The 57,015-nt window shown below is 63.8% G+C and carries 53 protein-coding genes (2 of these 53 cut by a window edge); 39 read left to right on the top strand and 14 right to left on the bottom strand.

The features are described 5' to 3' along the window. The 8 genes from B015_RS0119505 to B015_RS0119470 all read left to right on the top strand — a co-directional run. Window positions 1-549, top strand: partial view of an indolepyruvate ferredoxin oxidoreductase family protein gene (locus tag B015_RS0119505; RefSeq protein WP_026227502.1) — the final stretch only. Its footprint begins 2,928 nt before the window's first position; the window shows 549 of its 3,477 coding nt (coding positions 2,929-3,477); the start codon falls outside the window, past its left edge; its stop codon occupies window positions 547-549. A gap of 138 nt (window positions 550-687) precedes the next feature. Continuing rightward, entirely contained in the window at window positions 688-2,997 is a 2,310-nt protein-coding gene (locus tag B015_RS0119500) for an EAL domain-containing protein (RefSeq protein WP_040456318.1), read from the top strand. A 145-nt stretch (window positions 2,998-3,142) separates the two neighbouring features. Then, entirely contained in the window at window positions 3,143-3,919 is a 777-nt protein-coding gene (locus B015_RS0119495) for a hypothetical protein (RefSeq protein ID WP_018429421.1), read from the top strand. 111 nt (window positions 3,920-4,030) lie between these two features. After that, complete coding sequence (locus B015_RS0119490; RefSeq protein WP_018429420.1) at window positions 4,031-5,338, top strand: ABC transporter substrate-binding protein; 1,308 nt, start codon at window positions 4,031-4,033, stop codon at window positions 5,336-5,338. A 195-nt stretch (window positions 5,339-5,533) separates the two neighbouring features. Further along, complete coding sequence (locus tag B015_RS0119485; protein ID WP_018429419.1) at window positions 5,534-5,782, top strand: aa3-type cytochrome c oxidase subunit IV; 249 nt, start codon at window positions 5,534-5,536, stop codon at window positions 5,780-5,782. A gap of 286 nt (window positions 5,783-6,068) precedes the next feature. Beyond that, on the top strand, window positions 6,069-7,400 hold the full coding sequence (locus tag B015_RS0119480; protein ID WP_026227500.1) for a Re/Si-specific NAD(P)(+) transhydrogenase subunit alpha: 1,332 nt from the start codon (window positions 6,069-6,071) through the stop codon (window positions 7,398-7,400). Beyond that, complete coding sequence (locus B015_RS0119475) at window positions 7,400-7,822, top strand: NAD(P) transhydrogenase subunit alpha (RefSeq protein WP_018429417.1); 423 nt, start codon at window positions 7,400-7,402, stop codon at window positions 7,820-7,822. Before B015_RS0119480 ends, B015_RS0119475 begins: the two co-directional genes overlap by 1 nt. Before the next feature lies 1 nt (window position 7,823). Then, on the top strand, window positions 7,824-9,221 hold the full coding sequence (locus B015_RS0119470) for an NAD(P)(+) transhydrogenase (Re/Si-specific) subunit beta (protein ID WP_018429416.1): 1,398 nt from the start codon (window positions 7,824-7,826) through the stop codon (window positions 9,219-9,221). Window positions 9,222-9,357: 136 nt separating this feature from the next. Here the strand turns inward: B015_RS0119470 and B015_RS0119465 are convergent, their stop codons facing one another. The 5 genes from B015_RS0119465 to rpsU form a co-directional block, all read right to left on the bottom strand. Continuing rightward, on the bottom strand, window positions 9,358-9,990 hold the full coding sequence (locus B015_RS0119465; RefSeq protein WP_018429415.1) for a LysE family translocator: 633 nt from the start codon (window positions 9,988-9,990) through the stop codon (window positions 9,358-9,360). A 173-nt stretch (window positions 9,991-10,163) separates the two neighbouring features. Continuing rightward, window positions 10,164-10,640 (bottom strand): DUF992 domain-containing protein, encoded by a 477-nt coding sequence (locus tag B015_RS0119460; protein ID WP_018429414.1) that lies wholly within the window; start codon window positions 10,638-10,640, stop codon window positions 10,164-10,166. A gap of 70 nt (window positions 10,641-10,710) precedes the next feature. After that, window positions 10,711-11,304, bottom strand: coding sequence for an NAD(P)H-dependent oxidoreductase (locus B015_RS0119455; protein ID WP_018429413.1), 594 nt, complete (start codon window positions 11,302-11,304; stop codon window positions 10,711-10,713). Between the two features lie 23 nt (window positions 11,305-11,327). Next, the gene (locus B015_RS0119450) at window positions 11,328-12,176 is read right to left on the bottom strand and encodes a tetratricopeptide repeat protein (RefSeq protein ID WP_026227498.1); all 849 of its coding nucleotides are present in this window, start codon (window positions 12,174-12,176) and stop codon (window positions 11,328-11,330) included. A 137-nt stretch (window positions 12,177-12,313) separates the two neighbouring features. Continuing rightward, window positions 12,314-12,571 (bottom strand): 30S ribosomal protein S21, encoded by a 258-nt coding sequence (gene rpsU / locus B015_RS0119445; protein WP_018429411.1) that lies wholly within the window; start codon window positions 12,569-12,571, stop codon window positions 12,314-12,316. Window positions 12,572-12,809: 238 nt separating this feature from the next. On the opposite strand from rpsU, the gene B015_RS0119440 reads away from it, so the two are divergent. Further along, window positions 12,810-13,997, top strand: coding sequence for a cellulase family glycosylhydrolase (locus tag B015_RS0119440; protein WP_018429410.1), 1,188 nt, complete (start codon window positions 12,810-12,812; stop codon window positions 13,995-13,997). Window positions 13,998-14,002: 5 nt separating this feature from the next. Here B015_RS0119440 and B015_RS0119435 read toward each other — a convergent pair whose 3' ends face one another. Continuing rightward, a complete protein-coding gene (locus tag B015_RS0119435) occupies window positions 14,003-14,413 on the bottom strand; it encodes a DUF2000 domain-containing protein (RefSeq protein ID WP_026227497.1) in 411 nt (136 codons plus the stop codon). A gap of 93 nt (window positions 14,414-14,506) precedes the next feature. On the opposite strand from B015_RS0119435, the gene B015_RS0119430 reads away from it, so the two are divergent. Then, window positions 14,507-15,319, top strand: coding sequence for an AraC family transcriptional regulator (locus B015_RS0119430; RefSeq protein ID WP_018429408.1), 813 nt, complete (start codon window positions 14,507-14,509; stop codon window positions 15,317-15,319). Between the two features lie 148 nt (window positions 15,320-15,467). After that, window positions 15,468-16,631: an MFS transporter gene (locus tag B015_RS0119425; RefSeq protein ID WP_018429407.1), complete on the top strand. Its 1,164-nt coding sequence runs from the start codon at window positions 15,468-15,470 to the stop codon at window positions 16,629-16,631. 45 nt (window positions 16,632-16,676) lie between these two features. On the opposite strand, the gene B015_RS0119420 is transcribed toward B015_RS0119425, so the two are convergent. Then, on the bottom strand, window positions 16,677-17,435 hold the full coding sequence (locus B015_RS0119420) for an SDR family oxidoreductase (RefSeq protein WP_018429406.1): 759 nt from the start codon (window positions 17,433-17,435) through the stop codon (window positions 16,677-16,679). A 233-nt stretch (window positions 17,436-17,668) separates the two neighbouring features. On the opposite strand from B015_RS0119420, the gene B015_RS0119415 reads away from it, so the two are divergent. The 6 genes from B015_RS0119415 (at window position 17,669) to B015_RS0119390 (ending at window position 23,609) form a co-directional block, all read left to right on the top strand. Beyond that, window positions 17,669-18,922, top strand: coding sequence for a sarcosine oxidase subunit beta (locus tag B015_RS0119415; protein ID WP_018429405.1), 1,254 nt, complete (start codon window positions 17,669-17,671; stop codon window positions 18,920-18,922). Continuing rightward, window positions 18,922-19,356 (top strand): hypothetical protein, encoded by a 435-nt coding sequence (locus B015_RS0119410; protein ID WP_018429404.1) that lies wholly within the window; start codon window positions 18,922-18,924, stop codon window positions 19,354-19,356. The genes B015_RS0119415 and B015_RS0119410 overlap by 1 nt, the downstream gene beginning before the upstream one ends. Before the next feature lie 12 nt (window positions 19,357-19,368). Next, on the top strand, window positions 19,369-19,749 hold the full coding sequence (locus B015_RS0119405) for a sarcosine oxidase subunit delta (protein WP_018429403.1): 381 nt from the start codon (window positions 19,369-19,371) through the stop codon (window positions 19,747-19,749). Next, window positions 19,749-22,742, top strand: a complete 2,994-nt coding sequence (locus B015_RS0119400) for a sarcosine oxidase subunit alpha (protein WP_026227493.1) — start codon at window positions 19,749-19,751, stop codon at window positions 22,740-22,742. The genes B015_RS0119405 and B015_RS0119400 overlap by 1 nt, the downstream gene beginning before the upstream one ends. After that, window positions 22,735-23,283 (top strand): sarcosine oxidase subunit gamma, encoded by a 549-nt coding sequence (locus tag B015_RS0119395; protein ID WP_026227492.1) that lies wholly within the window; start codon window positions 22,735-22,737, stop codon window positions 23,281-23,283. The genes B015_RS0119400 and B015_RS0119395 overlap by 8 nt, the downstream gene beginning before the upstream one ends. A 92-nt stretch (window positions 23,284-23,375) precedes the next feature. Beyond that, the gene (locus B015_RS0119390) at window positions 23,376-23,609 is read left to right on the top strand and encodes a hypothetical protein (protein WP_245262214.1); all 234 of its coding nucleotides are present in this window, start codon (window positions 23,376-23,378) and stop codon (window positions 23,607-23,609) included. Window positions 23,610-23,689: 80 nt separating this feature from the next. Here B015_RS0119390 and B015_RS0119385 read toward each other — a convergent pair whose 3' ends face one another. The 6 genes from B015_RS0119385 to B015_RS0119360 form a co-directional block, all read right to left on the bottom strand. Next, window positions 23,690-23,947, bottom strand: coding sequence for a hypothetical protein (locus B015_RS0119385; protein WP_018429399.1), 258 nt, complete (start codon window positions 23,945-23,947; stop codon window positions 23,690-23,692). 124 nt (window positions 23,948-24,071) lie between these two features. Next, window positions 24,072-24,722, bottom strand: a complete 651-nt coding sequence (locus B015_RS0119380; protein ID WP_018429398.1) for a TetR/AcrR family transcriptional regulator — start codon at window positions 24,720-24,722, stop codon at window positions 24,072-24,074. A 108-nt stretch (window positions 24,723-24,830) separates the two neighbouring features. Further along, window positions 24,831-25,316 carry a MaoC family dehydratase gene (locus B015_RS0119375; RefSeq protein WP_018429397.1) on the bottom strand — a complete coding sequence of 162 codons (486 nt, stop codon included), beginning with the start codon at window positions 25,314-25,316 and terminating at the stop codon, window positions 24,831-24,833. A gap of 142 nt (window positions 25,317-25,458) precedes the next feature. Next, entirely contained in the window at window positions 25,459-28,587 is a 3,129-nt protein-coding gene (locus tag B015_RS0119370) for an efflux RND transporter permease subunit (protein ID WP_018429396.1), read from the bottom strand. Between the two features lie 14 nt (window positions 28,588-28,601). Then, window positions 28,602-29,765: an efflux RND transporter periplasmic adaptor subunit gene (locus tag B015_RS0119365; RefSeq protein ID WP_018429395.1), complete on the bottom strand. Its 1,164-nt coding sequence runs from the start codon at window positions 29,763-29,765 to the stop codon at window positions 28,602-28,604. Between the two features lie 214 nt (window positions 29,766-29,979). Next, complete coding sequence (locus B015_RS0119360; protein WP_026227491.1) at window positions 29,980-30,807, bottom strand: MurR/RpiR family transcriptional regulator; 828 nt, start codon at window positions 30,805-30,807, stop codon at window positions 29,980-29,982. Between the two features lie 184 nt (window positions 30,808-30,991). Between B015_RS0119360 and B015_RS31235 the strand changes: the two genes are divergently transcribed. The 17 genes from B015_RS31235 to B015_RS0119275 all read left to right on the top strand — a co-directional run bounded on the left by B015_RS31235 (window position 30,992) and on the right by B015_RS0119275 (window position 50,229). Continuing rightward, window positions 30,992-31,813 carry an N-formylglutamate amidohydrolase gene (locus tag B015_RS31235; protein WP_018429393.1) on the top strand — a complete coding sequence of 274 codons (822 nt, stop codon included), beginning with the start codon at window positions 30,992-30,994 and terminating at the stop codon, window positions 31,811-31,813. Window positions 31,814-31,831: 18 nt separating this feature from the next. Continuing rightward, window positions 31,832-33,391 (top strand): amino acid permease, encoded by a 1,560-nt coding sequence (locus B015_RS0119350; protein ID WP_020565945.1) that lies wholly within the window; start codon window positions 31,832-31,834, stop codon window positions 33,389-33,391. Between the two features lie 118 nt (window positions 33,392-33,509). Beyond that, window positions 33,510-34,880 carry a glutamine synthetase family protein gene (locus tag B015_RS0119345; RefSeq protein ID WP_018429389.1) on the top strand — a complete coding sequence of 457 codons (1,371 nt, stop codon included), beginning with the start codon at window positions 33,510-33,512 and terminating at the stop codon, window positions 34,878-34,880. A 171-nt stretch (window positions 34,881-35,051) separates the two neighbouring features. Beyond that, window positions 35,052-36,440, top strand: coding sequence for an aldehyde dehydrogenase family protein (locus B015_RS0119340; RefSeq protein WP_018429388.1), 1,389 nt, complete (start codon window positions 35,052-35,054; stop codon window positions 36,438-36,440). Window positions 36,441-36,443: 3 nt separating this feature from the next. After that, window positions 36,444-36,920: a DUF2569 domain-containing protein gene (locus B015_RS0119335; protein ID WP_081623504.1), complete on the top strand. Its 477-nt coding sequence runs from the start codon at window positions 36,444-36,446 to the stop codon at window positions 36,918-36,920. A gap of 34 nt (window positions 36,921-36,954) precedes the next feature. Then, a complete protein-coding gene (locus tag B015_RS0119330; RefSeq protein WP_018429386.1) occupies window positions 36,955-38,127 on the top strand; it encodes an iron-containing alcohol dehydrogenase in 1,173 nt (390 codons plus the stop codon). A 240-nt stretch (window positions 38,128-38,367) separates the two neighbouring features. After that, window positions 38,368-39,474 (top strand): ABC transporter substrate-binding protein, encoded by a 1,107-nt coding sequence (locus B015_RS0119325; RefSeq protein ID WP_018429385.1) that lies wholly within the window; start codon window positions 38,368-38,370, stop codon window positions 39,472-39,474. 160 nt (window positions 39,475-39,634) lie between these two features. Next, entirely contained in the window at window positions 39,635-40,549 is a 915-nt protein-coding gene (locus B015_RS0119320; protein ID WP_018429384.1) for an ABC transporter permease subunit, read from the top strand. Then, a complete protein-coding gene (locus B015_RS0119315; protein ID WP_018429383.1) occupies window positions 40,546-41,337 on the top strand; it encodes an ABC transporter permease in 792 nt (263 codons plus the stop codon). The genes B015_RS0119320 and B015_RS0119315 overlap by 4 nt, the downstream gene beginning before the upstream one ends. A 19-nt stretch (window positions 41,338-41,356) precedes the next feature. After that, a complete protein-coding gene (locus tag B015_RS0119310) occupies window positions 41,357-42,421 on the top strand; it encodes an ABC transporter ATP-binding protein (RefSeq protein WP_018429382.1) in 1,065 nt (354 codons plus the stop codon). 461 nt (window positions 42,422-42,882) lie between these two features. Then, window positions 42,883-43,794: a LysR substrate-binding domain-containing protein gene (locus tag B015_RS0119305; protein WP_018429381.1), complete on the top strand. Its 912-nt coding sequence runs from the start codon at window positions 42,883-42,885 to the stop codon at window positions 43,792-43,794. A 213-nt stretch (window positions 43,795-44,007) separates the two neighbouring features. Then, the gene (locus tag B015_RS0119300; protein WP_018429380.1) at window positions 44,008-45,165 is read left to right on the top strand and encodes an ABC transporter substrate-binding protein; all 1,158 of its coding nucleotides are present in this window, start codon (window positions 44,008-44,010) and stop codon (window positions 45,163-45,165) included. A gap of 209 nt (window positions 45,166-45,374) precedes the next feature. Beyond that, complete coding sequence (locus B015_RS0119295) at window positions 45,375-46,373, top strand: ABC transporter ATP-binding protein (RefSeq protein WP_018429379.1); 999 nt, start codon at window positions 45,375-45,377, stop codon at window positions 46,371-46,373. Continuing rightward, window positions 46,370-47,338 (top strand): ABC transporter permease, encoded by a 969-nt coding sequence (locus tag B015_RS0119290; RefSeq protein ID WP_018429378.1) that lies wholly within the window; start codon window positions 46,370-46,372, stop codon window positions 47,336-47,338. The genes B015_RS0119295 and B015_RS0119290 overlap by 4 nt, the downstream gene beginning before the upstream one ends. Then, the gene (locus B015_RS0119285; RefSeq protein ID WP_018429377.1) at window positions 47,328-48,143 is read left to right on the top strand and encodes an ABC transporter permease; all 816 of its coding nucleotides are present in this window, start codon (window positions 47,328-47,330) and stop codon (window positions 48,141-48,143) included. The genes B015_RS0119290 and B015_RS0119285 overlap by 11 nt, the downstream gene beginning before the upstream one ends. 18 nt (window positions 48,144-48,161) lie before the next feature. After that, window positions 48,162-49,589 carry a gamma-aminobutyraldehyde dehydrogenase gene (locus tag B015_RS0119280; protein WP_018429376.1) on the top strand — a complete coding sequence of 476 codons (1,428 nt, stop codon included), beginning with the start codon at window positions 48,162-48,164 and terminating at the stop codon, window positions 49,587-49,589. Between the two features lie 145 nt (window positions 49,590-49,734). Next, window positions 49,735-50,229 carry an ester cyclase gene (locus B015_RS0119275; RefSeq protein WP_018429375.1) on the top strand — a complete coding sequence of 165 codons (495 nt, stop codon included), beginning with the start codon at window positions 49,735-49,737 and terminating at the stop codon, window positions 50,227-50,229. Between the two features lie 4 nt (window positions 50,230-50,233). Here B015_RS0119275 and B015_RS0119270 read toward each other — a convergent pair whose 3' ends face one another. Continuing rightward, complete coding sequence (locus tag B015_RS0119270; RefSeq protein ID WP_018429374.1) at window positions 50,234-51,400, bottom strand: dihydrodipicolinate synthase family protein; 1,167 nt, start codon at window positions 51,398-51,400, stop codon at window positions 50,234-50,236. Window positions 51,401-51,729: 329 nt separating this feature from the next. Here B015_RS0119270 and B015_RS0119265 point away from each other — a divergent pair, with 329 nt between their 5' ends. The 5 genes in view from B015_RS0119265 to B015_RS0119245 are tightly spaced (at most 2 nt apart) and all read left to right on the top strand, a layout consistent with a single transcriptional unit that may run on beyond the window. After that, entirely contained in the window at window positions 51,730-52,773 is a 1,044-nt protein-coding gene (locus tag B015_RS0119265; protein ID WP_026227489.1) for a LacI family DNA-binding transcriptional regulator, read from the top strand. Further along, a complete protein-coding gene (locus B015_RS0119260; protein WP_018429372.1) occupies window positions 52,770-53,771 on the top strand; it encodes a Gfo/Idh/MocA family oxidoreductase in 1,002 nt (333 codons plus the stop codon). The genes B015_RS0119265 and B015_RS0119260 overlap by 4 nt, the downstream gene beginning before the upstream one ends. 2 nt (window positions 53,772-53,773) lie before the next feature. Next, complete coding sequence (locus tag B015_RS0119255; protein ID WP_018429371.1) at window positions 53,774-55,384, top strand: acyl CoA:acetate/3-ketoacid CoA transferase; 1,611 nt, start codon at window positions 53,774-53,776, stop codon at window positions 55,382-55,384. After that, window positions 55,377-56,156: an enoyl-CoA hydratase/isomerase family protein gene (locus B015_RS0119250; protein WP_018429370.1), complete on the top strand. Its 780-nt coding sequence runs from the start codon at window positions 55,377-55,379 to the stop codon at window positions 56,154-56,156. The genes B015_RS0119255 and B015_RS0119250 overlap by 8 nt, the downstream gene beginning before the upstream one ends. Then, window positions 56,156-57,015, top strand: the 5' portion of a protein-coding gene (locus B015_RS0119245) for an aldehyde dehydrogenase family protein (protein ID WP_026227487.1). Its footprint extends 661 nt past the window's final position; 860 of the gene's 1,521 nt are visible here — the first part of the coding sequence; it begins with the start codon at window positions 56,156-56,158; the stop codon falls past the right edge of the window. Before B015_RS0119250 ends, B015_RS0119245 begins: the two co-directional genes overlap by 1 nt.

Raw genomic sequence — 57,015 nt, 5'->3', positions numbered from 1 at the left:
GCCAAGCCGGGGTCGACCGATGTCGCCGAGGCCGCCGCGCGCAGCCTGTTCAAGCTGATGGCGATCAAGGACGAATACGAGGTGGCGCGGCTCTATACCGACGGGTCGTTCCAGCGCGAGCTGGCGAAGCAGTTCCAGGGCTACGATCGGCTGGAGTTCCATCTGGCGCCGCCGATCCTCGGCAAGAAGGGCGCCGACGGAAGCCCGCGCAAGTCGAGCTTCGGGCCTTGGATGATGAAGGGGTTCAAGCTCCTGGCCGCGATGAAGAGGCTGCGCGGCGGTCGTCTCGACGTCTTCGGCTATACGGCGGAGCGGCGCATGGAGCGCGGCCTTCTGGCGAGCTTCGAGCGCGATCTCGACCTTGTCGTGGAGGCGCTGACGCCCGAGAACATCGAGGCCGCTACCGCCCTTGTTTCGGTGCCGCAGCTGATCCGTGGTTATGGTCACGTCAAGCATGCGAGCGTCGAAAAGGCGGCAGGTGAAAGGCAAAGGCTGCTCGAACGCCTGGGGCCCGATGTTCAGCCTGCGGTTCTGCAAGCCGCCGAATAGCGATACGAAATTTTTACCTGAAACTAAATTAGCGGTTGTGTCGCGCACAACTGCGCTCATCCGGGCGGCTAGGCCTTTGTTTCTAAGCTTTTCTTAAGGCGGATGTGGCAGTCCTTGGCCACCCAGTGGGCCTAGGACGTGCGCAGAAGAAACAACGAGATCCCAGTCGACGTCTACATACCTTTCGTGGAGACGCTGTTCCGCGATGGTTCGACGCTTGCTGTGGGCATGGTCGCCCAGACCTTCCTGATGGTCGTCGTCTGGTGGAAGACCGGACATCCGCTCTATCTGGTCATCGCGTTGCTGATGGTGCTTGTCGGCACGCTGCGCCTGCGCAACTTCCGCAAGTACAACAGCCTGCCGTCGCCGACGACATGGGAAGAGGCGCACCAGCGCGAGAACGACTATATTCTCTATGGCACGGCGCACGGCCTGGCACTTGGTGCCTTCTGTCTCGCCGGCATCTATTTTGCCCATGACACCTTCGCCGAGATAGCGGCCGTCTGCGTGACGCTTGCGACCGCGACATCGATCGCCGGCCGCAATTACGGCTCGCCGCGGATGGTGCTGATCCTCATCATCGCGCTGACATGGCCGATCTCGCTGGGCTTCCTGCTGCGCGGCGATTTTTACCACGTCTTCCTCGGCCTGCTGTCGGCGCCCTTCCTCTACGCCATCCGCAAGTTCGCCGACACGGTGCGCGAAGTGCTGTTCACGGCGATCTCGGAAGAGAAGAAGGCCAATCACCTGGCGCAGCGTTTCAACCGGGCGCTCAACACCATGTCGCACGGCCTGGTCATGCTCGGGCCGGACGGACGGGTGGCGGTCGCCAATGCCGAGGCCGCGCAGTTGATGTCGGTCAGGTCGCCGGAGGCGATGCTCGGGCGCTCGATCCATGGCCTGCTGATGCGTGGCGTCGCTGGCGGCCTTCTGGCGCTCAAGGATTGCCGCTACATCGAAACACAGCTCACCAGGGCGTTGCGCGAAGGCAAGGACCGCAAGGTCCTTGTTTCGCTGTCCAACGGCCAGTACCTCGAATTCTCGGCGCGCGAAGGCAGCCAGGAACTGGGCGTTATCACCTTCGAGGATGTCACGGCGCGTGTTGCCGCCGAAGAAAAGATCCTGTTCATGGCGCGCTACGACAGCCTCACCGCGCTGCCCAATCGTGCCTATTTCCACGAGGTCGTCGACGAGGCGCTGCGCACTGGCGACCGCGAACGGCTGTGCGCGCTCGCCGTGCTCGACCTCGACGACTTCAAGAGCGTCAATGACACGCTCGGCCATCCCGTCGGCGACGGCCTGATCTATGCGGTCGCCGAACGACTGGCGGTTTTCGCCAGCGACACCGTCAAGGTCAGTCGCTTCGGCGGCGACGAGTTCATGATCTATTTCGACAAGATCGACGGCGAAGAGCACCTCAGGGCGATGCTCGACGGCATCTTCGTGGCCCTCCAGGGCGAGGTCGACGTCGCCGGCCACTCGCTGCGCATCCAGGCGAGCGGTGGTGCCGTGCTTGCTCAGGTCCGCGATTCCGAAGTCGATGCAATGATCGTCAGGGCGGACCTGGCGCTCTACAAGGCCAAGGAACTGGGCAAGAACAACTGGTACCTGTTCGAGGCGGTCATGGATGCCGCCTTCCGCAGCAGGCAGGTCATGAAGGCAGACCTGCGCAGCGCCATCGAGGCAAGCGCATTGCGTGTCGTCTACCAGCCGATCGTGTCGATGAACACGATGCGCATCGTCAGTTGCGAAGCGCTGTGCCGCTGGGACCACCCTGAACTTGGTCCGGTCTCGCCAGCCATATTCATTCCGCTGGCCGAGGAGATGGGCATCGTCTCGGAGATCAGCACCTTCGTGCTGCACGCTGCCTGCGCCGAATGCGCCAAGTGGCCGGACCCCATCTGCGTTTCGGTCAACCTGTCGGCCAAGGATTTCCGCAGCCGCGAGGTGATCGAGAAGGTGAAGGCCGCGCTCGCCGCTGCCGAACTGGCGCCGAATCGCCTGGAGATCGAGGTCACCGAAACAGCTCTTCTCGACGACAAGTCGCAGACACGCGCCTATGTCGAGGAGTTGAAATCGCTCGGTGTCCGCATCGCGCTCGACGATTTCGGCACCGGCTATTCCAGCCTGAGCTACCTGCACAAGTTGCCGCTCGATAAGGTCAAGATCGATCGCAGCTTCTTGGCCGACGTGGCTCAAAGCCCCCGTTCGCTCGATCTGCTCAAGGGCATCGTCGATCTCTCCAAGTCGCTTGGCCTGTCGGTGACGGTGGAAGGGGTGGAGACCTTCGAGCAGCTGAAGATCCTTGCAATCACGGTTCAGCCGGACCTTGTCCAGGGCTTCCTGTTCGGTTCGGCGCTGTCGTCGTCGGGCATCGAAACGATGTCGAACACGACCTGGCCGTTCGCTCAGGACATCAGCCTCGCCCGACTCGCTGCTCGCCGTTAGCTGCAACCAGGGATTTTGGGAACATACTTAATTTTCAATTAATTATTAACCTTAACGAAAGGTAAACAGGAGCCTTCCGTTTTTCAACTTTACATCCCTTGGCCCTCCGTTACCCTTCACCGCGGGCGGAAGTACGGGGAAAGTCATGACCATCCATCAAACGTCGAGCGGCGACGCCGACGCGAACAATAGACCTGTGGCCGACCTCGGCTCGTCCTTTTCGAAACATGTGTTCGACCTGCTCGATCGCACGGAGTACCGGCGATGCGACAAAGGTGAGGACCTCGAGGAGATCTACAGGCTCAGGTACAAGTCCTATCGCTCCAACGATATGGTGCCTGACAACGAAAACCACACGATCAGCGACGAACTGGACGACGCGCCCAACGCCTACAGGTTCGGTGTTTATGTGGACCAACAGCTGGTCAGCACCCTGCGCATCCATCACGTCACGCTGGCCACGCCGTTCTCACCCTCGACCAAGGCCTTTGGCGACATCGTCACGCCTATGCTGGGCGAGGGGCTCACTTTCGTCTGTCCAAGCCGGTTCGCATCCGACCCGGAATGGTCGCGCGTCTATCCGCAAATCCCCTACATCACGCTGCGGCTGGCCGGCATGGCATGCTTTCATTTCAAGGCGCCATACTGCCTGTCGACGATCCGCGAGGATCACGCGGGCTTCTACAAGCGCATCTACTATTCCGAACGCATTGGCGAGGCGCGGCCCTATCCGGGCGTGTTCAACAAGGTCGTGCTCTACCGTGCCGACGTGAATGCCATCCGCGAGCGTTCCTTCCAGCGCTTCCCCTTCTTCAAGTCGACGCCGATGGAACAGAGGATGATGTTCGGCAAGCCGCCTAAGGGCGAGCTTGCCCCCCTTACCATTCTGCCCACGGCGCGATATTACCGCGAAGCCGCCTGAGGCTTCGCCCGACGCGGTGTCTATGCTGCCTCTTGCGCGGAGACCTGCGTGAGGGGCCGCGTGACGTTTGACCGATGCTGCCCGGACTGCCGCTTGTGGAGAAGGCAACAGATGAACGCGAGTGCGATCAGGCGTAGCGTTGCGGCGGCCCTGCTTTCGGGCATCGTCCTTGCCAACCCGGCCCGGGCCGAGGATACGATCGACATCGCCAGCATGACCTTCCGCACAGGGCCTTATGCTGCGACCGGCACGCCGCTCGCCAATGGCCAGCGCGACTACATGCTGATGCTCAACGAGCGCGACGGCGGCATCAACGGCATCAGGCTGAACTACAGCGAATGCGAGACGGGCGCCGGCGTCGACAAGGGCGTCGAATGTTATGACAAGACGTCGGCCAGCCTCGTCGTCCAGCCCGGGGCGAGTGCTGTTGCGCTTGAGGTCCTGCCCAAGGCGGCGGCCGACAAACGCCCGCTGCTGGTGCCCGGCTACGGCTTTTCGGCCATGTCGGCCGGCAAGGTGTTTCCGTGGGCGTTCAATCCGCCGGTGACCTATTGGGACGGGGCCTCGATGATGCTCAAGAGCATCGCCAACGGCGATCTCGACAGCCTGCGGGGCAAGAAGATCGTGCTCCTTCATCTGGAAGGGGCCTATGGCCAGGAGCCGGAGCAGCTTCTGCAGGAGTATGCCGACACCTTCGGCTTCACGCTCCTGCCGATCCCCGTCGGGGTCAAGGAAATGCAGCATCAGGCCGAGCAGTGGCAGCGCATCAAGACCGAGCAACCCGACTTCGTGCTGCTTTGGGGCTGGGGCGCGATGAATGCCGGCGCACTTTCGGAAGCCGCCAAGACCGGATTCCCCATGGACAAGCTCGTCGGCATCTGGTGGTCGGGCAGCGACGCCGATCTCAAGGCCGCGGGCGAGGAGGCCAAGGGCTATCGCCTGCTGTCGTGGAACCAGCCGGCGCCAGAGGCACAGGCGGTGCAGGACATCAGGAAATATGTCGTTGCCGCCGACAGGTCCCCGACCGCTCCCGATGAGGTCGACGGGCTGCTCTACCAGCGTGGCGTGCTGATCTCGATGTTTTCGGTCGAGGCTGTGAAGGCGGCGCAGGAGCATTTCGACACGCGCCTCGTCAATGCCGAGCAGGTTCGCTGGGGGTTCGAAAACCTCAAGCTCGACGACGATGCCCTGGCCTTGGTGGGGGTAGACGGCATGATCGCGCCATTTGCCACCTCCTGCGCCGACCATTCGGGGCGCGGCAGCGCCTGGATGCTCCAATGGAATGGCGCGCGTTTTGTCAGGGCGTCGGATGCCCTCAGCGCCGACCCCGAGATGATCTCGCCGCTGGTCGATGCCGAGGCCGCCAACTATGCCCAGGCGCACGCGCCCTGGCCGGCCAACGACGACTGCAAGATGTGATGTGGCCTGGCCGCTCCGCTATCGTGTGATCGTGAAATGCGATAGCCGACTTTCGTCCACAGGCGGAAAGAGGCTCCTGCCGATTGCATGGCTTTGAATTGATTATCTTGTCGCAGTCCGTGGGCAATCTTCCCATTGCCCTGCCGGCTGCATTTCGCTATGTGCCCTTGAACCTTGCTTTCCGGAGGGACTCTCATGGCTGACAATTCGCCGACCGGCCCGGTCGAACTCGGTGCCCAGATGGACTATTCCGAGCACGAAGGCACTTACAAACTTTTCATCAAGCTCGCCAAATACGGCACGCTGTTTTGCGTGGCGTTGATGATTTCCATGGCGTTTGGTTTCTTTGTACCTGCTGGCTTCTTTGCGTCGCTCGTACTGTTCCTTCTCCTCCTCGCTGTGGGTGGCTACCTGCTCCGCGATCTCCCGGCTCATATCAGCTGATATCGCCTCGCGTGGCCGCAATTCATCGCGGCTGTAATGGTTCCATCCTGGGGGAGTTGGAACCGGTGCTTTTGCTTCGGATGTAGTCAACGCGGACGAAGCGCGCGTAATGGCACTGCCGGTAACCCCTGGCCGTGCCTTGTTCTGACATGATCAAGCGTACGGATGCGGCGGCGGTTTTGTTTTCCGTCGATATCCAAAATACTTTTCGTTGGTAGGGGGCCGACGCACCGTTTCGCGTTCGCTGCCTTACGTTGGGTAAGGTTCCAGCCGAAAGGACGTTACGGTGGGCCAGACAATATTCATACCAAGAGAGATTGATCCGATTGAGGGTCGTGTTGGCGGGTCGCCGGAGACGGTGAAACGCCTGGCGGCACTTGGCTTCGATGTGATTGTCGAGGCTGGGGCAGGGACCTTGTCGCGCATCACCGATGCCGATTACCAGGCGGCGGGTGCAAAGATCGGCAAGGCTGCGGATGCGGCCAAGGCCGATGTGGTGCTGAAGGTGCGGCGGCCGAGCGAGGCCGAGCTCAAGACCTACAAATCGGGCGCTGCCGTGCTCGCCACCATGGATCCTTATGGCCATGACGCGGCGGTCGCTGCGATGGCCAAGGCAGGCGTGACCGCCTTTGCCATGGAGTTCATGCCGCGCATCACGCGTGCCCAGGTGATGGACGTGTTGTCGTCGCAGGCGAACCTCGCCGGCTACCAGGCTGTCATCGACGGCGCCTCCGAATATGACCGGGCGCTGCCGATGATGATGACCGCTGCCGGCACGGTGCCGGCGGCCAAGGTGTTCATCATGGGTGTCGGCGTCGCCGGCCTGCAGGCGATCGCCACCGCGCGCCGCATGGGCGCCATCGTAACTGCCACGGACGTGCGTCCGGCGGTCAAGGAACAGGTCGCCTCGCTCGGCGCCAAGTTCCTCGCCGTCGAGGACGAGGAGTTCAAGGCCGCCGAGACCGCTGGCGGCTACGCCAAGGAGATGTCGAAGGAGTATCAGGCCAAGCAGGCGGCGCTGACCGCCGAGCACATCGCCAAGCAGGACATCGTCATCACCACCGCCCTGATCCCGGGCCGTCCGGCGCCGAAGCTGGTGTCGGCCCAGGTGGTCGCTTCGATGAAGCCGGGTTCGGTGCTGGTCGACCTCGCCGTCGAACGCGGCGGCAATGTCGAAGGTGCTGTGCCCGGCAAGGTGGTCACCACGGCCAACGGGGTCAAGATCGTCGGCCATCTCAACGTGCCGGGCCGGGTCGCGGCGTCGGCGTCGCTGCTCTACGCCAAGAACCTGTTTGCCTTCCTCGAGACGCTGATCGACAAGGGCGCCAAGCAGATCGCCATCAACCGCGACGACGAGCTGGTCAAGGCGACGATGCTGACCGATGGCGGCAAGGTGGTTCACCCCAACTTCGCCAATGCGGCGGCTGCGGCGTCGACTGCAGCGGAAAAACCAAAGCCGATCGTTGCGGGCCAGAACCGCGGCGACGACCCGGCGACCGACGGTGCTGCCAAGGCTGCGCCGAAGAAGGCGGCTGCCAAATCGGAAAAGCCTGCAGCGGCAAAGAAGCCTGCTGCGTCCAGAACCGGCGCAAAGAAGTCATCTGAGGGAGACGCGTGATGGAAGGTCTTCAGAAAGCCCTCGACCAGCTCGACCAGGCGGTTGCCGCCGTGCGTCTGGGCGTCCAGGATCTGGCCAATTCGCAAGCCGCCGTCGAAGCCGCGGGCAATGTCGCCCATGCCGCTTCGGGCGGGGCGATCGACCCGTTCGTGTTCCGCTTCGCCATCTTCGTTCTGGCGATCTTCGTCGGCTACTACGTCGTGTGGTCGGTGACCCCGGCACTGCACACGCCTTTGATGGCCGTCACCAACGCCATCTCGTCGGTCATCGTGGTCGGCGCGCTGCTTGCCGTCGGCATCGCCGCTTCCGGCCTTGCCACCGGCTTCGGCTTCGTCGCCTTGGTGCTGGCCTCGGTCAACATCTTCGGCGGCTTCCTCGTCACCCAGCGCATGCTGGCCATGTACAAGAAGAAGGACAAGTGACGTGAACGTGAACCTCGCTTCCTTCCTCTACCTGGTCTCCGGCATCCTGTTCATCCTGGCGCTGCGCGGCCTGTCGCATCCGACCACCAGCCGCAAGGGCAACACCTACGGCATGATCGGCATGGCCATCGCCATCGCCACCACGCTGGCGCTGGCCAAGCCGTCGGCGACCGGCCTCGGCCTGATCGTGCTTGGCCTGGTCATCGGCGGCGGCGTCGGTGCGCTGACCGCACGCCGCATCGCCATGACCTCGATGCCGCAGCTGGTCGCTGCCTTCCACAGCCTCGTCGGTCTGGCCGCCGTGATGGTCGCGGCTGCCGCGATCTATGCGCCCGAAAGCTTCGGCATCGGCTCGGTCGGCGCCATCCATGGCCAGGCCCTGGTCGAGATGAGCCTCGGTGTCGCCATCGGCGCCATCACCTTTACCGGCTCGGTCATCGCCTTCCTCAAGCTCGACGGCCGCATGTCGGGCAAGCCGATCATGCTGCCGGCCCGCCATCTGATCAACGCCGCACTCGGCATCGGCCTGGTCGTGCTGATCGTGCTTCTGGTCACCACCCAGTCGACGACCATCTTCTGGCTGATCGTCGCCCTGTCGCTGGCGCTCGGCGTGCTGTTGATCATCCCGATCGGCGGCGCCGACATGCCGGTGGTCGTCTCGATGCTCAACTCCTATTCGGGTTGGGCGGCAGCAGCACTTGGCTTCACGCTCGGCAACCTGGCGCTGATCATCACCGGCGCGCTGGTCGGCTCCTCGGGTGCGATCCTCAGCTACATCATGTGCAAGGGCATGAACCGCTCGTTCATCTCCGTCATTCTCGGCGGCTTCGGCGGCGAGACGGCGGCTGCAACCGACGACGGCATCCAGCGCACGGTCAAGACGGGCGCTGCCGACGATGCGGCCTATCTGATGATGAACGCCCAGAAGGTCATCATCGTGCCGGGCTACGGCATGGCGGTGGCCCAGGCCCAGCATGCGCTGCGCGAGATGGCCGACAAGCTCAAGGCCAATGGCGTTGAGGTCAAATACGCCATCCACCCGGTGGCAGGCCGCATGCCCGGGCACATGAACGTGCTGCTGGCCGAAGCCAACGTGCCTTACGACGAGGTCTTCGAACTCGAAGACATCAACTCGGAGTTCGCCCAGGCTGACGTCGCTTATGTCATCGGCGCCAACGACGTCACCAACCCCTCGGCGCGCGACGACAAGAGCTCGCCGATCTACGGCATGCCGATCCTCGACGTCGACAAGGCCCGCACCTGCCTGTTCGTCAAGCGCAGCCTAGGCTCGGGTTATGCCGGCATCGACAACACGCTGTTCTACAAGGACGGCACCATGATGCTGCTCGGCGACGCCAAGAAGATGACCGAAGAGATCGTCAAGGCCATGGACCACTGAGCCAAAAGCTCAGCCAGCCCATCGACATCACCGACAACGAAAAGCCCGGCAAAACGCCGGGCTTTTTGCTTTTGCGATCGTGTCATCCCTTCCCTGGCCGGCAGGCCCGAGGGGGAATGACAGGGGACTGCGCTACTTACCGCTGTGCTTCCGTCGCCATCTTCACCGCGAGACCGGCGAGCACCGTTCCCATCAGCCAGCGCTGTATCGCCACCCAGCCCGGATTGCCGGCGAGGAAGGTCGAGATCGAGCCGGCCGAAATGGCGATGAGGGCGTTCACGGTGATGCTGATGGAAATCTGGATTGCGCCGAGCACGAGAAGCTGGGTGAGCACGCTACCGTCGGCCGGGTCGATGAACTGCGGCAGCAGCGAGAGATAGAGCACGGCGACCTTGGGGTTCAGCAGGTTGGTGAGGAAGCCCATGGCAAACAGCTTGCGCGGCGTGTCGCGGGGCAGCTGGCGGAGCTGGAAGGGCGAGCGTCCCCCGGGGCGTACTGCCTGCCAAGCAAGCCACAGCAGGTAGGCAGCACCCGCAAGGCGGATGGCGTCGTAGGCGTAGGGCACGGCGAGCACCAGCGCCGTGATGCCGAAGGCGGCGCAGAGCATGTAGACGACAAAACCCATCGCCACCCCGCCGAGCGAGATCAGGCCGGCCTTAGGCCCCTGGCTGAGCGAACGTGACACGAGGTAGATCATGTTCGGCCCCGGCGTCAGCACCATGCCGAGGGCGATTGCTGCGAAGGTAATGAGGCTGGCTGTGTCGGGCATTCGCGTTCCCTCGTGAGCTGGCCATCCAGCTCGCGAAGAGATGCCGGGAAACTGCAAAGCCCGAAAGGTGCAGTGGCATACCGTCAATTGCGGCAGCCGATCTCCATGTTGGGAGAAAAAAGCCGGGCGCGGAAAAGCTCCGCGCCCGGCTTCTCTGTGAGTTCGGGTCGTTGCTACTTCAGCGGCGCCACCAGCTGCAGGGCGCCGATGGCAAGTGCGGCGTTCAGGCCGGTCTGGTTCTGGACGCTGAGGGGCTGAAGGGCGATCGAGCGGTGCGAGCCGCCGACCAGCACGTGGGCGCCGAGGCCGACGGCGATGGTGGCTTCGGCGCTGGCGCCGACATAGTTGCCGGCCAGAAGGTCATGCGCGCTCACGTCCTTGGAGGGGGCGAGCACCAGCCACTCCAGGTTGGCGCCCTTGGTCATGCCGACGTCGAGGCCATATTTGTTGATGCGGCCGGAATAGATCTGCTGGGGACGGTTGCGGTTGACGGGAGTGAAGGTGCACTGCAAATCCTTGCTTGAACCGATGACGAAACCGGTTCCGCCGTCGACGGTGCAGCTCAAGAGCCCGATCTTTGCGCCGAACTGCGCATGGGCCGGGACTGAAAACGGCAGAAGTGCGAGGGCTGCAATGATGAGCTTGTTCATCGGAGGGTCCTTTCAGGGATGAAGCAATATCAACCGGATAGCCGCCGAAAGGTTCCCGTATGAGGGGCGGCTAGGCGATCTTGCGCAATTGCCGGCGAATCGCGTCGGCGAAGCGCATGACGCGCTGCGGCTGAGGCTTTTCTGCGGCATAAAAAGGCAGCATGGCGAAGCTGGCCTTGGGCGCGCAGGCCTTGAACAGCCCCCATTTCAGGATGCGACGCACGGGGCGGCGCATCACCAGCCTGTCGACCCACCAGGGGCTGCCGAGTGTGGTGACGGCGACGACATGGCGAAGATTGTGGAGAAGCGGCTTGATCGGGCCGAAATCGCTGCCGTGGTCGAAGGCGATGCCAGGCGCGAAGACCCGGTCGACCCAGCCCTTGAGCATCGCGGGCAGGCCGAACCACCAGGTCGGGAAGACCAGCACCAGAATTTCGGCCTCGCGCAGGGCTTGCGCATGGAACTCCAGGGCCGTTTCGTCGAAGCGCTCGCCATAATAGGAGCCGCGTTCGGCAGGCGTCAGGCGCGGGTCGAATTCGCTCCCGTAGAGGTCGAGCAGCGTCACCTTGTGGCCGGCAGCGGCCAGTTCGCGCATCGCGATGTCGGCGAAGTGGCGGTTCAGGCTTTCGGGCAGCGGATGCGACAGGACGACGAGGCAGTTCACGATGTGGCCCGCCGTCCCTTGTGTCAGGCGCCGCTGCGGACGCGTGCCAGGCCGTCGACGGCCGGCTTGTAGTTCGGGTCGAGGCGGACAGCCTCGGAGTAGGACTTGGCGGCCTTGCCCTTTTCGCCGCGGCGCTCATAGATCAGCGCTTGGTTGGCCCAGCTTTCGGCGATCTTGCCGTCGAGCTTGATCGCCATGTTGAAGTCGGCGAAGGCGTTCTCGTCGTCATTTGTGGCGAGATAGGACAGGCCGCGGCCGTTGTATGGCTCGGCGGCATCGGGCGACAGCGAGATCGCCTTGGAGAAGTCCTCGATGGCGAATGCGTGCTGGCCCTGCTGCTGATAGATCAGGCCGCGATTGTGGTAGGCGCGCGGATCGGTGGTGTCGAGTTCGATCGCCTTCTGGAAATCGTTGAAGGCGTCCTGGGTGCGGCCGGCCTTGCGGTAGAGGTTGCCGCGGCCGATATAGGCGGCGTCGTAGGAGGCGTTGAGCTGGATGGCCTTGTTGTAGTCGGCCAGCGCCGCAGCCTGATTGCCCTGGAAGCGAAAGATCAGCGCCCGGTTGGAATAGGCCTGGTAGTAGCTGGGGTTGAGCTGCAATGCCCGGTCGAAGTCCTGCAGCGCCTCACGGTACTTGCCGCCACGGCCATAGGCCGAACCGCGGACATTGTAGGCTTCGGGATCGTTGGGATTGCTGGCGATGACGGCGCTCAGCGACGAGATGTTCTCGCTCGAACCCTGCATGGTGTCGATGCGGGTCAGCTCGCCGGCCGGGCCGCCTGACTGGCAGCCGGCAATGGCCAAACCAAGAATGAGAGCGGTCATGGCGCCCGCGCGCGCGGAAGGCCTGCGGTGGCTCACGACTGCATTCATTGCTCGTTGTCCCTCGCTTGCGCCCCGGGCAGGTGGCGCTGCATCCGGTGGCAATCCGGACAAAACAAAAAGGTGGTGGCGATGATTAGTCGCCCCACCTCGTCGTTATCCTTCGAAAAGGACCAAAGATAGGCAGATCAACGTGCCGGACGGGCACCGGCAGCCGAAGGAGCCGGACGCGGGGTGCTCGGCAGCAGACCTTCGCGCTGGGCGCGCTTGCGGGCCAGCTTGCGGGCGCGGCGAACGGCTTCAGCCTTTTCGCGGGCGCGCTTCTCGGAAGGCTTCTCGTAGTGACCGCGCATCTTCATTTCACGGAAGATGCCTTCGCGCTGCATTTTCTTCTTCAGCGCGCGAAGCGCCTGGTCAACATTGTTATCGCGGACGAGTACCTGCACGTGTGATCCTGTCTTTCGGGTTCTAATCTGAAGGCGCCGGCCATAGCCAGAATGCCTTCGCGATGGGTTCCACCGGGAATTGTCGGCGGCTGATAGCAGAATCAGGCCTGCCTGTCCACTGCAAAGGCCGCGTTTCCTGAGATCTGTGGGAAACGAGGCCGCGGGCGATGCGCACTTCCGCCGCATTCGTCGCTGAGGAAGCCTCTCTCATCTTCTGATCCCACATGCAAGGCATTCCATGCGTTCACTGATTTTCGCCCTGGCGCTGACGGCGGCCATTCCGCAGGCTCGCGCCGCCGATCTCATCGGCTTCTGGGATGAGCCCCAGCATGGCGGCAACAGCTTCAACCGTTTGCCGCCCGATCAGGCCTATTTCGATGCGCTGCGCGGCTATGGGGCGACCTGGGTGCGGCTGTCCTATGACAAGTGGAAGCCGGAGAAGCGCGACTTCCTGATCGGCACCGCCGACAAGTATGAGGGGCTCGTCGCCTCAGACGTGAAGACGCTGAAGGAAGTGCTCGACCGCGCCGACAAGGCCGGCCTCAAGGTGGTGATAGCGCCCTTGTCGTTGCCGGGCATGCGCTGGGCCCAGAACAACGACAACAGGTTCGACGGGCGCCTGTGGGCCGACAAGGCGTACTGGACGCAGACCGCCGCCTTCTGGCGCGACCTGGCGCGAGAACTCAAGGATCATCCTGCCGTCGCCGCCTACAATATCGTCAACGAGCCGGCACCGGAGAAGGAAGGCGGGCTCGCCGAGCACGCCTCGATCGCTGAAATGCGCTCCTGGTTTACCAGCAATGCCGAGAGCTCCCGCGACCTCAGGGCCTTCTACGACACGGTGATCAAGGCGATCCGGGAGGTCGATCCGGTGACGCCGGTCATGGCTGACGCCGGCTGGTATGCGGCGGCCGACGCATTCTCCTACTGGCCGGCAGCGCTGACCGACCAGCGCGTGCTCTATTCATTTCATATGTACGAACCCTATGCCGCCACAAGCGCCCCCAACATGAAGCGCGACAAGCCCTACGCCTATCCGGGCAAGGTGCCGTTCGGCGATGGCGAGCCGCAGAAGTGGGATGCCGAGCGGGTGAAGGCCTATCTCGCCCAGCCCATCGAATGGGCCGACAGCCGCGGCATTGCCCGCAACCGCATGGTCGCCGGCGAGTTCGGCTGCATGCGCCGCCTGCCGTTCTGCAAGCAATATCTCGAGGACGTGCTGACCAATCTCGACGCCAACAACCTGCACTGGGCGTTCTACAGTTTCCGCGAGGACGCCTGGGACGGCATGGATTACGAACTCGGCGCGGGCAAGGTGAACTGGAAATACTGGGAAGCCCAGGAGAAGAACGAGCCCGATCCGGTCAAGCGCAAGCCGACGCCGGAGTTCGAGCCGATCTCCAAGCGCCTGGCTGCATCCAAGTAAACTGCCTACACCAAAAACTTCAGGCCGTTGACGATCTTATCGACGAGCTTGCGATCGCCATGCAGGCCGAGTCCGACGAGCTCGAGCTCGGCTGTGGGTGTCGCCGCCACCGAAGCGCGGTTGTCGGCGTCGTTGCTGGTGGCAAACAGCGGGCGTGTGTAGATGGAGAAGGGGATGCCGCGCGAGCGGGCCCGCTCGAAGGTGCGCCGCATCGTCTCTACGTCCGCGCCATAGACGAAGACCGGCTCGCGGATCATGGCGAGATAATAGTTGTCGTTGCCATCGCGATAGGCTTCGCCAGCCATTTCAGGAAAGCGGTGCATCAGACCGCCGGTCAGGAAGGCCGAGATGTTGACCTTCTGCCAGGCGGCGAGATGGTCGAGGAGGATCAGGGCGGTTTTTGTCGGGTACATCATGGCCGGAGGTTAGCTGCTTGCGCCTGACAGGGTCTTGAACGTTTGTGCAAGCCCCACGACATTGCTGCCTTGGGAACCGCGGATCCGCCCTGGATGATCAACGACTTCATCGCCACCGACGAACCGACCCAGGGCTTGCAGCGCCTTGTCGCGCGCTTCGGCGGCCATGCCTACGATCCGCACCGCCACGAAACCTATGCCGTCGGTCACACGCTGTCGGGCGCGCAGGCCTTCCGCTATCGCGGCAGCGACAGGGTCAGCGTCCGCGACGAATGCATGGTCATTCACCCCGACGAGGTGCATGACGGTCATGCCGGCGCGCCCGAGGGCTTTTCCTATCGCATGCTCTACATCGAGCCGTGGCTCATCTGCCGGGCGCTCGGCCGCGACAGGCTTTTGCCGTTCGTGCCAGGCGTTGTCGAGCGCGACGCCGGGCTTGCCGCTCTGATCGACGAGGCCTTCACCGACTTCCCCGGCGCCATGGAGCCGCTGCAGGCCGATGCCTTCATCGCCGATGTCGCCCAGCATCTGGCCCGTCGCAGCGACGACGCAAGGCCACGGCGCACGGCGCAGCTTCCCGTCGACGAGGTTGCCGCAGCACGCTCGTTCCTGGCCGAGGAGTTCGACCGGCCGGTGAGTTCTGATGATCTCGAACGCATCACCGGGCTCGACCGCTTCGAGCTTTCGCGCGCCTTCCGCCGGCTTGTCGGCACCTCGCCGCACCGCTATCTCGTCGGGCGCAGGCTGGCGAATGCGCGCTCGCGCATGGCAGCCGGCGAGCCGTTGGCCGAGGTCGCCGCAGCCTCTGGTTTCGCCGACCAGAGCCACATGACACGCCACTTCCGCGCCCGCTTCGGCATCACGCCGGGGCGTTTCACTACGCTCGCGAGCTCTGCCAAGGCCTGATAACTGGCCCCCACAGTACCGCATCGTGCACCATGAAAGCTCGGCCGGGCAGGTTTATTGCAACCTGTCCCTTTGAGAATGTTCCCGGAGTCATGCCGTGACCGATACAGCCATTTCAGCCCGTTCGTCTTCCGCCGATGGCACGGTGATGGCAATTCTTCTTGCGGTCAGCTTCAGCCATTTCCTCAACGACGTTATGCAGTCGCTGATCTCGTCGCTCTATCCCATGCTGAAGAACGACTACAAGCTCGACTTCTGGCAGATCGGCCTTTTGACCACGACCTTCCAGGTCACCGCGTCGCTGCTGCAGCCGGTCATCGGCATGTACACCGACAAGAAGCCGCTGCCGTTCTCGCTGCCCATCGGCATGTGCCTGACGCTGATCGGCCTGCTGACGCTGGCCTTCGCGCACAGCTACGAAATGCTGCTCGTCGGTTCGGCCTTTGTCGGCCTGGGTTCGGCGATTTTCCATCCCGAATCGTCCCGCGTGGCGCGCCTCGCCTCCGGCGGCCGCTTCGGCCTTGCCCAGTCACTGTTCCAGGTCGGCGGCAATTTCGGCTCGGCGCTCGGGCCGCTGCTCGCGGCCTTCATCGTCGTGCCTCTGGGGCAGGGCGGCATCGCCTGGTTCTCGATCGCGGCCATGGTCGGCATCGTCGTGCTCGTCCGCGTCAGCGTCTGGTACAGCCGCCACATCGTCAGCGCCGCCAAGCGCGCGGCACCCACGCTGTTCAATCCGCTGCCGCGCAAGAAGGTGCTGTCGGCGCTTGTCGTTCTGGCCATCCTCGTCTGCTCCAAGCAGGCCTATACGGCGAGCCTGTCGAGCTACTACACCTTCTATGTCATCGAGCGCTTCGGCGTAACGGTGCAGGAATCGCAGTACCTGCTGTTCCTGTTCCTCGGATCGGCCGCCCTCGGCACTTTCCTCGGCGGCCCGATCGGCGACCGCTTCGGCGCCAAGACGGTGATCTGGTTCTCGATCCTCGGCGTGCTGCCGTTCACGCTGATGCTGCCCTATGCCGATCTGTTCTGGACCAAGGTGCTGACGGTGCTGATCGGCCTGATCCTGGCGTCGGCCTTCTCGGCCATCGTCGTCTTCGCCCAGGAGCTGGTGCCCGGCCGTGTCGGCCTCATCGCCGGTATCTTCTTCGGCTTCGCGTTCGGCATCGGTGGCATCGCAGCAGCCGTCCTCGGCGTGATCGCCGACTCACGCGGCATCGAATACGTCTTCAAGCTCTGCTCGTTCCTGCCGATGCTCGGCCTGCTGACGATCTTCCTGCCCAACATGAAGGCCGCGCGCCTCGGCACGGCCTGATCGCTCTGGCACCCCCGAGACGCGGGTCTCGGGGGTGTTTTGGTCTCAGAGCCGGTTGATCGACACCCCGCCGTCGGCGAGCAAGGCGGCACCGGTGGTGAAGCTCGAGGCTTCCGAGGCGAGGTAGAGCGCCGAGCGGGCAATCTCCTCCGGGCGGGCGATGCGCTTCAGCGCATGCAGGCCCTCGACGAAGGCGCGCTCGTCGGCGGTCTTGAAAGTCGCCATCGGCGTGTCGGTGCCGCCGGGCAGCAGCGCGTTCACTCGGATGCCTCGCGACCCGTATTCCGCGGCCAGCACCTGCGTCAGGCCGATCAGGCCGGCCTTGCTCGCGGCATAAGCCGCCATACCCGGCATGCCCGCGGTGTAGCCGACGAAGGTCGAGGTGAAGATCAGCGAGCCCGAGCCGCGCTTCAGCATCGCGGGGATCTGGTGCTTGGCACCGAGATAGGCGCTGGTCAGGTTGGTCTCCATCACCTCGGTCCAGCCTGCCAGTTCCAGTTCGGTGATCGGGCCCATCTCGCCGACCAGGCCGACATTGTTGAAGGCGATGTCGAGGCCGCCGAACAACGTCTCCGCTTTCTCAACCAGGGCTTGGGCAAAGGCTTCGTCCTTGACGTCGCCGGCCAGTGCGACCGCATTGCCGCCGTCGGCGCGGATTTCCCTGGCCAGTGCTTCCAGTGGGAGGGCGCCGCGCGCTGCAAGCACCAGGTGCGCACCTTGCCGCGCAAACAGCTTTGCCGTCTCGCGGCCGATGCCGGAGCTCGCTCCGGTCACGATTGCGACTTTTCCATTCAGATCGAACATGTTTGCTCCTGTGGCAGTTGGCCGGACGCTTCCGGCTCTGGCGTACAGGTCGCAATTCACAGCATCACGGGCCACCCGATACGTGCGGCAAGAATCGACGACAAGACGGGTGTCGCAAACGGACGGCGCAAAACGGCAGACACCGTCGCAAACAGGGCAAGGGTGACAGCGCCTTTTCGCTAGTGCTACACCTCGCGCTCTGACGCTTCCGGCATCTGCGAGGCCCTGAAAAAATGCGGAAATATTCGGTTTTTGCCATCGCCCGCGAGGCCATGCGCGGACACAAGGGCTGGGAGGAGCAGTGGTCCTCGCCCGAGCCGAAGAGCGAATACGACGTCATCATCGTCGGCGCCGGCGGCCATGGCCTGGCCACGGCCTATTATCTGGCCAAGGAGCACGGCATCACCAACGTGGCGGTGCTGGAAAAAGGCTGGCTCGGCGGCGGCAACACCGGCCGCAACACCACCATCATCCGCTCCAACTATCTCTATGACGAATCGGCCGGCATCTACGACCACGCCGTGAAGCTGTGGGACGGGCTCAGCCAGGACCTCAATTACAACGTCATGTATTCGGCGCGCGGCGTCATGATGCTGGCGCACAACGTACACGACGTGCAGGTGCTGAAGCGCCATGTGCATGCCAACAGGCTGAACGGCATCGACAACGAGTGGCTGACGCCTGAGGAAGCCAAGGCCTACTGCCCGCCGCTGAACATCTCGGCCAGCGCCCGTTACCCGGTCGTCGGCGCGACGCTGCAGCGCCGTGGCGGCACCGCGCGTCATGACGCGGTCGCCTGGGGTTATGCCCGCGGCGCCTCCGATCGCGGCGTCCACATCATCCAGAACTGCGAGGTCAAGGGCATCCGCCGCACCGCCGACGGCCGTGTCTCGGGCGTCGAGACGTCGAAGGGGTTCATCGGCGCCAAGAAGGTCGGCGTGGTTGCCGCCGGCCACACCTCGGTGCTGATGGACATGGCCGGCGTGCGCATGCCGCTCGAAAGCTATCCGCTGCAGGCGCTGGTGTCGGAACCGGTCAAGCCGGTGTTCCCGTGCGTGGTCATGTCCAACACGGTTCATGCCTACATCTCGCAGTCGGATAAGGGCGAATTGGTCATCGGCGCCGGCACCGACCAGTACACCTCCTATTCGCAGACCGGCGGCCTGCACATCATCAACCACACGCTCGACGCCATCTGCGAGATGTTCCCCATGTTCACGCGCATGAAGATGCTGCGTTCGTGGGGCGGCATCGTTGATGTCACGCCTGACCGTTCGCCGATCCTGGCCAAGACCCCGGTGCAGGGGCTCTACGTCAATTGTGGCTGGGGCACCGGCGGCTTCAAGGCGACGCCCGGCTCGGGGCACGTCTTCGCCCACACCATCGCCCGCGACGAGCCGCATCCGATCAACGCGCCGTTCACGCTGGAGCGCTTCCGCACCGGCCGCCTGATCGACGAGGCGGCAGCGGCGGCCGTCGCCCACTGATGACGATGCTCGCCGCCACCATTGCGGCAGTTGCCGCGCCGCTGGTCCTCGCCAACGAGAAGGGCATGCTGCATGTCCCCGACGTCAGCGAGGTACGGCTGCAGACGATCAGCCGCAGCGACAACGAGACGGAGTGGCCGTTCTCTGTCGCTTCGGGCCTGCTCGCCTGTGTCTGGAGCGGTGGGCGCAAGGTGGTTTCCTTCATCGAGACGACAGACGATCCCGACGACGAGCACGAGGCGCCACCCGGCCGCCACGTGATCGTCTCGGCCAATCCGTTCGAACTTACCTTCCTCAACATCTCGAGCCGCGACCTGTTTCTGCCTGCCGATACTGTCGAGACGCTGATCAGACGCGTCGCACCGTTCGAGGCATTGGGCCAAAGGCTCTGCGACCAGCCGCAAGGCACCATTGTCGGACCCGGCGAACTCTAGGGATTTATCCAGATGCTTCTCATTCGTTGCCCTTATTGCGAGGAAGAGCGCCCCGAGCTCGAATTCCGCAACGCCGGCGAGGCGCATATCGCCCGTCCGACCGACATCGCTTCGATCTCCGACGAGGACTTCGAGAAGTTCTTCTTCATCCGCTCGAACCCCAAGGGTCTCGTTTTCGAACGCTGGCGCCATGTCCATGGCTGCGCCCGTTTTTTCAACGCGGCGCGCGACACGGTCTCGGACAAGTTCCTTTTGACCTACAAGGCCGGTGAGCCGAAACCTGACGCCTCGACGCTTCACGCCGAAGGCGGTCCCGCAGCCTGGGCCAACCGCCCGCCGGACCAGCTCAACGAAAAGCCCAAGGCAAAACGCTCCACCAAGGGAGAGGCATGATGGCCGGTTCCTACCGCATTTCCGGCCAGGGCCGCCTGACGCCGGCGAAGACCGCGCGCTTCACCTTTGACGCCAAGTCGATGACGGGGCTTGCGGGCGACACCGTGGCGTCGGCGTTGCTCGCCAATGGCGTGCATCTCGTCGGCCGCTCGTTCAAGTATCACCGCCCGCGCGGCATCCTGTCGGCCGGCGCCGAGGAGCCGAACGCGCTGGTTACCGTCAGCCGCGACGCCGCGCGCAAGACGCCCAATGTTCGTGCCACCGTGCAAGAACTTTATGACGGGCTCGACGTCGCCTCGCAGAACCGCTGGCCGTCGCTCTCGTTCGACGTCGGCGCGGTCAACGACCTCGCTTCGCCGTTCTTCTCGGCCGGCTTCTACTACAAGACTTTCATGTGGCCGAAGGCTGCGTGGAAGAATTTCTACGAGCCCAACATCCGCTCGGCCGCCGGTCTGGGCGTCGCGCCCGACCAGCCCGATCCAGACCACTATTCGTCGCGCTATGCCCATTGCGAAGTGCTGGTGCTCGGCGGCGGCGCATCCGGCCTTGCCGCAGCCCTTGCTGCGGCCGAAACCGGCGTGCGTGTCATCATCTGCGATGAGCAGGCCGAGTTCGGCGGCGCACTGCGCTTCGAAAAAGGCGCTGTCATCGACGGACAGGACGGCTGGGCATGGGCGCAAGGCGTTGCTGCCAAGCTCGCCGCCATGGACAACGTCACGCTTCTGTCGCGCACCACGGCGTTCGGCTACTACGCCCAGAACTTCGTCGGCCTGACCGAGCGTGTTACCGACCATCTCGCCAGCCCCGATCGCGAGGCACCGCGCGAGCGGCTGTGGCAGGTCCGCGCCAAGCGCGTGGTCATCGCCACCGGCGCCATCGAGCGCCACATGGTGTTCGCCAATAACGACCGCCCCGGCGTCATGCTGGCGTCCGCCGCGCGCATCTATCTGAACCATTATGGCGTCACCGTCGGCCGCAATGTCGGCGTCTACACCGCCAATGACAGCGCCTACGCCGCAGCGATCGACCTCAAGAAGGCCGGCATCGGCATCGCCGCAATCGTCGACCTGCGCGACAACCCGTCCGGACCGTTGGTCGACGAGGCGCGCGCTCTCGGCATCGAGGTCAATCACGGCCGCGCCGTCACCAGCGTCAACGGCAGCCAGCGCATCAAGTCGATGACCGTGCAGGCCAAGGCCGGCGGCGCCGAGCGCACCATCGCCGTCGACGCGCTCTTGATGTCGGCCGGCTGGACGCCGTCAGTGCACATGTTCTCGCAGTCGCGCGGCAAGGTCGCCTTCGACGCCGACACGCGCCGCTTCCTGCCGGGCACCTACGCCCAGGACTGCGTCTCGGTCGGCGCCTGCAACGGCTCAGACGGCCTGGAAGACACGATCTCGCAGGCGCTGGAAGCCGGCGCCAACGCCGCGCGCGACGTTGGCGCCAAGGCAGGCAAGGGTGTCTCGATCAAGGTCGAGGGTGCCGAAGGCTGGAGCGGCGGCATGCTGGGTTCAGGCCCTGGTGCCGGTGCCGAAACCACGGTCAAGGCGTTCATCGACTTCCAGAACGATGTCACGGCCAAGGACATCCGACAGGCGGTGCGCGAGGGCATGCGCTCGATCGAGCACGTCAAGCGCTTCACCACCAACGGCATGGCCACCGACCAGGGCAAGACCTCCAACATGCACGGTCTCGCCATTGCCGCCGAGGCGCTGAACAAGGAGATCCCCGAGGTCGGGCTCACCACCTTCCGCGCGCCTTATACGCCGGTGACTTTCGGTGCCATCGTCAACCATTCGCGCCACGCGCTTTTCGATCCGACCCGCAAGACCCCGACCCACGCCTGGGCGGAAGGTCATGGCGCCGTGTTTGAGGATGTCGGCCAGTGGAAGCGCAGCTGGTACTTCCCGCACGCGGGCGAGGATATGCACGCCGCCGTCAACCGCGAATGCGCCACCGTGCGCAAGACCGCCGGCCTGTTTGACGCCTCGACGCTCGGCAAGATCGAGGTGGTCGGTCCTGACGCGGCCAAGTTCATGGAGCTGCTCTACACCAATCCGTGGGAGAAGCTCGAGGTCGGCCGCTGTCGTTATGGCATCATGCTGCGCGAGGACGGTTTCATCTATGACGATGGTGTCGTCGGGCGCCTGGCACAGGATCGCTTCCATGTCACCACCACGACGGGCGGTGCGGCCCGTGTCATGAACCACATGGAGGACTACCTCCAGACCGAGTTCCCCGAACTCAATGTCTGGCTGACCTCTGTCTCCGAACAATGGGCAGTCATCGCCGTCCAAGGACCGAATTCGCGAAAGATCATCGAGCCGCTGGTCGAGGGCATCGACATGTCCGACGAGGCCATGCCGCACATGTCGGTGCGCGAGGGCAAAATTTGTGGCGTGCCGACCCGGCTGTTCCGCATGTCGTTCACCGGCGAGCGCGGCTTCGAAGTCAACGTGCCGGCCGATTACGGTCGCGCCGTCTGGGAGGCGCTTTGGGCCGAAGGCCAGAAGCACGAGGCTTGCGCCTACGGCACCGAGGCGATGCATGTGCTGCGCGCCGAGAAGGGCTACATCATCGTCGGCCAGGACACCGACGGCACGGTCACGCCCAATGACGCCGGCCTCGACTGGGCCGTGGGCAAGAAGAAGACCGACTTCGTCGGCATCCGCGGCCTGACGCGGCCGGATCTGGTCGCCAAGGGTCGCCGCCAGCTCGTCGGTCTCAAGACCCGCGATCCGCGTGACGTGCTCGAAGAGGGCGCGCAGATCGTCGAGAACCCCAAGCAGGCGATACCGATGAAGATGATCGGCCACGTCACCTCCAGCTACTGGTCGGAAAACTGTGGCCGCTCGATTGCCATGGCGCTGGTCGCCGGTGGCCGCGACCGCATCGGCGAGACGCTGTATGTGCCCATGCCCGACAAGGTGATCGAGGTGGAAGTCACCGGCACCGTGTTCTTCGACGAGAAGGGAGAGCGCCTCAATGGCTAAGGTTGCAACAGCCGTCAGGAACCCGGCTCATTCAGGCAAGAGTGTCGGTGGACAGGGCGTCGCCCTCAAGGTGCTGGAGCCGGCAAGCCGGCTATCGTTGCGCGCCCGGCCGGACGCCGTTGCCGCTCTGTCCAAGGCGCTCGGCCTGACCCTGCCGCAGAAGCCGAAGTCGTCCGCGGCCAAGGCCGGCCGCACTGCGCTTTGGCTCGGCCCGGACGAATGGCTGGTCATCGACGAGGCCGGCGGCGATCCAGTCGCCGACTGCGCTTCGGTCAAGGGCCTGCATTCGGCGGTCGACGTCTCGCACCGCAACGTGGCGATTGCGGTAACCGGCGCGCACGCGGCTGCCACGATCAGCTCAGGCTGCCCGCAGGACCTGTCGCTCACTGCCTTCCCGGTGGGCGCTGCCTCGCGCACCATCCTCGGCAAGGTCGAGATCGTGATCCTGCGGACTGGCGAAGACACCTTCCGTGTCGAGTGCTGGCGCTCGTTCTCCGACTATGTCTGGGGCTTCCTGTCGGAAGCTGCTCGCGACAGCTGACGCCGGCCTTCAGGCCGCCGGAAGAGGTGCCTTGCCCGGAACCTCGGGGCAAGGCAGGCGTTTGTCCTCGACGCTGAAGAGAGGACAGAGCCATGCCATCAATGCCAATGCAGGGGCCCGGCCGGATGCGGCCGAAACGCGAAAGACGCGCGCGCCGCAGCGACCAACGGCCTAAGGACCAGCATGTCCTGCAGGAAGAACTCGACGAGGGCCTTGAGGACAGCTTCCCCGCCAGCGACCCCGTGTCGGTGACCTCGACGACCATTTCCGGCGCGCCGGTGGCAACCGGAGCTGCAAAGAACGGGGGCCGGAAGAGCAGCTTGTGACGTCGACCGGTCGAACAATACGTCCGAAAGCACAAAAGCCGCCCTTGTGGGGCGGCTTTTGCGTCAACGTCTCGGGAGGATCAGTTGAAGCTCGGCACAATCCATGGATTGATGTCGATGCCGAGGCGCGGTTCGGTGCGGCCGGTGGCGCCGGTCGTGACCGGCCCGTCATGACGATCGCGGGTGATCGAACCTGTGGTGCCGCAATCGAGCTTCTGCTTGGTCATGGTTTGACTGCAAACAGCATGTGCGTGCGGCTTGGCGATGTGGGTGTCCTTGGCCATGGCAAAGCCGCTCGTCGCGGCAAGCGCCGCGAGCGCCAGAATAGTCCGTCGCATTGTCATCTCCGTAAATTTTTGCCGTACATGTACGGAACAACTTACAGATACGGCCGCACCTTGCGCATTGCAAGGGGTCTAGCCGTACATGTACGAAATTATTCTGACTGCACTGACTGCACTGCTACCCAGAGCACTTGCTGGGTTCGTCCGTGAGCGGCGGCGTCTCGGTTGTGGCCAGTCCGGCCAAAGCGAGGTCGCCCATCCGCATCACGTAAGCCTTCGGATCTCCGAAGGGGTAGAAGGGGAAAGTGATCAGCAGAGACACTGCACCATGGGCGATCGTCCAAAGTGCGGTGGTGATGGCGCGAGCGTCGCCCTTCAGCTTGCCGGCTGCAACGCAGGCCTCGACATGCTCGATGATGACCTGGAAGGCGGGGTTCTCCCGTTCCATCTGGTCGAAGGTCTCTTCGGGCGGGTGCCGCAGCTTCTCGGTCATGAACACGGTGCGGTATTCGTTCGGATTGCCGAGGGCGAACTCCGCATATCCGCTGAGCGCTGCCTTCAGCGCCTCGATGGGGTCTTCGGGCTGGTTCTGGCGCATCCGCTGCGCCAGCTCGGCAAAGGCGTTTTCGGCCAGCGCCATCAGAATTTCGTGCTTGTCGGCAAAGTAGGAGTACACGGACATCGGTGCGTAGCCGACGCGGGTGGCGAGCTTGCGGATGGTCAGGCCGTCATAGCCTTCCTCCCGCACCAGCGCGTGCGCCGCCGCAACCAGCTCGGCCCTCAGTTCGGCTTTCTGGATTTCGCGTCGCTGTGCTGCACTGCTGGACAAGGATACGCCCTACAACTTTCCTCGATCTGAGCGAGCGACTCTATACGCAGCCCCAAGATGCGGCAAGGCGAGGGTCGTAGCCCATCGGGGCTATGATCAATAGTCAGGTCAGGCTGTTTCGCGCTTGGGCTCGACGAAGGTCATGGTCAGCCAGCGAGCGGTCAGCGCCGGCTTCTTCTGATCCTCGATCTCGATCGTCACGTCATGGGTCGCCTGGATCCAGCCGGAGGGACGGACCTTGAGGCTGGCCAGCACGAAGCGGGTGCGGATGCGCGAACCGGTCTTCACGGGGGCGACGAACTTCAGCTCCTCGAAGCCCTGGTTGATGCCCATGCTGCCGCCTTCGACCGGCGGCAGCGTGTCGAAGGTCATGGGCGACAGCAGCGACAGCGTCAGGAAGCCATGGGCGATGGTGCCGCCGAAGGGCGTCTCGGCGGCGGCGCGTTCCGGGTCGCAATGGATGAACTGGTGGTCGTCGGTGGCGTCCGCAAACTGGTCGATCATGGTCTGGGTGACCGTCCGCCACGGCGACACGCCGATCTCTTTGCCGACGCTGGCCTGAAGTTCGTCGACAGTGATCGATTTCAGGCTCATGTCGTCCCGTCCTGCATAAGAAAAAGTCATGCCCCATACCAAGTTCGAGGACTGATACAGAATCAGATCGCAGATGTCATCGTCTGCGGCGGCAATTCCGTCGCAGACTGGCCATCCGGCCCCGAAATCCTAGAACTTAAAACTATTCGGCAGGTTCCACGCCGGTATAGGCGGCTTCCTCCAACTCGCGCTTGAGCCTGGCCTCTTCCGCCACCTTGGGGGTGATGAAGCGACCGAGCAGCAGATAGGCCACCGGGGTCAGGAACAGGGTGGAGAGCGTGGCGAGGCCGAGGCCGCCGACGATCACCCAGCCCAGCGCGATACGGGCCTCGGCTCCGGCGCCCTGCGCCAGAACCAGCGGCACGCCGCCGAGCACCGTACAGATCATGGTCATCATCACAGGCCGCAGGCGGATGGTCGCGGCTTCCTCGATCGCCTGGCGCACGCCCATGCCGCGGTCGCGCAGTTGGTTGGCGAATTCGACGACAAGGATGCCGTTCTTGGCCATGACGCCGACAAGCAGCACCAGGCCGATCTGGCTGTAGGCGTTCAGCGAGGTGCCCGTCAGGATCAGCGCGAAGACGGCGCAGGCGAGGCCCAGCGGCACTGTCGCCATGATGATGACGGCCGAGACGAAGCTCTCGAACTGGGCGGCGAGCACCAGAAGGATGATGACGATGGCGAAGCCGAAGATGGTCAGCATGCTGCCGCTGGTTTCATTCAGCGTTGCGGCTTCGGCAAGCGGCAAGAGCCTGCTGCCGGCGGGCAGCACGGGGCCTGCGATTTCCTGCACGCGCTTCAGCGCGTCGCCGAGGGCGAAGTCGTCAGACAGCCCCGAGGTGATGGCGACCGAGCGCTGTTGCTGCTCGCGCGACAGCGACGGCGGCACGGCGCGCTCGGACAGGGTGGCGATGGTCGACACCGGCACGAAGCGGCCGTCGGCCGCCTTGACGAAGATGTTCTCGAGGTCGGTCGAATCGTTGATCGGGTTGGTGGTCGATACAAGCTTCACGTCGTAGGAGCGGTCCTCGATGAAGACGCTTGATATCTTGCGGCCGTCGAGCATTGCCTGAAGGGCAGGGGACAGGCCCTTGATGTCGATGCCGAGGTCGGAGGCGCGTTCGCGGTCGACGGTGACAAAGAGTTGCGGCTGCGTCGCCTCGGTAGACAGGCGTGGCTGGCGGAAGCGCGGGTCCTTCTCCATTTCGGCCAGCACCTTGGCGGCGGCGTCGCCGAGTTCGGCATAGCTGTTGCCGACCAGGGCGAATTGCAGGCCGTTGCCGGCGCCCCGGATGCCAAGGCTGTTGGCCTGGGCAAGCGACGTGCGCACGCCGGGCACCTGGGCGGTGCGGGCGGTGATGTCGGCGGCGATCTGCTGCTGGGTGCGGGTGCGCTGGTCCCAGGGCGCCAGCGACAGCACCATGAAGCCGCTGTTCTTGCTGTTGCCCATGCCGCCGCTGACGAAGGTGCTTTCGATCTCGCCGGATTTGCGCAGCGGTTCGATCAGCGTTTCGATGCGGCGCATCTGCGAAGTCGTGTAGTCGAGGCTGACGCCCTGTGGCGCCGAAATGCGCAGCATCACCATCGAACGGTCTTCGGTCGGTGTCAGTTCCTGGCGCACATTGCCAAAGGCGATGTAGGCGGCGCCGGCAAACAGCACCGACACCAGGATGACGATGATGGGCGCGTTGAGGCAGGCGAGCAGGCAGCTTTTGTAGATGGCGGCCAGTTTGCCGCCAAGCTTGCCGAGAATGCCGGAATGGCCGTGCTCGATGCTCTTTTCGGTCAGCATGCGCGAAGCGAGCATCGGGCACAGCGACAGTGCCACGACGGAGGACAAGAGCACGGAAATCGCCAGCACGAAGCCGAACTCGCGGAACAGGCCGCCGGTCTGGCCGGGCAGGAAGGAGATCGGGATGAACACGGCAGCGAGCGTCGCGGTCGTCGCAACGACGGCGAAGAACACCTCCTGCGTGCCGAGCACGGCCGCCGCACGCGGCCCCATGCCCTCGTTGCGCCGGCGCACGATGTTTTCAAGCACAACGATGGCGTCGTCGACGACAAGGCCCGTTGCAAGCACCATCGCCAGAAGCGTGAGGATGTTGACCGAGAAGCCGGCGAGATAGATGCCGGCAATGGTGCCGATCATCGCCACCGGCATGGCGAAGCCGGGAATCAGCGTGGCGCGCCAGTCCTGCAGGAACGCGTAGATGACGAGCAGCACGATGGTCACCGACAGGACCAGCGCGATCTCGACCTCGTGGATGGCACCCTGCACGAAGGTGGCGTCGTCGGAGGTGACGCGGATGCTCATGCCCTCGGGCAGCGTCTGCTGGATCTTTTCGGCCGCCGCGCGCACGCCCTTGGAGATGTCGAGCGTGCTCGACTGGGCCTGGCGGACGATGCCGATGCCGATGCCGGTCTTGCCGTCGGAGCGCAGCGAGGTCGAGCCTGGATCGCCGCCCAGCGTCACCTTGGCGACGTCGCCGAGCTTGGTCTTGCCGTTGATGATGATTGCCTCGAAGGCCTCAGGCGTCTGTACGGCGGCGCTCGCCCGGACGATGATGTCCTGGCTGCCGACGGTGAGCGAGCCGGCCGGCGCGTCGAAGGAGACGCTCGCCAGTGCGTTGGAGAGGTCGGCCAGCGTCAGGCCAAGGCTCGCGACCTTTGCCTGGTCGATGTCGACGCGGAAGATCTTGGCGCGGTCGCCATAGGTCTGGACGTCGGCGACGCCGTCGACCGAAGCGAGCACGTCGACGATCTGGTCCTCGACCAGGATGGTCATGTCCTCGACCGGCATGGTGTCGGAGGTGACGGCAAGACGCATCACCGCATCGGCATTGGCGTCGGCCTTGACGATGCGCGGGGCGTCCGCGTCGTCGGGCAGGGAGTTGGTGACGCGGCCGACCGCATCGCGCATGTCGGAGGCGGCGACATTGAGGTCGACGCCGTCGTTGAACTCCACAGTCACCCGGCTGCTGCCGTAGGACGAGGCGGATGAGATCGACTTCACGCCGGTGACGCGCGCCACCGCACCCTCGACCACTGCCGTCACCTCGCGGTCGACGATTTCGGCGGCAGCGTCGGAGTAGGTGGTCGAGACGGTGATGACAGGACGGTCGACGTCAGGCAGTTCGCGCACCTCGACGCCGAAGAAGGCGGCGAGGCCGGCAACCACGATCAGTGTGTTGATGACGAAGGCAAGCACGGGCCGGCGCACGAAGAGTGCGGTGATGCCCTTCTCGGCATTATCGGTGTGGTTCACGGACATTTGCGGCCCCTCGTTCAGGAGCCGCTGCGCTGGGCGCCTTCGCTGCCGGCAACGAGCAGCGCGGCGCCTTCACGCACGGCATGGATGCCTTCGGTGACGACCTGGTCGCCACTGTTCAATGCGGCGTCGACCAGCACGGTGTCGGTGTTGCGCTGGATGATGCGGACGGGCACGCGCTTGGCCTTGCCGTCGTTGAGCGCCCAGACGAAGGCGCCATCGCCGCCCCACTGGATCGCCAGCGGGTCGACGGATGGGAAGGTGTCGCCGGGGAACCGCATCGACACCTGGAACGACATGCCCGCGCGCAGTGCGTCGCCGTCATTGTCGATCCTGGCCTGGATGTGCAGGGTGCGGCTCTGCTCCTCCAGCCTGTTGTCGACGGCGCTGACCACGCCCTCGAAAACCTGGCCCGGCCGTGCCACGGAGTTGGCGGAGACCGGCTGGTCGGCTGCGATCAGTCCGGTAAAACGCTCCGGCACCCAGAAGTCGACGATGATGCGCGAACGGTCGTCGATGGTGGCGATGGTCGTCTGGCTGGTGACGTAGTTGCCGGCCTCGACCGGCAGGATTCCGACGATGCCGGAAATGGGAGCCGTGATGGCGCGGCGGTCGAGCGCTAGCGAGGCGTCGCGCACGGCAAGCTTTGCAGTATCCAACGCCAGTTCGGCCTCGCGCTGCTGCACCGTCGTTGCCGTGTTGGTGGCCCTGAGTGCCTTGATGCGCTCCAGTGCCGCCTCGGCGTCGCCCTGGTTGATGCGGGCGCGTTCGAGCGCGATCTCTTCGGAATCGGAGTCGAGCCTGGCGATGACGGCGCCAGCCTCGATCTTGTCGCCGGCCTTGACCGCGATCTCGGTCAGGCGGCCCGACGCATAGGGGTTGATGACGACCGAGTTGAGGGCGCGTCCGGTGCCGATGGCCGACAGCTGGTCGTTGATGGTGCCCGATGAAACGGGCCGGGTGACGACAGGCGTCTGGGCAGCACCATTACGCCCGCCCTGGCGGTTGCCGCCGGCACCGTTGCCGGACTGCGTCTGTTCGGACTTGCCCGTGGAGGCCTGGGCCCAGTCGATGCCCCAGCGCGCCAGCACATCGCGCGAGCTCGGCACGAACATCACCCAGCCTGCCGCGGCGGCGAGCAGAATGACAATTGCCGAGACAAATTGCTTCCAGGCGGCCATTCGCACTCCAGTCTTGCTAAAATCGCACTGTCCGGAACCAGTCCGGACGAACGCCGCGACAAGCGGCGTGTCCCACATCATCTCGCGACATCTTGCGCGAACCCGTCAGGGCTGCGCAGGGCATCGCATTATAGCCTAATTCGATGATGGAGGCTTATGGCAATTCGCCCGCTGCCGCACATTAAATCTGCGTAATCTTTGCAGGATCGGCCGTTCAGCGCAGATCCTCGATCTCCCGGATGCGGCGTGCGCCCTCGGCTTCGAGCTTGCGGGTCAACGTGCCGATCAGCGTCTCGACGGTGACGAACAGCGCCGACGAAGAGTCCCATGCCGAGGGCACCGCGGTGCGGCCGGCGATGACATGGCGGGCGAAGCGCGCGATCGGTGACAGCCACTGGTCGGTGAACAGCACTATGGTGGTGCCGCGCTGATGTGCCTTCTCTGCGAAACGGATCAGGCTATCCTGGTAGCGCCTGATGTCGAAGATCAGCAGCGTGTCGCGCTTGTTCATGTCGATCAGCCGGTCGCGCCACAGGCTTTCCTGGCCGACAAGATGGGTCACGTTCGGCCGGATCAGATTGAGATGGGCGGCCATGTAGCGCGCCAGCGGATCGGTGAAGCGGCCGCCGATCAAATAGATGTGCGAGCGCTGGTTGGCGAGCTGGGCGACGACATCGGCCATTTGCCGCTCGGAGATGTGGCGGAAGGTCTCGCGGATGTTTTCGAGCACGGCCTCCAGCATCGGCGCGCTGGATGCGGGCAGGGGAGAAAGTGGCGTGGTCGTGCGTGATGCCGGCGACTGCAGCTGTGCTGCCAGCTCGTCCTGCAGGGCGGACTGGAACTCGGCATAGTTCTGGAAGCCGAGACGGGCAACGAAGCGCAGGATGGTCGGCGAGGACACGCCCGCCTGCTGCGAGAACTCCGCCACCGTCTTGAGGCCGACCACGGGGTAGCTGGCGATCAGCGTCTGCGCGGCGCGGCGCTCGCCGGCCGGCATGGAATCAATCTTCTCGGTGATCAGTTCTGCAACGCTTGAAACCACCATTCATCCCCCGCTTCGGTACTGCACCGCCGCGCTCTTTTCTGGCCCTTCTGTGGCCCAGCGCTTAGTCCGGTGCATGCCTTCAAATGGCATTTGACAAACTCTGATTATGTGTATGAAATCATCCACAGGGGCGCAATGAACAAAAATACGTAACATACGATACGGCCCCGGGGATGAATGAATGGGAACGGGCCAGGCTGCTGTGCATGCCATCTCCAATGCTGTCCGCGTGACCAACAGGGCTGGTCGCAGCCCTTACGTCATCCTTTGCGATCACGCGTCGAACCACCTGCCGGCCGACTTCGGCACGCTCGGCCTCGCCGCCTCCGACATGGTCCGGCACATCGCCTGGGATCCGGGCGCGTTGCCTGTCGCCGAGCGTCTCGCCGAAGGGCTCGACGCGACGCTGATCGAATCGCGCGTGTCGCGGCTCGCCATCGACTGCAATCGCCCTCTGGCCGCACATGACCTGATCCCCGAGATCAGCGAGACGACAGCCATTCCCGGCAATGCAGGGCTGACGGCTGCCGAGCGCGAGGCGCGCATCGCGCTGTCGTGGCGGCCGTTCCATAACGCCATCGACGAGGTCGTGGCCGAGCGCCTGCGCGACGGGCGCGAGACACGGCTGGTCTCGGTCCATTCCTTTACGCCGGTCTACAAGGGGGTCTCGCGACCCTGGCACATCGGCATCATCCATGACGAGGACGGCAGGCTGGCATCGCCGCTTGTGGGTGCGCTCCATGCCCTCGAGGGCGTGACGGTGGGCGTCAACGAGCCCTATTCGCCTGAAGACCGCGTCTACTTCACCCTGGAACATCACGGCAGGTCGCGCGGGCTGCCGTGTGCGATGATCGAAATCCGCAATGACGAAATCTCGGCGCAGACCGGGCAGCGGAAATGGGCGGATCTGCTCACGGGCATCTTTGCCGAGCTCGAACCGGAGGCGGGTGAAGCAGCCCCATTCCGGCCGAGCGCCGGCCGCGCGTCTCAATCGATGGCATAACAATAAGGGGACACTCACATGGCATCACCTGGTTATTCCGAACATGACAAGAGCGAGGACGTCAAAGTCCTCCACAGCATGGGCTACGCCCAGGAACTCGAAAGGAGAATGAGCCAGTTCTCCAACTTCGCGGTTTCGTTCTCCATCATCTGTATTCTGTCGGGCGGCATCAATTCGCTCGCCCAGGCGACTTCGGGCGCCGGCGGCGCTGCCATCGGCATCGGCTGGCCGCTCGGTTGCTTCGTGTCGCTGGTCTTCGCCGTCGCAATGGCGCAGATCAGCTCGGCCTATCCGACGGCCGGCGGCCTCTATCACTGGGGTTCGATCCTCGGCAACCGCTTCACCGGCTGGCTGACCGCCTGGTTCAACCTGCTCGGCCTCGTCACCGTGCTCGGCGCCATCAATGTCGGCACCTACTACTTCTTCATGGGTGCCTTCGGCTCCAGCTATTTCGGTCTCGAAGACACCACCACCACCCGCATCATCTTCCTGGCCGTGATCACCGGGGCGCAGGCGCTGGTGAACCACATGGGTATCGGCCTCACCGCCAAGCTCACCGACTTCTCCGGCTATCTGATCTTCGCAACTGCCATCGCCTTGGCCATCGTCTGCCTGGCTGCGGCGGATACCTATGAGTTCAGCCGTCTCTTCACCTTCGCCAACTATTCGGGCGAGGCGGGTGGCAATGTCTGGCCGGCGAACTCGTCGATGTGGGTGTTCCTGCTCGGCCTTTTGCTGCCGATCTACACTATCACCGGCTACGACGCCTCGGCGCATACTTCCGAAGAAACGCTGAAGGCGGCGCATTCGGTGCCCCGCGCAATGATCGGTTCGGTGCTGTGGTCGGCCCTGTTCGGCTACATCATGCTGTGCGCCTTCGTGCTGATGCTGCCGAGCATGGACGAAGCTGCCAAGCAGGGCTGGAACGTGTTCTTCTGGGCCATGACCGAAAGGGTCAACCCGGTGGTCAAGGACCTGCTCTTTCTTGCGATCCTGATTGCCCAGTGGCTGTGCGGCCTGGCGACGGTGACGTCGACCTCGCGCATGATCTTCGCCTTTTCGCGTGACGGCGGCCTGCCGGGCTCCAAGGCGCTGGCCAAAGTCAGCCCGACCTACCGCACGCCTGTCGCGGCGATCTGGACTGGCTCGATCCTTGCCGTGCTGTTCGTCTGGGGTTCGTCGCTGGTCTCCATCGGCGACACGCCTGTCTACACCATCGTCGTGGCCTGCACGGTCATCTTCCTGTTCTTCTCCTTCACCATCCCGATCGCCCTCGGCCTGTTCGCCTGGGGTACGTCGAAGTGGGACAAGATGGGGCCGTTCGATCTCGGCGCCGGCGTCTTCAAGCTGTTTGCCATCCTGTCGATCATCGCCATGGTGCTGATCTTCGTGATCGGCATCCAGCCGCCGAACGACTGGGCGCTCTACATCACCGTCGGCTTCCTGGTGCTGACCGCCATCATCTGGTTCGGCTTCGAAGCCCGTCGCTTCCAGGGCCCGCCCATCGGCGACGAGGTGGCCAAGCGGGCCGCCGATATCGCTGCGGCCGAGCGTGCCGTCGGCGAAAGCAGTCACTGACCTCTGATCGAAAATGGCCGTGGCCGGCCTCGTGCCGGCCACTGCTTTTCCCAAACCTCTCAAAATCAATCTTCATCGATCCTCAAACAGAAGTGGCATCGCCCCGGAGCGGAAAGAAATGGCTGGAAATCTCTCATTCGATCAGTTGAAAAAGGCGGTTGCAGACGGCGAGATCGATACGGTCCTCGCTTGCGCCGTCGACATGCAGGGTCGACTGGTCGGCAAGCGATTCCTGGCCAAATATTTCGTCGAATCCGCATATGACGAGACGCATGGCTGCAACTACCTGTTGGCCAACGACATCGATATGGAGCCCGTGCCCGGCTACAAGGCGGCCAGCTGGTCGAAGGGTTATGGCGACTTCGTCATGAAGCCCGACCTCGGTACGCTGCGCCACATTCCCTGGCTCGAAAAGACCGCACTTTGCCTGGTCGACGTGCTCGACCATCACACCCATGCCGACCTTCCGCATTCGCCGCGCGCGATCCTGAAGAAGCAGGTCAAGCGGCTGCAGGAACGCGGCTATCTCGCCTATTTCGCCTCGGAACTCGAATTCTACCTGTTCAGCGAGACCTATGATTCGGCGCGCGGAAAGCACTGGCAGAACCTCGACACCGCGTCGCCCTATATCGGCGACTACCTGATCGGCATCACCACCAAGGAAGAAGGCGTGATGCGCCGCCTGCGCAACGAGATGGAAGCCGCGGGCGTTCCGATCGAGAATTCCAAGGGTGAATGGGGCCCGGGCCAGGAAGAGATCAACGTCCGCTACGCCGAAGTGCTTGAAATGGCGGACCGCCATGTCATCCTGAAGAACGGCGCCAAGGAGATCGCGGCCAGCGAAGGCAAGTCGATCAGCTTCATGGCCAAATACAATTACGGCCTTGCCGGCAACTCCAGCCACATCCACAACTCGCTGTGGAGCGCCGACGGCAAGACGCCGCTGTTCTATGAAAAGGGCGCCGAGTGGACCCTGTCGAAGCTTGGCCAGCAATGGTCGGCCGGCCAACTCAAATACGCCAAGGAATTCACCTGGTTCCTGGCGCCCTACATCAATTCCTACAAGCGTTTTCAGTCGGGCACGTTTGCGCCGACCAAGATCATGTGGAGCGAGGACAACCGTACCGCCGGCTTCCGCCTGTGCGGCGAGGGCACCAAGGGCATCCGCATGGAGTGCCGCATCGGCGGCGCCGATCTCAACCCCTATCTCGCCTTCGCGGCGCTGATCGCGGCGGGCCTTGCCGGCATCGACGAGAAGCTCGAACTGGAAAAGCCGTTTGTCGGCGACGCCTATCAGGCGGCCAGCCTGCCCGAGATCCCCAAGACGCTGCGCGACGCTGCCGACACGCTCGAGAACTCCGTCATGCTCAGGGCGGCCTTCGGCGAGGATGTCGTCGATCACTATGTGCACACGGCGCGCTGGGAACAGTTCGAATATGACCGCCGCATCACCGACTGGGAATTGCACCGCGGCTTCGAACGCTACTAGGCCGCAGGGGAGGGGCTGCCTGCCCCATATCCGCCTGCCGGCGTCTTCTCCCCGCAGTGACGGGGAGAGGGAAGGACTGCCGCGATGCCGACGCCCCCTCGCTCCGTCTGCGGGGAGAGGGTAAGGGTGAAGGCAGCGCGGCGCGCCCAAGTTTAAAGGAAGGACAACAAAATGACCGAAACGGTCAAACTCAAATCCCCCGTCGATGGCTCGATCTATGTCGAGCGCCCTGTCGCCACCGATCAGGCGGTCAATGCGGCTGTCGAACGCGCCCGCACGGCGCAGGCCGACTGGGCCCGCGTGCCGGTCGCCGAGCGCGCCGCCTATATGCTCAAGATGCTCGAGGCCCTTGTCGGCATGAGCGACGAGATCGTGCCCGAACTGGCATGGCAGATGGGCCGGCCGACCCGCTATGGCGGCGAGTTCGGCGGCGTCAAGGAACGCACTCAATACATGGTCGAGATCGCCGAGCGCGCGCTCGCGCCGGTGCCTGCGTCCAATCCCAAGGACGGTTTCCGCCGCTATGTGAAGAAGGACCCGCTCGGCGTGGTCATGGTCATCGCGCCCTGGAACTATCCTTATCTCACCGCGGTCAACACCATCGTTCCGGCGCTGATCGCCGGCTCGACCGTCATCCTCAAGCATGCCGCGCAGACGCTGCTCGTCGGCGAGCGCTTCGCCAAGGCCTTTGAGGCCGCCGGCCTGCCGAAGTATGTGTTCCAGAACCTGGTGCTGAATCACGCCCAGACCGAGAAGCTGCTTGGCTCGGGCAAGATCGACCACGTCAACTTCACCGGCTCGGTTGCCGGCGGTCGCGCCATCGAGAAGGCGGCAGCAGGCACCTTCATGACGCTCGGCCTCGAACTCGGCGGCAAGGACCCGGCCTATGTGCTGTCGGACGCCAAGCTCGATCACGCCATCGTCAATCTCGTCGAGGGCGCGTTCTTCAATTCGGGCCAATGCTGCTGCGGCATCGAACGCGTCTACGTCCACGAAAAGGTCTACGACCAGTTCGTCGAGGGCTTCATCGCCGAAACCAAAAACTATGCGCTCGGCAATCCGCTGGAGCAGTCGACAACCATGGGCCCGATGGCCCAGGCGCGATTTGCCGACTTCATCCGCGAGCAGAAGGCGGAAGCCCTGCGCAAGGGTGCCGTCGCCCACATGAACACCAGGGATGTTCACGACAAGGAAGGCTCGCCCTACCTGCCGGCCGAGGTGCTGACCAATGTCGATCACCAGATGTCGGTGATGCGCGACGAGAGCTTCGGCCCCATCGTCGGCATCATGAAGGTGCGCAACGACGAGGAGGCGATCGCGCTGATGAACGACAGCCCCTACGGCCTCACCGCCTCGATCTGGACCGCCGACACCGAGCACGCCATCTCGATCGGCGACCGCGTCGAGACCGGCACCGTGTTCATGAACCGCTGCGACTATCTCGATCCTGCGCTGGTCTGGACCGGCGTCAAGGATACCGGCAAGGGCGCTGCCCTGTCGCAGATCGGCTACGACAATTTGACCCGGCCGAAGTCCTATCATCTGCGCGAGAAGGTCTGATCTGTGACTGAGACAACCGCCGAAGTCCGCGCTCCAGCCGGCCCCGTGGGCCTTGGCGGATGGCTTATCCTGCCTTTGCTCGGGCTCTTCGCATCGCCGTTGTTCGGCATGGCGCAGATGTCCGCCTATGCCAACATTGCAGAAGCCTGGCCTTACCTCACGGCGGGCCAGGCATCCTTTGTAGTCGCCGAGGTGGCGGTTAACGTCGTTCTCCTCTTTGTCGCTCCGGTCGTGTTGCTCGTCTTCGCCTTCAAGCGGCTGCAGATGTTTCCTGGCTGGTACATCATCTGGATTGCGATCAGTCCGTTGTTTCAGATCGGTGATGCGCTTGTCGCATACTCGATGTTCCCTGAAACATTAGCTGGCGCCGCTTTCGACAAAGAGACGATGCGCGCCATCGTGCGATCGATCATCGGCGCTGCGATATGGATTCCGTACATGATGCGTTCCGAACGCGTGGCCAACACTTTCGTCAACTGACGATTTCGAACCAACCTTCGAGAGACCAGAAAAAATGTCCAAACTCGTTTCCAAGTGGAACTACCCTACCACTGTCCGCTTCGGCGCCGGCCGCATTTCCGAGCTGCCCGAGGTGCTTGCGGCTACCGGCATCAAGAAGCCGCTGTTCGTCACCGATCCGGGCCTCGCCAAGCTGCCGGTCGTGGCTTCCACGCTGAAGGTCCTTGACGACGCCAAGGTGCCCTATGGCGTCTTTTCCGACGTCAAGCCGAACCCGGTCGAAGCGAACCTCACCGCGGGCATTGCGGTGTTCAAGAAGGGCAAGCATGACGGCGTCATCGCCTTTGGTGGCGGCTCGGCGCTCGACCTTGGCAAGCTGATCGCCTTCCAGTCTGGTCAGACGCTTCCCGTCTGGGACTTCGAGGACATCGGCGACTGGTGGACCCGTGCCAATTCCGACGCCATCGCGCCCATCATCGCCGTGCCGACCACTGCCGGTACCGGTTCCGAAGTCGGCCGCGCTGGTGTCATCACCAATGAAGAGACCCACACCAAGAAGGTCATCTTCCATCCCAAGCTTTTGCCGGCGATCGTCATTGCCGATCCCGAGCTGTCGGTCGGAATGCCGTCCTTCATTACCGCCGGTACCGGCATGGATGCCTTCGCCCACTGCCTCGAGGCCTATTGCGCGCCCGGCTACCATCCGATGGCCGACGGCATCGCCGTCGAGGGCATCCGCCTGGTGTTCGAGAACCTGCCCAAGGCCTTTGCCAACGGCAAGGATCTGACCGCCCGCGCCCACATGATGAGCGCTGCCGCCATGGGCGCGGCCGCCTTCCAGAAGGGGCTCGGCGCCATCCACTCGCTGTCGCATCCGATCGGCGCGCTCTACGACACCCATCACGGTATGACCAACGCCGTGTTCATGCCTTACGTGCTCGCCTTCAACCGCGACGCCATCGAGGAGAAGATCGTCCGCCTTTCGGCCTATTGCGGCATCAAGGGCGGCTTCGACGGTTTTGCCAAGGCGGTCATCAAGCTGCGCAAGGAACTGAAGGTGCCGCACGCGCTGCCGGGGCTGATCAAGGGCCTCGACATGGACAAGAAGCGCAAGACCCTGATCGCCGACATGGCGGTGGTCGATCCGACCGCCGGCGGCAACCCGGTCAAGCTCACCAAGAAGGCCGCCCTCGGCTTGCTTGAAAACGCCATCGAGGGGACGGTTTGAGACAAGTGTCGGCTAAGGAACTTCCATCTTATCAACGTCAATAAAAGGGGAGGGGAAGGGCTGGGGAGCCCCGAATTAATTAGCCGGAAAACAACGGCGACGATTGCGACAACCGATTAAAAGTAGTTAACTTTTTTCCACTGCGGGGTACGGCTTCACGTAACCTTCATGTGATTGTCACATGAAGCCGATACCGCATCGCAGACGTCTCAGGGCGTTTAGTTCAACGGAGAGGACAACATGTTCAAGCTTACGGGGAAAGTGCTTTCCCTCACCGCGGCGTCGCTGATGGTGACGACTGCGATCGTTTCCGCGCAGGATCTCGCTGCGCTCGAGGCCGCCGCCAAGGCGGAAGGCCAGCTCACCACCATCGCGCTGCCACATGACTGGTGCGGTTACGGCGCGGTCATCGATGGCTTCAAGAAGAAGTATCCCGAGATCACCGTCAACGAACTGAACCCCGACGCGGGCTCCAGCGACGAGATCGAGGCCATCAAGGCCAACAAGGACAACAAGGGCCCGCAGGCGCCTGACGTCATCGACGTCGGTCTCTCCTATGGTCCGCAGGCCAAGGCCGACGGCCTGATCCAGCCCTACAAGGTATCGACCTGGGATTCGATCCCGGATACCGCCAAGGACGCTGACGGCTTCTGGTATGGCGATTATTACGGCGTGCTGTCGTTCGAAGTGAACAAGGACCTCGTCAAGAACGCCCCGCAGGATTGGGCCGATCTGCTCAAGGACGAGTACAAGAACTCGGTCGCTCTCGCCGGCGATCCGCGCGCTTCCAACCAGGCCATCCAGGGCGTTTACGCTGCCGGCCTCGGCTCGGGTGCCACCGACGCTGCTTCGGCAGCCGAGAAGGGTCTCGCCTTCTTCAAGGAGTTGAACGCTAAGGGCAACTTCGTTCCTGTTATCGGCAAGTCGGCGACGCTGGCTCAGGGCCAGACCCCGATCCTGATCACCTGGGACTATAACGCGCTTGCCGGCCGCGACACCCTCAACGGCAACCCGCCGGTTGAAGTCGTCGTTCCGAAGTCTGGCGTCGTCGCCGGCGTCTACGTGCAGGCGATCAGCGCCTACGCACCGCATCCGAACGCTGCCAAGCTGTGGATGGAGTACCTCTATTCCGACGAAGGTCAGCTCGGCTGGCTGAAGGGCTACTGCCACCCGATCCGCTTCAACGATCTCGCCAAGAACGGCAAGATCCCGCAGGACATGCTCGACAAGCTGCCGCCGGCCGCTGCCTATGAAAAGGCCGTGTTCCCGACGCTTGACGACCAGGCCAAGGCCAAGGAAGCGATCACCAAGCAGTGGGATGCCGTCGTCGGCGCCAACGTCAAGTAATCGTATCTTCTGACAGCGGGCGGCCGCTTGCGGCCGCCCGTATTTTCTCCAGAGCGTCTCGGCCGCCATTGGCATTGCGAAAACGTTCTGACACCTTGTTTCGACGCAGTTCCGGGCGGAAAACCGCCTGTCGGTTGAATTGCTCCAGCGACGGCGCCCCATGACCCAGGCCAGTATGACCACCACGGCTGATGCCGCCCGCTCCGCTCCGCCGGATGCGCGCAGCGGATTCCGCTTGCCGACCCATTGGCTCGGCGTCGCGCCGTTCTTCATCTTCGCCCTGATGTTTCTGATCCTGCCGACGCTCTATCTTGTCATCGGCGCGTTCCAGAACGACCAGGGCCAGTACACGCTCGACAACATCCGCCAGCTGTTCCTCGACGCTTCGATCCGCGATGCCTACTGGGTGTCGATCAAGATCAGCTTCTGGTCGGCCACCATCGGCGCCTTCGTCGGCCTCGCCATGGCGATCGCCATCGTGCGTGGCGGCCTGCCGAGCTGGGTGCGTTCGTCGACCATGACGTTCTCGGGTGTCGCTTCCAATTTCGCCGGCGTGCCGTTGGCCTTCGCGTTCCTGGCGACGCTCGGCCGCCTCGGCCTGGTGACGGTGCTGTTGCGCGGCATCGGCATCGACATCTACGCCATGGGCTTCAACGTGCTGACGTCGTGGGGCCTGATCCTCGTCTACCTGTTTTTCCAGATTCCGCTGATGATCGTCATCATCACGCCGGCCATCGATGGCCTGAAGAAGGAATGGGGCGAGGCGGCCGCAACGCTTGGCGCCACCACATGGCAATACTGGCGCATGGTCGTCATTCCGGTGTTGTGGCCGAGCTTCCTCGGCACGGTCATCCTGCTGTTCGCCAATTCCTTCGGCGCCATTGCCACGGCCTATGCCTTTACCGGCTCGTCGCTCAACATAGTGCCGATCAAGCTTTATGCGCAGATCCGCGGCGACGTGCTGCACAACCCGCATCTCGGCTATGCACTTGCCTTCGGCATGATCGTGGTCACCGGCCTCGCCAACATCTTCTACATCTGGTTCCGTACCCGCTCGGAGAGGTGGCTCAAATGAAGACCTCTCGCTTCTGGGCCTGGCTCGTCTTTATCGTCGGCGCCGCCTATTTCTTCATTCCGCTGATCGCCACCTTCGAGTTCTCGCTGCGCATGCGCCGAGGCGTCTATTCCTTCGACGCCTATCGCGTCGTGCTCGGCGACAGCCGTTTCCAGGAAACATTCGCCTATTCGGTGACGGTGGCGGTGTTCACCATTCTGCTCGGCGTGTTCCTCGTCGTGCCGACCGCCTACTGGATCAGGCTGCGCATGCCGCACCTGAGGCCTATCGTCGAGTTCATCACGCTGCTGCCGCTGGTCATCCCGGCCATCGTCATCGTCTTCGGCTACATCAGGATGTACGGTTCCAACTCGCCTCTGCCGTTCCTCGGCTCGGCACGCGGCACCGATGCGTTGCTGGTCATAGGTTATGCGACGCTGGCGCTGCCCTACATGTACCGGGCCGTCGACACCGGACTGCGTACCATCGATGTGCGCACCCTGACCGAGGCGGCCCAGATCCTCGGCGCAGGCTGGGGCACGATCATCGCGCGTGTCATCCTGCCCAACGTGCTGATCGCCGTGTTGTCGGGGGCCTTCCTGACCTTCGCCATCGTCATCGGCGAGTTCACGCTTGCAAGCCTGCTCAACCGCCCGGCCTTCGGACCTTACCTGCAGAACATCGGCGCCAACCGCGCCTATGAGCCGGCGGCGCTCGCGGTCATCGCCTTTGCCATCACCTGGGGCTGCATGTCGGTGATCCAGATCCTCGCCCGTTTCGCGCCGAAGTCGGCAAACCGCCCGAACTGAACAAGAAGAGCAAAAGCCAATGGCCGATCCCTTTCTTTCCATCCAGAGCGTCAAGAAGTCCTTCGGCAACGTCGCCGTGGTCAAGGATTTCAATCTCGACGTCGGCGCCGGCGAGTTCGTCTCCTTCCTCGGACCGTCGGGCTGCGGCAAGACCACCATGCTGCGCATCGTCGCCGGCTTCGAGGAGCCAAGTGCGGGCAAGGTGCTGATCGGCGGCAAGGACGTCACCGGCCTCAAGCCCAACCAGCGCAACATCGGCATGGTGTTCCAGGCCTATGCGCTGTTCCCCAACCTGACGGTCGCGCAGAACATCGGCTTCGGCCTGAAGGTCGCCGGCGTGCCCAAGGCCGAGGCGCAGGCGCGCATCCAGGAGATGCTCAACATCATCAAGCTGCCCGATTTCGGCGACCGCTACCCTTACCAGCTGTCAGGCGGCCAGCAGCAGCGTATCGCCCTGGCGCGCGCACTCGCACCCAAGCCCAAGCTGCTCCTGCTCGACGAGCCGCTGTCGGCGCTCGACGCCAAGGTGCGCATCTCGCTGCGCGAGGAAATCCGCTCGATCCAGAAGAAGCTCGGCATCACCACCATCTTCGTCACCCACGACCAGGAAGAGGCGCTGTCGATGTCCGACCGCATCGTGGTCATGAACGAGGGTCGCGCCGACCAGACCGGCACGCCGTTCGAGATCTACAACCGTCCCTCGACCAAGTTCGTCGCCAATTTCGTCGGCACCCTCAACGTGCTCGAAGGCACCGTCTCCGATGCCGCGACCGGCAAGGTCCGGATCAACACCGAGGAAGTCGGGCTCCAGGGCAAACTCAACGGCTCCAAGTCGGGCGACACGCTGTCGCTCGCCCTGCGCCCCGAAGCAATCTCGCTCGGCCGTCGTCCCGGCACTGACACCAGCCTTACCGGCCAGATCGCCGACGTGCATTTCCTTGGCTCCGTCATCCGCGTCCGCGTTGGCGTCGGCCAGAACGTCGTCTCGCTCGACACTTTCAACAATTCCTCGACCCCGCCGCCCGTCGTCGGCGAAAAGACCGAGATCAGTTTCTCGTCCGGGGATGTGCTGGTGCTGCACTAAGCTGCGCCATCGGGCCGCCGCGCCCGGAACATCAGCTTTTGCGACAAGGCGGGGATTTCCCCGCCTTGTTTTGTTTGAGAGCAGGCGAGCGCGCCAATGCTGTCTCGGGCCAATCTTCGGCGTTGTGATCCTTCGTACCCCCCTCTGGTCTGCCAGCCATCTCCCTCACAAGGAGGGAGATCACGCCTTCATCCGCGCTTCGCGCAATTGCCCAGGTAGCCAGTCTTCTGGGCTTTTCAGTGCGACTCTCTGCGGCGTGTGGCAGGATGGGCGCATCCGGCGGCGCGACTAATCTCCCTCCTTGTGGGGGAGATGGCTGGCAGGCCAGAGGGGGGCGAAGGATCGCGAGGCCGAAGGAGGTTTGCTTCGTCCGCCTTCAGTCTTCTAACACTCGGGGAGAAGGATGGGACATCACCACCGCAGGCCTTTCCAAATCTCCCGCCGCCCTGTCTACTCCGGCCATGGCCTTCACGCTTCGCCAGCTTCAGTTCTTCGTTGCCGTTGCCGAGCAGGGCACGATCTCGCGTGCGGCGCAGAACCTGTCGATCTCGCAGTCGTCGGTGACCGAGGCGATCAAGGAACTGGAGGGAGATCTCGGCGTCGAGCTGTTCGAGCGCCATCCGCGTGGGCTCAACATCACCCACAAGGGCCACCAGTTCCTGCGCCACGCCACCAAGATCCTGGCCGACGTGTCGGACGCGCGCCGCACCTTCTTCGGCGGACAGGCGGCGACGACGGGCCAGCTCAAGCTCGGCGTCACCTCGCTGGTCGCGGGCTATGTGCTGTCGGACCTGCTGGCCCGCTATCGCCGCGCCCATCCGGCGGTCGAGATTTCGGCCATCGAAGACAATGGCGACTATCTCGAGCACCTTTTGGTCGGCGGCAAGCTCGACGTCGCCGTCATGGTGACCTCCAATTTGCGCGACCGCATGGCGCTGCAATCGGAAATCCTCGAGGTCTCGGCCTATCGCCTGTGGCTGCCGCTCGGCCATCCACTGGCGTCGGCCGAGATCATCGGCGTCGGTGACATCGCCGGCGAGCCGCTGATCATGCTCTCCGTCGACGAGATCGAGGAGAACACCGGCAAGCTGCTTTCTGCCATCGGGGCCAAGCCGCATGTTGCCTTTCGCACCCGTTCGGTCGAGGCAGTGCGCTCGCTTGTGGCGACAGGGGCAGGGGTGGCGCTTTTGCCCGACCTTGTCTACCGGCCCTGGTCGCTGGAAGGCGACCGGATCGAATCCCGCGATGTCTCCGGCTCGCTGCCAGTGGTTCAGGTGGGCATGGTCTGGCGGCGAGGCTCGTCGCTTCCGGCCGCCGCGCGCGACTTCATCGGCGTCGCCCAAGGGCAAAGAACCCTGCGCCAGAAGCTCTGAGCGCACCGGCCCGAATACCGGGATCGATACTTTGCCTTAAGGCGCAAGAGCGCCCGTTGCTCATCCGAATGCACGCGCGTTGCTCTAGGTATCGGAAAAACCGATATCACCCTTCTATCGAATGAATTTGCGAAACCTGCTCATTCGCAGCACCTTTCATATCAGGGCAATACCGCCGATCGAGAGCGGCCCCCTGCAAATGGGAGAATCGACATGAAGTCATTTTTGAAATCCTGCACAGCCATCGCCTTGGCGTGCAGCTTTTCCGGACAGGCCGTCGCGCAGGAGCTGAAGGAAGTCGGCAAGGGCGAAGGCCAGGTCAACATCATCGCCTGGCCGGGCTACATCGAGCGCGGCGAGACCGACAAGAATTACGATTGGGTCAGCGACTTCGAAAAGCAGACGGGCTGCAAGGTCAACGTCAAGACGGCCGCGACATCGGACGAAATGGTGGCGTTGATGAACGAGGGCGGCTTCGACCTCGTCACCGCCTCGGGTGACGCCTCGCTGCGCCTGGTTGCCGGCAAGCGCGTCCAGCCGATCAACACAAGCCTGATCAAGAGCTGGTCGACCGTCGATGACCGTCTCAAGGATGCGCCGTGGTTCACGGTCGAGGGCAAGCACTACGGCGTGCCCTACCAGTGGGGCCCCAACGTGCTGATGTACAACACCAACGTCTTCAAGGAAGCGCCCAAGAGCTGGAACATCGTGTTCGAGCCGATGGACCTGCCAGACGGCAAGCCCAACAAGGGTCGCGTCCAGGCCTATGATGGGCCGATTCACATCGCTGATGCCGCCAACTACCTGATGGCGCACAAGCCGGACCTTGGCATCAAGGACCCCTACGAGCTCAACGAAGACCAGTACAAGGCAGCCCTCGACCTGCTGCGCGTCCAGCGCACACTGGCCGGCCGCTACTGGCACGACGCCATGATCCAGGTCGACGACTTCAAGAATGAAGGCGTTGTCGCCTCAGGCTCGTGGCCGTTCCAGGTCAACCTGCTCAAGTCGGAGAAGCAGCCGATCGCCTCGACCATTCCGGAAGAGGGCGCCACGGGCTGGGCCGACACGACGATGATGCATGTCGAGGCTGCCAATCCGAACTGCGCTTACATGTGGCTCGAGCATTCGCTGAACCCCAAGCTGCAGGGCGATCTCGCGTCCTGGTTCGGCTCGAACCCGGCAGTGCCGGCTGCCTGCAAGGGCAATGCGCTGCTCACCGACGAAGGCTGCAAGACCAACGGCTTCGAGGACTTTGCCAAGATCAAGTTCTGGAAGACGCCGGTGTCGAAATGCGCCACCCAGAACGACCAGTGCGTGCCCTACTACCGCTGGGTGTCGGACTATATCGGCGTGATCGGCGGCCGCTGAGGCCGGCAACGAAACGATGCCCCCCTCGCCAGGCCGCTTGCGGCCAACCCTCTCCCAGCGGGGAGAGGGGGCGGAGGGCACCAACCGACCTGAAACGACCGCCTGACGGCGGCATACAAGCATCGGCGGCCGTGGGGCGGCCGGATGCGCTGCCATGGCATGGGCACATCACCCTGCCGGCATGGCCCAGACTTCGGAAGCTAAAGACGATGACCCCAGCAGTCGCCTTTCAGAAAACCTCCCGCCACTTCGGCGCGGTGCACGCGGTCGATGCTGTCGACCTCGAGATCAAACCCGGCGAGTTCTTTGCCATGCTGGGGCCTTCGGGCTCGGGCAAGACCACCTGCCTCAGGCTGATCGCCGGTTTCGAGCAACCGACCTCGGGCAGCATCTCGATCTTCGGTGAACGCGCCGAGGGTGTGCCGCCCTACCGGCGCAACGTCAACACGGTGTTCCAGGACTACGCGCTGTTCCCGCATCTCAACGTGCTCGACAACGTCGCCTACGGGCTGATGGTCAAGGGCATCGGCAAGGACGAGCGCCACCGCGCTGCTGAAGACGCACTCAAGCTTGTGCAGCTGCCGGGCTATGGCAGCCGCAAGCCGGGGCAGCTGTCGGGCGGCCAGCGGCAGCGCGTGGCGCTGGCGCGCGCGCTGGTCAACAAGCCCAAGGTGCTGTTGCTCGACGAGCCGCTTGGCGCGCTCGACCTCAAGCTGCGCGAGAGCATGCAGGAAGAGCTCAAGGCCTTGCAGAAGGCGCTCGGCATCACCTTCGTCTTCGTCACCCACGACCAGGGCGAGGCGCTGTCGATGGCCGACCGGGTTGCCGTGTTCAACAATGGCCGCATCATGCAGGTCGGCGCACCCGAAGACATCTACCAGCGTCCGGCTTCGCGCTTCGTCGCCGATTTCGTCGGCTCGTCCAACGTGCTGCCGCCCGAATTCGTCCAGCGTTATGCCGGCCAGCATCGCTGGGGCAGCCTGAGGCCGGAACAGATCCGCGTCGGACGCGATGCGACGGGTGACGGCGTCGCTGCACGCATCGTCTCCCGCCATTATCTCGGTGCCGCAACCAAGCTTGCGCTCGACGCCGACGGCCTCAGACTTCATGCGACAGTGCCGTCGGGCACCGCTGTCCCCGAGGACGGCGCCCATGTCGTGCTGACCTTCAACCGCGACCAGCTCCATTTGATGGATGAGCAGGCATGAGCGTCCAGGCTGTTACCGGCTCGACGGGCGCGGCTGCGATCCTGCCCAAGCGCGGCGGCCTTGCCGGGTCGCTGTCGGACCTGTTGTGGCGCCGCCCGGCGCTGCTGCTTTTCCTGATGCTGGCGCCGCCGCTCCTATGGCTCGGTGTCATCTATATCGGTTCGCTACTGGCGCTTTTGGCACAGAGCTTCTTTTCGATCGACGAGTATTCGGGCCTGATCAGCCGCCAGTTCACACTCAAGACCTATGGCGATCTGTTCCAGGCGGCGAATGTCGACATCATCGTCCGCACCGTGACGATGGCCGCGGTCGTGACGCTGGCTTCTGCCATCGTCGCATTTCCCATCGCCTACTATGCGGCACGTTATGCCCGCGGCACGTGGAAAGCGCTGTTCTATCTCGCAGTCATGCTGCCCTTGTGGTCGAGCTACCTGGTCAAGATCTATGCGTGGAAGCTGATCCTGGCCAAGGAAGGCATCCTCACCTGGCTGTTCGCCAAGCTGCATCTCTCATGGCTGCTCGACAGCTGGCTGTCGCTGCCGGTCGTCGGCGGCAACTCCTTGTCGGTGTCGTTCACCGGTACTTTCATCGTCTTCGTCTATGTCTGGCTGCCGTTCATGATCCTGCCGATCCAGGCCGCACTGGAGCGCGTGCCGGGCAATCTGGTCGAGGCATCGTCCGATCTCGGCGCTTCGCCCGGGCAGACATTCCGCAACGTGCTGTTTCCGCTGGCGCTGCCCGGCATTGTCGCAGGCTCGATCTTCACCTTCTCGCTGACGCTCGGCGACTACATCATCCCGCAGATCATCGGTACATCGAGACTGTTCATCGGCCAGGCCGTCTATGCCCAGCAGGGAACTGCCGGCAACATCCCGCTCGCCGCGGCCTTCACCGTCGTGCCCATCGTCATCATGGGGTTTTATCTGTGGGGTGCCAAACGCATGGGAGCTTTCGATGCGCTCTGACCGTTCCCAATCGGCCCCGCGCGGACTGAAGATCGCGGCTGCCGCAGGGCTTGCCTTCCTGCATCTGCCGATCCTGCTGATCTTCGTCTATGCCTTTACGACCGAGGAGAAGAGCTACCAGTGGCCGCCGCCCGGTTTCACCACGCAGTGGTTTGCGGTGACGTGGGGCCGGCCGGATGTCTGGCAGGCGCTGGGACTGTCGGTGCAGGTCGCGGCGATCTCTACGGCAATTGCGCTCGTGCTCGGCACACTCTGCGCTGCCGCCGTCAGCCAGACCCGTTTCTTCGGCCGCGAGGCGATCTCGCTGTTGGTCATCCTGCCCATCGCGTTGCCCGGCATCATTACCGGCATCGCATTGCGCTCGGCGTTCAGCCTGGCGGAGATCCCGTTCTCATTCTGGACAATCGTGCTGGGACACGCGACCTTCTGCGTCGTGGTCGTCTACAACAATGCGGTGGCGCGGTTCCGCCGTACCTCGGGTTCGCTGCTCGAGGCGTCGATGGATCTCGGCGCCGACGGTTTCCAGACGTTCCGATATGTGATCCTGCCCAATATCGGCACGGCACTTCTCGCCGGCGGCATGCTCGCCTTTGCGCTGTCGTTCGACGAGGTCATCGTCACCACTTTCACTGCCGGGCAGCAGCAGACGCTGCCGATCTGGATGCTCGAGGAGTTGGTGCGCCCGCGCCAGCGCCCGGTCACCAATGTGGTTGCCATGGTCGTGGTTCTCGCGACCCTGCTGCCCATCCTTGCCGCCTATTACCTGACCCGCGAAGGCGACCAGATCGCCGGGGCGGGGAAATAAGATCGAAAGGGAGAAATCATGGACACCCAGATGCTCATCGGCTCGAAGTTCGAGCGGGGGACCGAGACGGAAGAAGCGATCCTCAATCCGCGCACCGGCGAGACGATCCTCAGCCTGCCGGAAGCTTCGCCTGTTCAGATCGAAACGGCCGTGACGGCAGCCCAGAGAGCGTTCGCGAGCTGGTCGAAGACGACGCCGGCGCAGCGCTCGGGCTATCTGCTCAAGATCGCCGATCGCATCGAGGCCGAGGCGGCCGAGTTCGCCCGCCTCGAGGCGCTCAACTGCGGCAAGCCGATCAATGCCGTTCTCAACGACGAGATTCCTGCCATCGTCGACTGCTACCGCTTTTTTGCCGGCGCAGTGCGTTCGATGCCAGGGTTGGTGGCGGGCGAGTACCTGCCCGGCCACACCTCGATGATCCGACGCGATCCGGTCGGCATCGTCGCCTCCATCGCGCCGTGGAACTATCCGCTGATGATGATGGCGTGGAAGCTGGCGCCCGCGATTGCCGGCGGCAACACGGTTGTCTTCAAGCCTTCGGAGCAGACGCCACTGACGGCGCTGAAGCTGGCAAAGATCCTCGCCGATGTGTTGCCGGAGGGCGTGGTCAATGTCGTGCTCGGCCGTGGCGAGAGCGTCGGCAACACGCTGATCAACCATCAGGCGGTCAGCATGATCTCGATCACCGGCGACGTCGCCACCGGCAAGAAGGTGCTGCAAGCGGCGGCAAAGTCGGTCAAGCGCACACATCTCGAACTCGGCGGTAAGGCGCCGGTCATCGTCTTCGACGATGCCGACATCGACGCCGTGGTCAGTGGCCTGCGCGCCTTCGGCTACTACAATGCCGGCCAGGACTGCACGGCAGCCTGCCGCATCTATGCCGGCAAGAAGGTCTACGACAAGCTTGTCGCCGACCTGTCGTCGGCGGTGTCGACCATTCGCTTCGGCCAGGCCGACGACACCGAAAACGAGATCGGGCCGCTCATCTCAAGGCGCCAGCGGGACCGCGTCGCCTCCTTCGTCGAGCGCGCTTCGGAACTCAAGCACATCGAGATCACGACAGGCGGCAAACCGGGCGAGGGCGGTGGCTTCTATTACCAGCCGACGGTCGTTGCCGGTGCGCTGCAGGAGGACGAGATCGTGCGCCGTGAAGTGTTCGGCCCGGTGGTGTCGGTGACGCGCTTCTCCGACGTCGACGAGGCGGTCAACTGGGCCAATGACAGCGACTACGGCCTGGCGTCTTCGGTGTGGACCAAGGACATCTCGCGCGGCATGTCGACGGCGGCGCGGCTGCAATATGGCTGCACCTGGATCAATACCCACTTCATGCTGACCAACGAGATGCCACATGGCGGCCTCAAGCAGTCCGGCTACGGCAAGGACATGTCGGTCTACGCGCTGGAGGACTATACCGCCGTGCGCCACGTGATGATCGCGCATGGGTAGATCTCTTCTCCCCGTTTACGGAGAAGATGCCGGTAGGCAGATGAGGGGCTGAGCCAAGCCGATAGATCGAAACGCTGCCCCTCAACCGGCCCTTCGGGCCACCTTCTCCCCGTGAACGGGGAGAAGGAAAAAGGGAGGAAAAGGCATGCATCGCCGTCAGTTTCTCGCATCCGCAACCTTTGCTGCATTGATCGCCACGGTCCCGGCCATCGGCCCGGCGTTGGCGCAGGACACGCCGCAGGCCGTCGTCGGGGCCTATCTCGCCGCGTGGAATGCGCACGACTCGGCCAAGGCGGCCGAGCATTTTGCCGACAACGTCGTCTATTACGACGCTTCGGTCGGCAAACCGGTCGAAGGCAAGGACGCCGCCAAGGCGGGCGTCATCGACAATTTCCTCAAAGCCGTGCCCGACGCCGTCTGGCAGATGAAGGGCAACCCCGTGGTGCAGGATGACCGTGTGTCGTTCGAATGGGAGTTTTCCGGCACCAACACCGGTGACTGGGCCGACGGCACCAAGGCCACCGGCAAGAAGTTCTCTTTCACCGGGGCTTCGATGTTCTCGATCAAGGACGGCAAGATCGCCAGCCAGAGCGACTATTACGACGCGCTCGGTTTCTACAAGCAGCTCGGGCTGATGTAGCCGGTCAGGCGAAGCCGTACTGCGTCATCAGCGCCGCCATGCGCTCGACGGCCAGGTTCGGCTTGTCCAGAACGTTGGCCTGGTCGGCGAGGCGGAAAATGTCGGCGTAGTGCAGGGCACCACGGGCGGACTGCATGCCTGCCGGCATGGTGAAATGGCTCTGGTGGCCGTTGAGCCAGGCGAGGAAGACGACGCCGGCCTTGTAGTATTGCGTCGGCGCCTCGAAGATTTTTCGCGACAGCGGCACCGTCGGCTCGATTGTGCTGCGGAAGGTGGCGAGATCGTTGCTGGCCAGGGCTGACAGCGCCTTGGAGGCTTGCGGGGCGACGGCGTCGAAGATGCCAAGCAAGGCATGGCTGTGGCGCGTGCCGTCGCCTTCGATCAGGGCGGCATAGTTGAAGTCGTCGCCGGTGAAGCAGATCACGTCCTGGGGCAGCCGGTGGCGCAGTTCAACCTCATAGGCCTGGTCGAGCAGCGAGATCTTGATGCCTTCGACCTTGTCCTTGTGGTCGGCGATGATCGAAAGCACCGTCTCCAGTGTGTCCTCGAAACGCTCGCCACCCCAGTAGCCTCTCAACTCGGGATCGAACATGTCGCCCAGCCAATGCAGTACGACCTTGTCCTTGGCCTGGCCGAGAATGCGGCCATAAACCTTGCGATAGTCGTCGCGGGATTGGGCGACATGGGCGAGTGCGCGGCTCGCCATCATGATGGCGCGACCACCGTGCTTTTCGATGAAGCCGAGTTGCTCCTCATAGGCCGAGATCACGTCGTCAAGCGTGCGGGCGTCGCGCTTGTCGAGTTGATCGGTGCCGGCGCCGCAGGCGAGGTCGGCGCCCGCTACCGTGCGCGCTTCGGCCAGCGAACGGCGGATCAGCTCCTGCGCCCCGGCCCAGTCGAGCCCCATGCCGCGCTGCGAAGTGTCCATCGCCTCGGCGATGCGGAAACCGAGCGACCAGAGATGATGTCTGAAAGCCATGGTGGCATCCCAGTCGATGACAGGGCTGTTCCAGGGCGTGGCATCCGCCCACGGGTCGGAGACGACATGGGCCGCGGCATAGGCGATGCGGCTGAATGTGGGGCGCGTTGCCGGCCTATCTGTCGGCGTGCCTGACAGGGCGTAGGTCTCGACGGTCCGGTCCGCCTGTGGAAGTTTCACCTGCCTGGCCATGGGTTCCTCCCCTGATCGGCTGCATCTCGTAATTTAGAACGTTCCAAATTTCAAGTTGGTTTTTGGCCGATCAGCGAGTGAGCGGCTCCGGATGGTCCAAGAGTTGTGCCTGCGCGCTGCTGAAAGCGCCTGAAAACGTAGTAAATCGTTTGAATATGTCAATTGTACACAATTCTGGCACCAGGCTCGCTGGGTTTTCTCTCTGGCAGGTCGCCTGGAAATGGCTGCCCCCGCCGTCTTGCTTGCTTGACAATTTGGAACGTTCCAATTATTGGACTCGCAAAACGGGCCGGAGATGCCCGCTTACGAGCCCTTCTGGGAGGATGGCGTTGAAGCAGTCGAAGGTGACAGTTGTCGATGTTGCGCGCGCTGCCGGCGTGTCGAAGTCGACCGTGTCGCTGGTGCTGCAAGGCAGTTCGCTGGTCAACGAGGCGACCCGCGCCAAGGTGGGCGCTGTCATTCGCGAACTCGGTTATGTCTACAACCGAAGTGCTGCCAATCTGCGCCAGTCGAAATCCAAGATCGTCGGCATCGTCGTCAACGACCTGACCAACAGCTTCTTTGCTGAGCTGGCCGTTGGCATGGACATGGTGGTGCAGTCGGCCGGCTATATCCAGTTCATGGCCAATTCAGCCGAGAATCCCGACCGCCAGGCCGAGGTGATCGCCTCGATGCGCGAGCATGGCATGGCCGGGCTGATCCTGTCGCCGGCGCGAGGGACGACGTCAGCCGATCTCAGGCCGCTGGTCGACAGCGGCATTCCCGTGGTGCTGGTGGCGCGCAACGTGCCGGGGCTCAAGGTATCCTCCGTCGTGTCGGACGGGCATGCAGGGGCGGCGGCGGCCGTGCGCCACCTGATCGAGCTGGGTCATCGGCGCATCGCCTTCCTTGGCGGCTTCAACGACACGGCCGTATTCGACGAACGCATGCGCGGTTTTCGCGACGCGCTGGTGGAGGCGGGACTGGATGCCTCGGACGAGCTGGTGATCAGCTCGGCGCCGTCGCGCGCAGGCGGTGTGGCGGCGGTCGAGCGGCTGTTGTCTATGGCCGACCGGCCGACGGCGGCGCTCTGCTTCAATGATGCGGTAGCCTTCGGTGCCTGCGACGGGCTGCGCAGCGCCCGCATCGAACCGGGCGTCGATTTCGGCGTCATCGGCTTCGACGACGTGATCGAGGCAAAAACGGCGGTGCCGGCGCTGACCACGGTTTCGGTCGATCCGCAGGGCATGGGCCGGCGGGCAGCACAGTTGCTGCTCAAGCAGATCAATTCGGGTGATTTCGAGCCAGAGGCGCTGGTCGCTTCGGTGCGGCTGGTGGTGCGCGAAAGCTGCGGCGCGGCACGGCGGACAAAGCGAGAGGCGATGACGGCATGACGCGCTGGGGTCTGATCGGGGCGAGCACCATCGCCAGGGAATGGGTCATCGGCGCGATCCGTGCGACCGGCGGCGAGGTCGTGTCTGTCATGAGCACCAATGCCGAACGCGGCCGGGCCTATGCCCAGGCGAACGGTATCGCGAAGTCGGTGACGTCGCTGGACGACATCGTCGGCGATGCCGGTGTCGATGCCGTCTACATTTCGACCACCAACGAACTGCATCTGGAGCAGGCGATTGCAGCGGCCAGGGCCGGCAAGCATGTGCTGTGCGAGAAGCCGCTGGCGCTGACGCTCGACGATGCACTGGCAATGGTGAAGGCCGCGCGTGACGCTGGCGTCGTTTTTGCGACCAACCACCATCTGCGCAATGCGGCGAGCCACCGGGCGATGCGCGATGCGATCGCTGCGGGCCGTATCGGCAAGCCGCTGGCGGCGCGGGTGTTCCACGCCGTCTACCTGCCGCCGCATCTGCAGGGCTGGCGGCTCGACAAGCCGCAGGCCGGTGGTGGTGTGATCCTCGACATCACTGTGCATGACGCCGACACTTTGCGCTTCGTGCTCAATGACGATCCGGTGGAGGCCGTGGCCTTCAGCCAGACTGGCGGCATGGGACAGGCGGGGCTGGAAGACGCCGTGATGGGTGTGCTGCGCTTCAAGTCGGGCGTGATCGCCCAGTTCCACGATGCGTTCACCACCAGGTTTGCAGAGACGGGTTTCGAGGTACATGGCACCGAGGGTTCGCTCATCGCGCGCAACGTCATGACCCAGAAGCCGGTCGGTTCCGTCGTGCTGCGCAACGCTGAGGGCGAGCAGGAACTCAAGCTCGACCAGCGCAATCTCTACGAGGCGGGTTTGCAGTCGTTCCACGACGCCATATCAGGCAAGGGCAAACCGTCGGCGACGGGCGAGGATGGCGTGTGGTCGCTGGCGACAGGGCTTGCAGTGGTCAAGTCGGCCGCGACCGGCAAGGCAGTTGCCATCGAGGCGAGGCTCTGACCATGGGCAAGCACATCACCGCAGCCCAGGCTGCTGCATTGATCTCCGACGGTGCCGTCGTCTCGGTGTCGTCGTCGAGCGGGCTCGGCTGTCCCGATCTGATGCTGAGGGCGATCGGCGAGCGCTTCGACGCGACGGGACATCCGCGCGACCTGACCACCCTGCACCCCATTGCCGCCGGCGACATGAGCGGCATCAAGGGTGTCGACTACATTGCGAAGAAGGGCCTGCTCAAGAAGATCATCGGCGGCTCCTATCCGTCGGGGCCGTCGAGCGCCGAGCCGCCGCTGATCTGGCAGATGATCGGCAATGAGGAGGTGGCGGCCTACAATGTTCCCTCGGGCATCATGTTCGACATGCATCGCGAGGCAGCGGCCAAGCGGCCGGGCGTGATGACCAAGGTCGGGCTCGATACCTTCGTCGATCCCGAGCGGCAGGGCTGCGCCATGAATGCGCGTGCCGCGGCCGAACCGTTGGTCAGGAAGGTCAGCTTCGAGGGCGAGGACTGGCTGTTCTTCCCCGCGATCAAGCCTCAGGTGGCGATCATCCGGGCGACGACGGCGGACGAGCGCGGCAACCTGACCTACGAGCATGAGGGCGCCTATCTCGGCGGGCTCGACCAGGCGCTGGCCGCCCGCAACAATGGCGGCATCGTCATTGCCCAGGTGAAGCGCATCACCAAGGACGGCTCGCTGCGACCGCATGACGTGCGCGTGCCGGGCATGCTGGTCGACTACATCGTCGTCGACCCAGAGCAGAAGCAAACGACGCAGACGGCCTACGACCCGGCGATCTCGGGTGAGATCATGCGGCCGCTCGACAGTTTCCGCGTGCCCGAGTTCAACATCCAGAAGGTGATCGCGCGCCGCGTGGCGCAGGAGCTGGAGGCGGGCAGCGCGGTCAATCTCGGCTTCGGCATATCGGCCAACGTGCCGCGCATCCTGCTGGAAGAGGGGCTGCATGGCGAGGTCACCTGGGTGATCGAGCAGGGGGCTGTTGGCGGCGTGCCGCTGCTCGACTTTGCCTTCGGCTGTGCGTCGAACGCCGACGCCTTCATGCCGTCGCCCTACCAGTTCACCTATTTCCAGGGCGCGGGCTTCGACGCCTCGCTGCTGTCCTTCCTCGAGATCGACCGCAGCGGCTCGGTTAACGTCTCCAAGCTCAGCTTCCGGTCGCATGTGACGGCGGGAGCGGGCGGTTTCGTCGACATCACTGCCCGGGCGAAGAAGATCGTCTTCTCGGGCATGTTCAATGCGGGCGCCAAGCTCGATATCGCTGGCGGCAAGCTGGTCATCGACAAGGAAGGCAAGCTCAAGAAGCTGGTCAACGAGGTCGAGCATGTCACCTTCTCGGGCCGGCGCGGCGTCGAGCAGGGCCAGGACATCACCTATGTCACCGAACGCTGCGTGATGAAGCTGACGCCTCAAGGCATCGTGCTGACCGAGATCGCGCCGGGGGTGGAACTGCAGGCGCATATCCTTGATCAGTCGGAGTTTCCGCTGATCGTCTCGGATAAGCTCAAGCTGATGGATTCTTCTCTGTTTGCAGAGGCGCCGATCGGGCTGAAACTTCCGCGCAAGGCCGAGCGCAGGCTGGAGGTCGTCAATGGCTGACCAGCGTATCAGGGTCGAGTTCGACGGGCCTGTCGCAATCATCACGGCGGCCCGACCGGACAAGCTCAACGCATTTGACATCGACATGCTGAAGGCGCTGTCCCAGGCTTGCGACGAGGTCGAGGCCAATGCCGACATCCGGGTCACGATCCTCACAGGCGAGGGCAAGGCGTTTTCGGCCGGCGGCGACATCAAGGCCTGGGGCGGCATGACGCCCAGCGAGTTCGGTCATGCCTGGGTGCGCTTCGGCCATCGCGTGTTCGAAAGGCTGGCAACGCTGCGTATGCCGCTGATCGCCGCCATTAACGGCCATGCACTGGGCGGCGGGCTGGAGCTGGCGATCGCAGCCGACATCCGTATCGCCGAACGCCATGTGAAGATCGGTCTGCCCGAGACCGGGCTCGGCATGGTGCCGGGCTGGTCGGGCACGCAGCGGCTGGTGCGGCGGACCAGTGCTCAGGTGGTGCGGCGCATGGCGCTCGGTGGCGAGGTGTTTTCCGCCGACGAGGCTGTAGCCCTCGGACTTGTCGATCATGTGGTCGAGACCGGCGGGGCGGTGGCCGCGGCGCGCGACTATGCGGTACGGATCGCGGCGCGGGGCCCTGCGGCAGTCGAGGTTGCAAAACTGATGATCGCCACTGCCAATGGCGAAGACAATGGCACCGCTGTCGAGGCGCTGGGCTCTATCCTCGTCGCCAAGACCGGCGACCTCAAGGAGGGGCTCGCCGCCTTTAGCGAGAAGCGTGCCGCCAAGTTTGCAGGAGAATGGTGATGACGGTTCTGATGCGTCCCAAGCCGCTCGACGGATTCAAGGTCCGCGAGTTCAAGATGCTGATCGACGGTAAATGGACCGCCGGCACTGAAGCCAAGACGATCGAGCGCGCCAGCCCCGGCCACGGCACGGTGGTGAGCCGTTATCAGGCCGCGACCGCTGTCGACGCGAACCGGGCGATTGCCTCGGCCCGCAAGGCGTTCGACGACGGCCACTGGCCGCGCATGACCGGCGCCGAGCGCTCGCGCATCCTGCTGCGCGCCGCCGACATCATCGACGAGCGTGCCGACGAGCTCGCTTTCCTCGACTGTATCGAGTCAGGCAAGCCGATCTCGCAGGCCAAGGGCGAACTCAGCGGCGCTTCGGACATCTGGCGCTATGCTGCGGCACTTGCCCGCGACCTGCATGGCGAGAGCTACAACACGCTGGGCGACGGTACGCTGGGCGTGGTGCTACGCGAGGCGATCGGCGTGGTGTCGATCATCACGCCATGGAATTTCCCGTTCCTGATCGTCAGCCAGAAACTGCCCTTTGCGCTGGCTGCCGGCTGCACGGCAGTGGTCAAGCCGTCGGAACTGACGTCAGGTTCGACGCTGGTGCTGGGCGAAATCCTGGAGACGGCAGGCGTTCCCGCGGGCGTGGTCAACATCATCGTCGGCACCGGCCCCGAGGCGGGCGCGCCGCTGACCAGCCATCCTGACATCGACATGGTGTCGTTCACCGGGTCGACCGGCATCGGCCGGCTGACCATGGCCAACGCTGCGCAGACGCTGAAGAAGGTCTCGCTGGAGCTTGGTGGCAAGAACCCGCAGATCGTGTTTCCCGACGCCAATCTCGACGATTTCATCGATGCGGCCGT

The sequence above is a fragment of the Hoeflea sp. 108 genome, from assembly GCF_000372965.1.
Lineage (GTDB): Bacteria > Pseudomonadota > Alphaproteobacteria > Rhizobiales > Rhizobiaceae > Aminobacter.
This window is presented reverse-complemented; position numbering and strand designations above follow the sequence as displayed.

Bases quoted from the DNA above. Each gene is read 5' to 3' on its own strand.
- B015_RS0119495 (WP_018429421.1), top strand. From the start codon at position 3,143: ATGACCATCCATCAAACGTCGAGCGGCGACGCCGACGCGAACAATAGA.
- B015_RS0119490 (WP_018429420.1), top strand. From the start codon at position 4,031: ATGAACGCGAGTGCGATCAGGCGTAGCGTTGCGGCGGCCCTGCTTTCG.
- B015_RS0119485 (WP_018429419.1), top strand. From the start codon at position 5,534: ATGGCTGACAATTCGCCGACCGGCCCGGTCGAACTCGGTGCCCAGATG.
- B015_RS0119475 (WP_018429417.1), top strand. From the start codon at position 7,400: ATGGAAGGTCTTCAGAAAGCCCTCGACCAGCTCGACCAGGCGGTTGCC.
- B015_RS0119465 (WP_018429415.1), bottom strand. From the start codon at position 9,990: ATGCCCGACACAGCCAGCCTCATTACCTTCGCAGCAATCGCCCTCGGC.
- B015_RS0119460 (WP_018429414.1), bottom strand. From the start codon at position 10,640: ATGAACAAGCTCATCATTGCAGCCCTCGCACTTCTGCCGTTTTCAGTC.
- B015_RS0119450 (WP_026227498.1), bottom strand. From the start codon at position 12,176: ATGAATGCAGTCGTGAGCCACCGCAGGCCTTCCGCGCGCGCGGGCGCC.
- B015_RS0119440 (WP_018429410.1), top strand. From the start codon at position 12,810: ATGCGTTCACTGATTTTCGCCCTGGCGCTGACGGCGGCCATTCCGCAG.
- B015_RS0119435 (WP_026227497.1), bottom strand. From the start codon at position 14,413: ATGATGTACCCGACAAAAACCGCCCTGATCCTCCTCGACCATCTCGCC.
- B015_RS0119430 (WP_018429408.1), top strand. From the start codon at position 14,507: ATGATCAACGACTTCATCGCCACCGACGAACCGACCCAGGGCTTGCAG.
- B015_RS0119425 (WP_018429407.1), top strand. From the start codon at position 15,468: ATGGCAATTCTTCTTGCGGTCAGCTTCAGCCATTTCCTCAACGACGTT.
- B015_RS0119420 (WP_018429406.1), bottom strand. From the start codon at position 17,435: ATGTTCGATCTGAATGGAAAAGTCGCAATCGTGACCGGAGCGAGCTCC.
- B015_RS0119415 (WP_018429405.1), top strand. From the start codon at position 17,669: ATGCGGAAATATTCGGTTTTTGCCATCGCCCGCGAGGCCATGCGCGGA.
- B015_RS0119410 (WP_018429404.1), top strand. From the start codon at position 18,922: ATGACGATGCTCGCCGCCACCATTGCGGCAGTTGCCGCGCCGCTGGTC.
- B015_RS0119405 (WP_018429403.1), top strand. From the start codon at position 19,369: ATGCTTCTCATTCGTTGCCCTTATTGCGAGGAAGAGCGCCCCGAGCTC.
- B015_RS0119400 (WP_026227493.1), top strand. From the start codon at position 19,749: ATGGCCGGTTCCTACCGCATTTCCGGCCAGGGCCGCCTGACGCCGGCG.
- B015_RS0119395 (WP_026227492.1), top strand. From the start codon at position 22,735: ATGGCTAAGGTTGCAACAGCCGTCAGGAACCCGGCTCATTCAGGCAAG.
- B015_RS0119390 (WP_245262214.1), top strand. From the start codon at position 23,376: ATGCCATCAATGCCAATGCAGGGGCCCGGCCGGATGCGGCCGAAACGC.
- B015_RS0119385 (WP_018429399.1), bottom strand. From the start codon at position 23,947: ATGCGACGGACTATTCTGGCGCTCGCGGCGCTTGCCGCGACGAGCGGC.
- B015_RS0119375 (WP_018429397.1), bottom strand. From the start codon at position 25,316: ATGAGCCTGAAATCGATCACTGTCGACGAACTTCAGGCCAGCGTCGGC.
- B015_RS0119370 (WP_018429396.1), bottom strand. From the start codon at position 28,587: ATGTCCGTGAACCACACCGATAATGCCGAGAAGGGCATCACCGCACTC.
- B015_RS0119365 (WP_018429395.1), bottom strand. From the start codon at position 29,765: ATGGCCGCCTGGAAGCAATTTGTCTCGGCAATTGTCATTCTGCTCGCC.
- B015_RS31235 (WP_018429393.1), top strand. From the start codon at position 30,992: ATGGGAACGGGCCAGGCTGCTGTGCATGCCATCTCCAATGCTGTCCGC.
- B015_RS0119350 (WP_020565945.1), top strand. From the start codon at position 31,832: ATGGCATCACCTGGTTATTCCGAACATGACAAGAGCGAGGACGTCAAA.
- B015_RS0119345 (WP_018429389.1), top strand. From the start codon at position 33,510: ATGGCTGGAAATCTCTCATTCGATCAGTTGAAAAAGGCGGTTGCAGAC.
- B015_RS0119340 (WP_018429388.1), top strand. From the start codon at position 35,052: ATGACCGAAACGGTCAAACTCAAATCCCCCGTCGATGGCTCGATCTAT.
- B015_RS0119330 (WP_018429386.1), top strand. From the start codon at position 36,955: ATGTCCAAACTCGTTTCCAAGTGGAACTACCCTACCACTGTCCGCTTC.
- B015_RS0119325 (WP_018429385.1), top strand. From the start codon at position 38,368: ATGTTCAAGCTTACGGGGAAAGTGCTTTCCCTCACCGCGGCGTCGCTG.
- B015_RS0119320 (WP_018429384.1), top strand. From the start codon at position 39,635: ATGACCCAGGCCAGTATGACCACCACGGCTGATGCCGCCCGCTCCGCT.
- B015_RS0119315 (WP_018429383.1), top strand. From the start codon at position 40,546: ATGAAGACCTCTCGCTTCTGGGCCTGGCTCGTCTTTATCGTCGGCGCC.
- B015_RS0119310 (WP_018429382.1), top strand. From the start codon at position 41,357: ATGGCCGATCCCTTTCTTTCCATCCAGAGCGTCAAGAAGTCCTTCGGC.
- B015_RS0119305 (WP_018429381.1), top strand. From the start codon at position 42,883: ATGGCCTTCACGCTTCGCCAGCTTCAGTTCTTCGTTGCCGTTGCCGAG.
- B015_RS0119300 (WP_018429380.1), top strand. From the start codon at position 44,008: ATGAAGTCATTTTTGAAATCCTGCACAGCCATCGCCTTGGCGTGCAGC.
- B015_RS0119295 (WP_018429379.1), top strand. From the start codon at position 45,375: ATGACCCCAGCAGTCGCCTTTCAGAAAACCTCCCGCCACTTCGGCGCG.
- B015_RS0119290 (WP_018429378.1), top strand. From the start codon at position 46,370: ATGAGCGTCCAGGCTGTTACCGGCTCGACGGGCGCGGCTGCGATCCTG.
- B015_RS0119285 (WP_018429377.1), top strand. From the start codon at position 47,328: ATGCGCTCTGACCGTTCCCAATCGGCCCCGCGCGGACTGAAGATCGCG.
- B015_RS0119280 (WP_018429376.1), top strand. From the start codon at position 48,162: ATGGACACCCAGATGCTCATCGGCTCGAAGTTCGAGCGGGGGACCGAG.
- B015_RS0119275 (WP_018429375.1), top strand. From the start codon at position 49,735: ATGCATCGCCGTCAGTTTCTCGCATCCGCAACCTTTGCTGCATTGATC.
- B015_RS0119270 (WP_018429374.1), bottom strand. From the start codon at position 51,400: ATGGCCAGGCAGGTGAAACTTCCACAGGCGGACCGGACCGTCGAGACC.
- B015_RS0119260 (WP_018429372.1), top strand. From the start codon at position 52,770: ATGACGCGCTGGGGTCTGATCGGGGCGAGCACCATCGCCAGGGAATGG.
- B015_RS0119255 (WP_018429371.1), top strand. From the start codon at position 53,774: ATGGGCAAGCACATCACCGCAGCCCAGGCTGCTGCATTGATCTCCGAC.
- B015_RS0119250 (WP_018429370.1), top strand. From the start codon at position 55,377: ATGGCTGACCAGCGTATCAGGGTCGAGTTCGACGGGCCTGTCGCAATC.